The organism is Marinobacterium nitratireducens (assembly GCF_014645375.1).
GTDB lineage: Bacteria > Pseudomonadota > Gammaproteobacteria > Pseudomonadales > Balneatricaceae > Marinobacterium_A > Marinobacterium_A nitratireducens.
The window spans coordinates 112,779-169,971 of the sequence record NZ_BMLT01000003.1; the positions used below are offsets into that span (position 1 = coordinate 112,779).

33 protein-coding genes are annotated in these 57,193 nt (G+C 62.8%); 13 read left to right on the forward strand and 20 right to left on the reverse strand.

Annotated features, from left to right (window positions below; genetic code table 11):
* Window positions 1-132: 132 nt before the first annotated feature.
* The 9 genes from paaA (at window position 133) to IEX85_RS06435 (ending at window position 9,260) form a co-directional block, all read left to right on the forward strand.
* Window positions 133-1,122 (forward strand): 1,2-phenylacetyl-CoA epoxidase subunit PaaA, encoded by a 990-nt coding sequence (gene paaA / locus IEX85_RS06395; RefSeq protein WP_188859613.1) that lies wholly within the window; start codon window positions 133-135, stop codon window positions 1,120-1,122.
* A 17-nt stretch (window positions 1,123-1,139) separates the two neighbouring features.
* Complete coding sequence (gene paaB, locus IEX85_RS06400; RefSeq protein ID WP_188859614.1) at window positions 1,140-1,421, forward strand: 1,2-phenylacetyl-CoA epoxidase subunit PaaB; 282 nt, start codon at window positions 1,140-1,142, stop codon at window positions 1,419-1,421.
* A gap of 12 nt (window positions 1,422-1,433) precedes the next feature.
* Complete coding sequence (gene paaC / locus IEX85_RS06405; protein WP_188859616.1) at window positions 1,434-2,195, forward strand: 1,2-phenylacetyl-CoA epoxidase subunit PaaC; 762 nt, start codon at window positions 1,434-1,436, stop codon at window positions 2,193-2,195.
* A gap of 26 nt (window positions 2,196-2,221) precedes the next feature.
* Complete coding sequence (gene paaD, locus IEX85_RS06410) at window positions 2,222-2,764, forward strand: 1,2-phenylacetyl-CoA epoxidase subunit PaaD (RefSeq protein ID WP_188859617.1); 543 nt, start codon at window positions 2,222-2,224, stop codon at window positions 2,762-2,764.
* Window positions 2,765-2,998: 234 nt separating this feature from the next.
* Window positions 2,999-4,072 (forward strand): 1,2-phenylacetyl-CoA epoxidase subunit PaaE, encoded by a 1,074-nt coding sequence (gene paaE / locus IEX85_RS06415; protein ID WP_188859619.1) that lies wholly within the window; start codon window positions 2,999-3,001, stop codon window positions 4,070-4,072.
* Between the two features lie 15 nt (window positions 4,073-4,087).
* Entirely contained in the window at window positions 4,088-6,133 is a 2,046-nt protein-coding gene (paaZ, locus tag IEX85_RS06420; protein WP_188859621.1) for a phenylacetic acid degradation bifunctional protein PaaZ, read from the forward strand.
* Between the two features lie 92 nt (window positions 6,134-6,225).
* The gene (locus IEX85_RS06425; RefSeq protein WP_188859623.1) at window positions 6,226-7,239 is read left to right on the forward strand and encodes a TRAP transporter substrate-binding protein; all 1,014 of its coding nucleotides are present in this window, start codon (window positions 6,226-6,228) and stop codon (window positions 7,237-7,239) included.
* A 116-nt stretch (window positions 7,240-7,355) separates the two neighbouring features.
* Window positions 7,356-7,883 (forward strand): TRAP transporter small permease, encoded by a 528-nt coding sequence (locus IEX85_RS06430; RefSeq protein WP_188859624.1) that lies wholly within the window; start codon window positions 7,356-7,358, stop codon window positions 7,881-7,883.
* Between the two features lie 48 nt (window positions 7,884-7,931).
* Window positions 7,932-9,260 (forward strand): TRAP transporter large permease, encoded by a 1,329-nt coding sequence (locus tag IEX85_RS06435; protein WP_188859625.1) that lies wholly within the window; start codon window positions 7,932-7,934, stop codon window positions 9,258-9,260.
* A 133-nt stretch (window positions 9,261-9,393) separates the two neighbouring features.
* Here IEX85_RS06435 and IEX85_RS06440 read toward each other — a convergent pair whose 3' ends face one another.
* Together IEX85_RS06440 and IEX85_RS06445 are read right to left on the reverse strand one after the other, a co-directional pair.
* Window positions 9,394-11,100, reverse strand: coding sequence for a GGDEF domain-containing protein (locus IEX85_RS06440; protein ID WP_188859632.1), 1,707 nt, complete (start codon window positions 11,098-11,100; stop codon window positions 9,394-9,396).
* Window positions 11,101-11,259: 159 nt separating this feature from the next.
* Window positions 11,260-12,009, reverse strand: coding sequence for a helix-turn-helix transcriptional regulator (locus tag IEX85_RS06445; RefSeq protein WP_188859634.1), 750 nt, complete (start codon window positions 12,007-12,009; stop codon window positions 11,260-11,262).
* 142 nt (window positions 12,010-12,151) lie between these two features.
* Here IEX85_RS06445 and IEX85_RS06450 point away from each other — a divergent pair, with 142 nt between their 5' ends.
* The 3 genes from IEX85_RS06450 (at window position 12,152) to IEX85_RS06460 (ending at window position 15,848) form a co-directional block, all read left to right on the forward strand.
* Window positions 12,152-13,852: an FAD-dependent monooxygenase gene (locus IEX85_RS06450; RefSeq protein ID WP_188859636.1), complete on the forward strand. Its 1,701-nt coding sequence runs from the start codon at window positions 12,152-12,154 to the stop codon at window positions 13,850-13,852.
* 1 nt (window position 13,853) lies between these two features.
* The gene (locus IEX85_RS06455; RefSeq protein WP_188859638.1) at window positions 13,854-14,042 is read left to right on the forward strand and encodes a DUF2783 domain-containing protein; all 189 of its coding nucleotides are present in this window, start codon (window positions 13,854-13,856) and stop codon (window positions 14,040-14,042) included.
* Window positions 14,043-14,165: 123 nt separating this feature from the next.
* Window positions 14,166-15,848: an arylsulfatase gene (locus tag IEX85_RS06460; RefSeq protein WP_188859640.1), complete on the forward strand. Its 1,683-nt coding sequence runs from the start codon at window positions 14,166-14,168 to the stop codon at window positions 15,846-15,848.
* Window positions 15,849-16,147: 299 nt separating this feature from the next.
* Here the strand turns inward: IEX85_RS06460 and IEX85_RS06465 are convergent, their stop codons facing one another.
* The 18 genes from IEX85_RS06465 to peaA form a co-directional block, all read right to left on the reverse strand.
* Window positions 16,148-16,582 carry an META domain-containing protein gene (locus IEX85_RS06465; protein ID WP_188859642.1) on the reverse strand — a complete coding sequence of 145 codons (435 nt, stop codon included), beginning with the start codon at window positions 16,580-16,582 and terminating at the stop codon, window positions 16,148-16,150.
* Window positions 16,583-16,854: 272 nt separating this feature from the next.
* Window positions 16,855-17,856: an HAD family hydrolase gene (locus tag IEX85_RS06470; protein WP_188859645.1), complete on the reverse strand. Its 1,002-nt coding sequence runs from the start codon at window positions 17,854-17,856 to the stop codon at window positions 16,855-16,857.
* Window positions 17,857-18,076: 220 nt separating this feature from the next.
* Window positions 18,077-18,904, reverse strand: coding sequence for an efflux RND transporter periplasmic adaptor subunit (locus IEX85_RS06475; RefSeq protein WP_188859647.1), 828 nt, complete (start codon window positions 18,902-18,904; stop codon window positions 18,077-18,079).
* Window positions 18,901-20,364 (reverse strand): preprotein translocase subunit SecA, encoded by a 1,464-nt coding sequence (locus IEX85_RS06480; protein ID WP_188859648.1) that lies wholly within the window; start codon window positions 20,362-20,364, stop codon window positions 18,901-18,903. The genes IEX85_RS06475 and IEX85_RS06480 overlap by 4 nt, the downstream gene beginning before the upstream one ends.
* Complete coding sequence (locus tag IEX85_RS06485) at window positions 20,357-22,492, reverse strand: site-2 protease family protein (protein ID WP_188859650.1); 2,136 nt, start codon at window positions 22,490-22,492, stop codon at window positions 20,357-20,359. Before IEX85_RS06485 ends, IEX85_RS06480 begins: the two co-directional genes overlap by 8 nt.
* Before the next feature lies 1 nt (window position 22,493).
* Complete coding sequence (locus IEX85_RS06490) at window positions 22,494-24,326, reverse strand: GAF domain-containing protein (protein WP_188859652.1); 1,833 nt, start codon at window positions 24,324-24,326, stop codon at window positions 22,494-22,496.
* A gap of 52 nt (window positions 24,327-24,378) precedes the next feature.
* Window positions 24,379-24,714: a DUF3467 domain-containing protein gene (locus tag IEX85_RS06495; RefSeq protein WP_188859655.1), complete on the reverse strand. Its 336-nt coding sequence runs from the start codon at window positions 24,712-24,714 to the stop codon at window positions 24,379-24,381.
* 64 nt (window positions 24,715-24,778) lie between these two features.
* Window positions 24,779-40,843 carry an LEPR-XLL domain-containing protein gene (locus IEX85_RS06500; RefSeq protein ID WP_188859657.1) on the reverse strand — a complete coding sequence of 5,355 codons (16,065 nt, stop codon included), beginning with the start codon at window positions 40,841-40,843 and terminating at the stop codon, window positions 24,779-24,781.
* Between the two features lie 762 nt (window positions 40,844-41,605).
* A complete protein-coding gene (locus IEX85_RS06505) occupies window positions 41,606-42,166 on the reverse strand; it encodes a dimethylamine monooxygenase subunit DmmA family protein (RefSeq protein WP_188859659.1) in 561 nt (186 codons plus the stop codon).
* A 381-nt stretch (window positions 42,167-42,547) separates the two neighbouring features.
* Window positions 42,548-43,963 carry an aldehyde dehydrogenase family protein gene (locus IEX85_RS06510; RefSeq protein ID WP_188859660.1) on the reverse strand — a complete coding sequence of 472 codons (1,416 nt, stop codon included), beginning with the start codon at window positions 43,961-43,963 and terminating at the stop codon, window positions 42,548-42,550.
* A gap of 54 nt (window positions 43,964-44,017) precedes the next feature.
* Window positions 44,018-45,364 (reverse strand): alginate export family protein, encoded by a 1,347-nt coding sequence (locus IEX85_RS06515; RefSeq protein ID WP_188859662.1) that lies wholly within the window; start codon window positions 45,362-45,364, stop codon window positions 44,018-44,020.
* Window positions 45,365-45,536: 172 nt separating this feature from the next.
* Window positions 45,537-46,223, reverse strand: a complete 687-nt coding sequence (gene qhpE, locus IEX85_RS06520) for a subtilisin-like serine protease QhpE (protein ID WP_188859664.1) — start codon at window positions 46,221-46,223, stop codon at window positions 45,537-45,539.
* Window positions 46,216-47,946 (reverse strand): ABC transporter ATP-binding protein, encoded by a 1,731-nt coding sequence (locus IEX85_RS06525; protein WP_188859666.1) that lies wholly within the window; start codon window positions 47,944-47,946, stop codon window positions 46,216-46,218. Before IEX85_RS06525 ends, qhpE begins: the two co-directional genes overlap by 8 nt.
* Before the next feature lie 168 nt (window positions 47,947-48,114).
* On the reverse strand, window positions 48,115-50,049 hold the full coding sequence (locus IEX85_RS06530; protein ID WP_188859667.1) for a sigma-54-dependent Fis family transcriptional regulator: 1,935 nt from the start codon (window positions 50,047-50,049) through the stop codon (window positions 48,115-48,117).
* A 428-nt stretch (window positions 50,050-50,477) separates the two neighbouring features.
* Window positions 50,478-51,599 carry a quinohemoprotein amine dehydrogenase subunit beta gene (gene peaD / locus IEX85_RS06535; RefSeq protein ID WP_188859669.1) on the reverse strand — a complete coding sequence of 374 codons (1,122 nt, stop codon included), beginning with the start codon at window positions 51,597-51,599 and terminating at the stop codon, window positions 50,478-50,480.
* 23 nt (window positions 51,600-51,622) lie between these two features.
* A complete protein-coding gene (qhpC, locus tag IEX85_RS06540; RefSeq protein WP_188859671.1) occupies window positions 51,623-51,946 on the reverse strand; it encodes a quinohemoprotein amine dehydrogenase subunit gamma in 324 nt (107 codons plus the stop codon).
* Between the two features lie 28 nt (window positions 51,947-51,974).
* Window positions 51,975-53,405 carry a quinohemoprotein amine dehydrogenase maturation protein gene (gene peaB / locus IEX85_RS06545; RefSeq protein WP_188859672.1) on the reverse strand — a complete coding sequence of 477 codons (1,431 nt, stop codon included), beginning with the start codon at window positions 53,403-53,405 and terminating at the stop codon, window positions 51,975-51,977.
* A gap of 58 nt (window positions 53,406-53,463) precedes the next feature.
* On the reverse strand, window positions 53,464-55,053 hold the full coding sequence (gene peaA / locus IEX85_RS06550; protein WP_188859674.1) for a quinohemoprotein amine dehydrogenase subunit alpha: 1,590 nt from the start codon (window positions 55,051-55,053) through the stop codon (window positions 53,464-53,466).
* Between the two features lie 434 nt (window positions 55,054-55,487).
* On the opposite strand from peaA, the gene IEX85_RS06555 reads away from it, so the two are divergent.
* On the forward strand, window positions 55,488-56,978 hold the full coding sequence (locus IEX85_RS06555; RefSeq protein WP_188859676.1) for an aldehyde dehydrogenase family protein: 1,491 nt from the start codon (window positions 55,488-55,490) through the stop codon (window positions 56,976-56,978).
* The last annotated feature ends 215 nt before the right edge of the window (window positions 56,979-57,193 follow it).

Genomic DNA, 57,193 nt, shown 5'->3' on the forward strand with positions numbered 1-57,193 from the left:
CCCGTCACGGCACTTTGTAACGTCTTTTTACAAAATGACACAACTTTCTATCTTTACTTCTTTTTTATGTGTCATATAATCCTAATCAAACAACAGCAAAGCCTGCATTCGCTCACCACTGAGGAGCCCACCATGTACGCCCAACTCGTAGACACCGGCGTCAAGCGCGTGAAAGGCCTGGACGAAATGTCGCCCGAAGAGCGCAACTTCCAGGAAAAGATCGACGCCGAGATCAAGATCGAACCGAAGAACTGGATGCCGGACGCCTATCGCCGCACCCTGATCCGCCAGATGTCCCAGCACGCCCACTCCGAGATCGTCGGCATGCTGCCGGAAAAGAACTGGCTGACCCGGGCGCCGAACTTCAAGCGCAAGCTCCAGCTGCTGGCCAAGATCCAGGACGAGGCGGGCCACGGTCTCTACCTCTACAGCGCCATGGAAACCCTGGGTGCCGACCGCGACGAGGAAGTCGCCAAGCTGCACAGCGGCGAAGTGAAGTACTCCAGCATCTTCAACTATCCGACCCAGAATTGGGCCGATATGGGTACCGTGGGCTGGCTGGTCGACGGCGCCGCCATCGTCAACCAGGTTGTATTACAGAGAACATCGTACGGACCATATTCTCGTGCCATGATTCGCATCTGCAAGGAAGAAAGTTTCCACCAGCGCCAGGGTTACCAGATCCTGCTGCACATGATGCGCAACGGTACCGAAGAGCAAAAAGCGATGGTTCAGGACTCGATCAACCGCCTCTGGTGGCCGGCCCTGATGATGTTCGGTCCGCACGACAGCGACTCGCCGAACTCGGCCCAGTCGATGCAGTGGAAGATCAAGCGCATGTCCAACGACGACCTGCGCCAGCGCTTCATCGACCAGACCATTCCGCAGCTGGAGCTGCTCGGCTGCACCGTTCCCGACCCTGACCTGAAGTGGAACGAGGAGCGCGGTCACTACGACTTCGGCGAGATCGACTGGAGCGAGTTCTACGCCGTACTCAAGGGCAACGGGCCCTGCAACCGCGACCGGCTGCGCACCCGCCGCAACGCCATCGAGAACGGCGCATGGGTCCGCGAAGCGGCCCGCAAGCATGCCGAAAAACATAACAAGGCCAACGCCGCCTGAGGCAGGAGATTCCCAAGATGTCTGACTGGACCCTTTTCGAAGTATTCGTTCGCAGCAAGCACGGCCTGAACCACAAGCATGTCGGCAGCGTGCACGCCGCGGACGCCGCCATGGCGCTGGAAAACGCCCGCGAACTCTACACCCGCCGCAGCGAAGGCGTGAGCATCTGGGTGGTGCCCTCGAAGCAGATCACCGCCTCGTCCCCGGACGAGAAAGAGCCGCTGTTCGATCCGGCCGACGACAAGGTCTATCGCCACGCGACCTTCTACGATCTGCCGAAAGAAGTCGGCCACATGTAAGGGAGCGGGACCATGACCGAACAACAAGCCCTTTTCGAATACCTGCTGCGCCTCGGCGACAGCGGCACCATCCTGTCCCAGCGCCTGTGCGAGTGGATCGGCAACGCGCCGGCGCTGGAAGAAGAGCTGGCCATCGGCAACGTCGCCCTGGACCTGCTGGGACAGGCCCGCGCCTGGCTGGAGTACGCTGCGGAAGTGGAAGGCGCCGGTCGCGACGCCGACGCCCTGGCCTTCCTGCGCCACGAGCGCGAGTACCGCAACCTGCTGATCGTGGAGCAGGCCAACGGCAACTTCGCCGACACCATGGCGCGCCAGTACCTGTTCGACGCCTGGCACTACTTTATGCTGCAGGCCCTGTGCACCTCGGCCGACGAGCGCATCGCCGCCATCGCCGCCAAGGGGCTCAAGGAGGTGACCTATCATCTGCGCCGTTCCAGCGCCTGGGTCAAGCGCCTGGGTGACGGCACCGAGGAGAGTCACGCCAAAATGCAGGACGCGATCGACGAGATCTGGACCTACAGCGGTGAAATGCTGATCGGCGACGAGGCCGACCAACTGCTGCTGGAAGCCGGCATCGGCGCCGATCTCGAGCAGGTGAAGCAGCAGTGGCAGGCCCATGTCACGGCCACGCTGGCGGAAGCCACGCTGACGCAGCCCGCCGAAGACAGCTACATGCAGACCGGCGGCAAGCAGGGCTACCACACCGAGCAGCTGGGCTTCCTGCTGGCGGAAATGCAGTATCTGCCGCGGGCTTACCCGGGCGCGTCCTGGTAAACGCAGAGGCATTCGAGGTGATTCCGATGGTGCAGCAACACGACAGCAATCTGATCGCGACGGACCGCCGCTGGCCCGAGGGCACACGCCCCTCGACGGACGAAATATGGCACCTGCTCGAAGAGGTACCCGATCCCGAAGTGCCGGTGGTCAACGTGGTCGAACTCGGCATCGTGCGCGAGCTAGCCTGGAACGGCGATATCCTCGAAGTCACGCTGACGCCGACCTACTCCGGCTGCCCGGCGACGCACTTCATCGAGGAGGAGATCGGCGCCGCGCTGAACCGCGCGGGACTTGCCAATCACCGCCTGAAGCAGCGCCTGGCGCCGGCCTGGACCACAGACTGGATCACCGATGCTGCGCGCGAAAAACTGCGTGCCTTCGGCATCGCGCCGCCCCAGGGAAGCGCCAGCAAGCGCAGCCTGCTCGGCGAGGATCCGGAGGTCACCTGCCCGCAGTGCGGTTCCACGCATACCGAGCAGGTCAGCGAGTTCGGTTCCACCGCCTGCAAGGCGCTGTACCGCTGCAAGGAATGCCTCGAGCCGTTTGACTACTTCAAGTGCATCTAGGGGCCTGTTAGCGCGGCTGGCCGGGTGTTGGGTTACGCGGCTACGCCGCTGGACCCAACCTACATATCGACGTTTCGTAGGTTGGGTCTAGGCCCGCAGGGCCGTAACCCAACAGTGGTTACAGCCGACACCGGATTCAAACCAACGACGGACGAACCGGCACCGCGACAGGCCAGGCAAACGCTTTCCGATACCCGAGGGATCGGCAGGCACCAAACAAGAGAGAGAAAAATCATGAGCCGTTTTCATACGCTGGAAGTGGCGGACGTGCGCCAGGAAACCCGCGACGCCGTCTCTATTGCCTTCCATGTTCCGGCCGAGCTGAAGGACAGCTTCCGCTTCAAGCAGGGCCAGCATCTGGTACTGCGCGCCGAGCTGGATAACGAGGAAGTTCGCCGCTCCTACTCGATCTGCGCCGGCGCCAACGACGACGAACTGCGCATCGCGGTGAAACGCGTATCCGGCGGCCTGTTTTCCAACTACCTTAACGACCGCGCCCAAAAGGGCCTCAGAATCGAGGCGATGCCGCCGTCCGGCCACTTCTACACCGAACTCGATGCCGATCGCGAAGGCGCCTATCTCGGCGTTGCCGCCGGCAGTGGCATCACGCCGATCTTCTCGATCATCAAGACCACGCTGGAAAGCGAGCCGAAGAGCCACTTCACCCTGTTCTACGGCAACCGCGCCACCACCAGCACCATATTCCGCGAGCAGCTGGAAGACCTGAAGAACCGCTTTATGGAGCGCCTCAACCTGGTCTACATCATGACCCGCGAGCAGCAGGACATCGAGCTCTACAACGGCCGCATCGACCGCGACAAGTGCAAGGCGCTGTTCGACCGCTGGCTCGACGTGCCCAACCTCACGGCAGCCTTCCTCTGCGGCCCCCAGACCATGACCGAGACGGTGCGCGACGAGTTGCTGGCGCACCAGCTAGACAAGGCCAGGATCCACTTCGAGCTGTTCGCGCCCACCGGCGGCAACCACCGTCAGGCGCGCCGTGAAAAGCTGCCCGAAGCACCGACGGAGATGTGCGACATCACCGTCATCGCCGACGGCCGCAGCCTGGCCTTCGAACTGGCCAAGAATGCCGAAAACATTCTCGACGCCGGCAATGCTCACGGCGCCGACCTGCCCTACTCCTGCAAGGCCGGTGTCTGCTCCACCTGCCGCGCCAAAGTGATCGAGGGCGAGGTGGAGATGGACGCCAATTTCGCCCTGGAGGATTACGAAGTGGAGGCCGGCTACGTGCTCTCCTGCCAGTGCTATCCGGTGACCGACAAGGTCGTCCTCGACTTCGATCAGTAAAAAGGTTCTTTCGACATGAAATTGCAAAGCTACATCGACGGTCAGTGGCGCGAAGGCAATGATGCCGGCACCGACGTGTTCAACGCCCTGAACGGCGAACTAGTCTGCAGCGTCAGCAGCAGCGGCATCGACTTCGCTGCCGCCCTGCGCTACGCGCGCCAGCAGGGCGGACCCGCCTTGCGGAAGCTGACGTTCCATGAACGCGCCAATGCGCTGAAAGCGCTGGCCCAGCATCTGCAGGCCAAAAAGGAAGACTTCTATCGCATCTCCGCCTGGACCGGCGCCACCCGCGCCGACAGCTGGATCGATATCGAGGGCGGCATCAGCACCCTGTTCACCTATTCCAGCCTGGTGCGGCGCGAGCTGCCGAACGAGACCTTCCTGGTCGAGGACGCCGCCATTCGCCTGTCCGCCGACGATTCCTTCAGCGCCCGCCACCTGCTGGTACCCAAGCAGGGTGTCGCGGTGCATATCAACGCCTTCAACTTTCCCTGCTGGGGGATGCTGGAGAAAATCGCGCCGAGCCTTGCCGCCGGCGTGCCGGTGATCGTAAAACCGGCCACCGCTTCAGCCTATCTGACCGAAGCGATGGTGCGCGAAATCATCGACAGCGGTCTGCTGCCCGAGGGTTCGATCCAGCTGATTTCAGGCAGCGTCGGCAACCTGCTCGAGCTGCTCGACGAGCAGGACGTGGTAACGTTCACCGGCTCCGCCAGCACCGGTCAGAAGCTGCGCAGCCACCCCAATATCGTCGCCAGGTCGATCCCCTTCACCATGGAAGCCGATTCGCTCAACTGCTGCATCCTGGGCGAAACCGTCGAGCCCGGCTCTGCAGAGTTCGATCTCTTCGTCAAGGAGGTGGTGCGGGAAATGACCGTCAAGGCGGGCCAGAAGTGCACCGCCATTCGCCGCGCCATCGTGCCCCGCAACCGCGTCGAGGCCGTCGCAGATGCAATCAAGGCCCGTCTCGACAAGATCGTCGTCGGCGACCCGTCGGTCGAGGGCGTGCGCATGGGACCGCTGGTCGGCCGCAGCCAGGTCGACGATGTCTGGAATCGTCTCGACGAGCTGCGCCAGAGCTGCGAGCTGATCTTCGGCGGCGAACGGAACTTCCCGGTGGTCGGCGGCAGCAGCGAGAGCGGAGCCTTCTTCCCGCCGACCCTGCTCTATGCCGACAAGCCGCTCGAGACCGAAGCGCCGCACGCAATCGAGGCCTTCGGCCCGGTTTCCACCCTGATGGCGTACGACGGCATCGATGAGGCCATCGCCATCGCCCGCATGGGCAAGGGTAGCCTCGCCGGTTCCATTGTCACCGCGGACAACCGCGAAGCCCGCGAACTGGTGCTCGGCTGCGCCGCCTGGCACGGCCGCATGCTGGTGCTGAACGCCGACTGCGCCAAGACATCGACCGGCCACGGTTCGCCGCTGCCCACCCTGGTTCACGGCGGCCCCGGTCGCGCCGGCGGCGGCGAGGAACTGGGCGGTCTGCGCGCGGTGAAGCACTACATGCAGCGCACCGCGATCCAGGGCCACCCGACCACGCTGACCGCGATCACCAACGAGTTCAACCCGGGCTCGCAGCAGATCCAGGACCCGGTGCACCCGTTCCGCAAACACTTCGAAGACCTGCAGATCGGTGAAACCCTGATCACCCACCGCCGCACCGTCACCGAAGCGGATATCGTCAACTTCGGCTGCCTGTCGGGCGATCACTTCTACGCCCATTTCGACGAACTGGCGGCGAAGGACTCGCTGTTCGGCAAGCGCGTCGCCCACGGCTACTTCGTGATTTCGGCCGCCGCCGGGATGTTCGTGGAGCCGTCTCCGGGCCCGGTGCTGGCCAACTACGGCATGGAAAACCTGCGCTTCGTGGAGCCTGTCGGTATCGGCGACACCATCCAGGTTCGCCTGACCTGCAAGCAGAAGATCAGGAAAGACCGCCGTTCCGAAGACGAGCAACCCAACGGCGTCGTGGTGTGGGATGTGGAGGTGCGCAATCAGCACGACCAGCCGGTAGCGCTGTACAACATCCTGACGCTGGTCGCCCGCCGCGAAGGCTGATAGCAGCGGACGCCCCCGGTACGCCGGGGGCGTCCGCCGTTGTGACAACGGGCACTAAAACGAAGCCGATAACCATAAGAAAGGACAGGTCCATGATTCTGAAAAAACTCTTGCGCCTCGGCGCGACCCTCGCCGCCTTCAGCGCCCTGCCGGCGCTGGCCCAGACCGAAATGCACGTCGCCAGCTGGCTGCCGCCGACCCATCCGCACAACGCCGTGGTATTGCCCACCTGGGGCCAATGGATCGAAGAAGCCACCGAGGGACGCGTGACCCTCAAGATCGACTACGATCTGGGCCATCCCAAGGACATGTTCACCCTGGTCGAGGATGGCGTCGCCGATGCCGGCTGGTCGTTCCACGGTTATGTGCCGGGCCGCTTCCAGCTGACCCAGATCGTCGAGCAGCCGCTGCTCGGCGCCAATGCCGAGGCCGCATCGGTGGCCTACTGGCGCGTCTACGAAAAATACCTAAAGCCCGCCGAGGAACATATCGGCCTCGAAGTCGTCGGTCTGTTCACCCATGCGCCCGGCCAGATTCAGATGGCCGAGCCGATCCAGAGCCTCGCCGAACTCGCAGGCAAGAAAATCCGCCTTGGCGGCGGGATCCAGAGCGCGCTGGGCGAGCGCATGCAGGTAACGCCGGTCAACGCGCCTGCCACCAAGGTCTACGAAATGATGCAGCAGGGTGTGATCGACGGCGCTTTCATGCCGCTGTGCGAGCAGAAGGTGCTGCGTCTGAGCGAGGTCGCCGATAACCTGACGCTGCTGCCGGGCGGCATGTACCTCGGCAGCTTCGGGATCTTCATCAACCCGGACTTCCTCGAGGACCTGACGGACGAGGATCGCGAGGCGATCCTCAGCGTGTCCGGCGAGAAGCTCTCGCAGCTGGCCGGCAGGGTCTGGGACCAGTGCGGCACCGATGCCCTGGCGGCCAGCCGCGAGGCCGGCGTCAACGTCGTCGAGGTCGCCGAGGGCGAACCGATGGCCGAGGAGTTCCGCCAGCTTGCCGAAGGGCTCGACGAGGCATGGTTCAAGCAGGTCGAGGGCAGCGGCGTCGACACCAAAGCCGCGCTGGCCGAACTGCGCGAAATCGCCCGCAACTACTGACCGGCCCTGCAGCCAGCCGCTCGAAGCCCGGCGGTGCCGGGTCAGCGTTCCGGCCGCCGGGCTCGTTCGGGTCCGGCCGGCCAACTCCATTGATCCTGATTGCGAGGACTACTCCCATGCCTTTCTCTGCCTGGCTGCGTGAGCACTACCGGGAAAAAGGTCCGATGAAACTGCTGGCATTCGCGCTCGAGGCGCTTGCCGCCCTGGCGCTGGCACTGCTGATGCTGCTGACCTGCGCCGATGTCATCGGCCGCTACTTCTTCAGCAATGCGGTCGACGGCGCGGTCGAGATGACCGAAATCGCCATTGCCGTGATCGTCTTTGCCGAGATCCCGGTCATCACCTGGCGCGGCACCCATGTCGTGGTCGACATCATGGACAACGCCTTCGGCCCCACCCTGGTGAGATTCCTGGAAAGCCTGACGAGCCTGATCATCGCCGCGGCGCTGTACTTCCTCGGCAATCGCATTTTCGTCGAGGCGGCGCGCTCGCTGCGCCGCGGCGAAGTCACGGAGCACCTGCAACTGCCCGTCGGCTACGTCATCCAGTATATCGGCGTGATGTGCTGGGTCGCCGCCGCCGGGACCCTGGTGTGGAGCGCCTGCCGGCTCTACGAGCGCCGCCGCACCGCCGCGTCGGCCTGAGCCGCGGCAGCTTCCCAAACCTGACAAGCACAATACGGGTACCCAACTATGACTGTCGCACTCGTCGGCTTCGCACTGCTGCTGTTTCTGATCGTGATGGTACGGATTCCGCTCGCCTTCGCGATGGCCCTGGTGGGCTTTTTCGGCTTCGCCTTCCTGTCGGGCCTCGGCTTCGACAACTTCATGGACTTTCGCTGGACCGCTCCGCTGGCCATGGCCTCTTCACGGGTGGTCTCGACCGCTCAGGAATACAGCCTCTCGGTCATCCCGCTATTCATCCTGATGGGCAACCTGGTGACCCGTTCGGGGCTTTCGCACGAGCTGTACCGCGCCTCCAACGCCTTCCTCGGCCACCTCAAGGGGGGGCTGTCGATGGCCACCGTGGTCGCCTGCGGCGGCTTCTCGGCGATCTGCGGTTCCAGCCTCGCCACCTCGGCGACCATGGCCAAGGTGGCGATGCCGCCGATGCGAAAATACGGCTACGACGACTCGCTCGCCACCGCATCCATCGCCGCCGGTGGCACCCTCGGCATCCTGATCCCGCCAAGCGTGATTCTGGTGATCTACGGCCTGCTCACCGAAACCAGTATCCGCGAACTCTTCGCTGCCGGCTTTCTGCCGGGACTGATCGGTATCCTGCTGTATCTCGGCGCGGTGCGCTACGTGGTCTGGCGCCATCCCGAGAAGGGCCCGGGCGGCGAGCGCCAGAGCTGGCCCGAGCGCCTGGGGGCGCTGAAAGACGTGCGCGATATTCTGCTGCTGTTCGTGCTGGTGATGGGCGGTATCTATTTCGGCATTTTCACGCCGACCGAGGCGGCCGGTATCGGCGCCGGCGGGGCCTTCATCATTGCGCTGATGCGCAAGTCGCTGAACCTGAAATCCCTGTTCGAGCTGCTGACCGACACCGCCCGTACCAGCGCCATGCTGTTCGCGGTGCTGATCGGCGCGCTGATCTTCTCCAACTTCATCAACCGCGCCGGTCTGCCGGACGAATTGCTGGCGTTCGTCACCTCGCTGGACGTGCCGCCGATGGCGGTGATCTTCGTGATCCTGCTGATCTACATGATCCTCGGCATGGTGTTCGAGAGCCTGTCGATGCTGCTGCTGACGGTGCCGATCTTCTTCCCGCTGGTGCAGAGCCTGGGCTTCGACCCGGTCTGGTTCGGTATCGTGGTGGTGATTGTGACCGAGATCAGCCTGATCACACCACCGGTCGGGATGAACGTCTTCGTGCTCAGCGCCGTGCTGCCGGATGTGCGCACCGGGGTCATCTTCCGCGGCATCACGCCCTTCTGGTGCGCCGACATCCTGCGCCTGCTGCTGATCACCCTGGTGAGCTGGTTCTCTCTGGTACTGCCGCAGTTGCTGTATCGGTAGCACCTGGGCACTGGAAGCCGTTACCGCTGATGGGTTACGCCGCCCTGAGCAGCCTGCTAAACGGCAGGACAGCTCCGATGGCGGCGTAGCCCATCCTACAGATCAATGCCTGTTTAGCGCCGGACGCCGGCATTCAGCCGGCGTTCTGTGCGATAACGGAGTCCTCGGCCCGCTCGATTCGGTTGCGGCCCGAACGTTTGGCGCGGTAAAGGGCCTGGTCGGCTCTCTCGAATACCTCGGTGATGGTGGTGTGTCCGCTGAATTCGCAGACGCCGATCGAGGCCGTGACGCGCAGCGTTTCGCCACGGAAATGGAACGGCAGCCCCGCCACATGCTGGCGAATGCGCTCCATCCGTTGCATGGCTGCGTCGACCGGACTTCCGGGCAACAGGATAACGAATTCCTCGCCGCCGTAGCGGGCGATAAAATGCTCGGGCCCCAGCATGCCGGCGGTTTCACGGGCGACCAGCTGGATAGCCTTGTCCCCGGCCAGGTGGCCATAGCGATCATTGATATCTTTTAGCTTGTCGAGGTCGAACACCGCCAGCGAAAGTGGCCCGTCGCCCCGCTTCCAGCGCTGAAATTCCTGCACCACCCGATCGTCGTAGGCCGCGCGGTTGGGCAGTCCGGACAACGGATCGGTGTTCGCGAGCCTTTGCGATTCGGCCACCTGTTGCTGCAACTTGCGGCTATCCGCCTCCAGCTCACGCAGGCGCTCCCTCAACTGATCGGCCTCGGCCACCGCGTCCTGTTCACGCTCCGCTTCGCGAACCATGAAATGGGCGACGGAGTCGAGGATCGATGTCATGCTGGAGTTGATCGAATGCTTGAGGTTCTGCAGGTCCGTCGCACCGCTCAGTGACGCCTGTACCTCGCCGACGTGCCGGCGCATCGCCGCTTCCAGTTCAGTGTTGTTGTCGCGGGCGCGGGACTGCAGGCGCTGGTTGGAGTCGAGCATCTGGTCAACTTCACGCAGCCGGCTGCTGAGCGTTTCCAGAAAGGCCCCGATTTCGGACTTCACCTGGCCGAACGCACCCAGTACCCATTCGGCAAGCGCCTGCAGCCAGTTCACCAGCTGATCCCCATCGCGGCAGGATTCCAGCCCGCTCAACAGCCGGTCGCGCTCCTGCTCGCCAATTTCGGACAACGGAAGCTCGCTGAGCATCCGCTTCAGTTCCCGGGTCAGGCGGTTGAGATTGACGACCGCCCCCGCCTCCTGCTGTTTGACAGCCACGGCCAGAGGCTCGGTTTCCGTCCCGAGCGGGCAGGTCTGCCGCTCCGGTTTAGATGCAGCCCGGTCATCGCCCGCGCCGAAGATACGTTCGAAAAAGCCTCGCCGGGGCGCCGCCACCGGTGCCGGCCGGGCAAGCGCACGCACGGCGCTGCCCTGCAGTTCGCTGTACTGCGCCAGCAGCTCTGGGTAGGCACGAAGATTATCGGACTGCTTTTTGATGTCGTGACTCAACGCCTTGAGGGCATCGAGCTGCTCGGCCGGCAGATCGCAGACGAGCAGCTGGTCGACCAGCTGCGCCATCGCCTCGATAAAGCGTTCGGCCCCGGCGCAGCGTTCGAGATCGAACTGACGGGCGCTTTGTTTCAGCTGCTGGGCAAGCGCCTCGAGGCTGCCCTCATCGGCGTCGTCCTGCCGGATCACCGCCGACAGCTGGCGAAGCTCTGCATCGAGCACATCGTCGCCGCCGCGAGAAGCCAGAATGATGTGATCAACGAGCGACTGTAGCGTTCGTACCTTCTGCCTGAGCCGCGTCTCTTCCTGTTCCGTCACCGCAAGCTGATCAAAGTATTTCTGCCGCCAGCGTTCTGATTCGGACAGCACCGTCATGAGCCTTCCCTTGATCCTTTCGTTATCCCACGCATCTAACCAGCAAACGCGGCGCCGGGCAACAGAGCGCTGCCGGTTTTACCGAGTTTTACCTGGCACCAGCCCACGAGGGCCGTTGCCTGACAGGTCCGCACGACCTGGCCGCCGCCCACAGCTCCTTCAGCGCTGCATGACGCTGATCAGCTCGGATTTACGCGCAACGCCCAGCTTCCTGTAAGCCCGCTTGCGGTACGTCACCACACTGTGTTCGGACAACCCCAGGCGCCTGCCGATGGTCTTGGCCGTGTGCCCCTGCAGCACCATCTCGCATATCTGCGCCTCGCGCTCCGACAGCGAGGCCGACAGCAGTCGCCGCTCGTTCTGTACCCGCCCCTCCTCGCGAAAATGTCGTATAAGCAGCGCACTCAGTAATGCTGCCCCCTGCCCGAGCCTTTGAACCTCGTCGCCGGAAAAGCCGCCATCGCGCCCGGAGCGGTAGAAATTGATGTAGAAGACTTCGCCGCCCTGTTCATCCCGCGCCAGGATCGCGAACTTCTGCGCCAGATCCGGCACATTGAAGAAACGCTTGCGATAGACCGGCGACAGGGTGCCCCGCAGCATCAGTTCGCAGGCAGGCTGGCCGGGGCTTTCAAGCAGTTCCCTGGCCAGGCGGCCGAGCAGCTCGTCATTATGGTAGCTGCCGTCGACGTATTGCGCCGCCAGTTTCAACCCCAGTTCCGGGTTATGGACATTGTGCGCCAGGTAACAGCGCGCCTGCTCGCGATCATCGGAAACGCCGAACACCATGCACTGGTCGATAACGGCCAGCTGGTCCAGCAGCAGGAAGAAGCGTGGGTAGAACCGGCCGCCACCCAGCGCTTCGATACAGGCCGCCACGCGCAGCCCCAATGTATCCAGAGTATCAAGCATGCCACCACCCGCCACGACCCGAGAAGCTGAAAGCCCATCCCTGAAAACCGGGAAGCCTGTCGCTATTTAATGATGACAAGTATAGCCCGGGTCAAGGCTAGACTAGTCGCACAACAACAGCAATCGCATCAGGAGATGCCCCATGCATCAGCCCCGGATGACACCCCGGCCGTCAATCTACTACGACTATCAGGTCTATCCGTTCGAGACCGCACCGGAACAGCGCGGCGAGAAGCACCGCTATCCGGTCGTCGTCGTTGGTGCCGGTCCGATCGGCGTGACCACCGCGCTGGAGCTGGCCCGCCAGGGGATCGCCTCGGTGCTGATCGAGTCCGAGTGCCAGGTCTCCGAAGGCAGCCGCGCCATCGTCTTCACCCGTCGCTCGATGGAGATCCTGCAGCAGGTCGGCGTGACCGAACGGATGCTCGAAACGGCGCTGCCCTGGCGCTACGGCAACTCGATCTATCGCGCAAAGCGGGTTTTCCGGATGGAGGCGCCGTACGACGAAGACGATCGCTTCGAACCGATGAACAATCTGCAGCAGCAGTATCTTGAGCAGTACCTGATCGAGCGCGCTCAGCAGGAGCCCCTGATCGAGATCCGCTGGGGCACCAAGGTTACCGGCCTCGAGAACCGCGACGATGGCGTCAGGCTGGATGTCGACACCCCCGAAGGTCCCTACAGCCTCGAGTGCGACTGGCTGGTCGCCGCCGATGGCGCCCGCTCGGTGGTACGCCAGCTGCTGGGGCTGCGCATGGAAGGCGACAGTTACAGCGGCAATTTCGTCATCGCCGACATTCGCATCGATATCGATCTGCCGACCGAACGCCTGGCCTATTTCGACCCGGACTGGAATCCGGGCAACACCATCCTGATGCACCGGGAGCCCGGCGGTATCTGGCGCCTGGACTACCAGCTGTCGGACGACGAAACCCCGGAACAGGCGCTGGCACCGGAATCGCTGCAACGGAGCATTCAGGCTCAGCTCGACATGATCGGTGTCGACGCGCCCTGGGAACTGGACTGGAGCTCGGTCTATTCGGCGCGCGCGCTGACACTGCCGGATTATGTCAACCGCCGCGTGCTCTTCACCGGCGATGCCGCGCATCTGCTGCCGATTTTCGGCGTACGCGGCGCCAACACCGGATTCCAGGACTGCCAGAACCTGGCGTGGAAACTCGCCTACGTGGCGAACGGTCTGGCCGACCGCCGACTGCTGGACAGCTACTCCCACGAACGGGTGGGCGCGGCGCGGGAAATCGTCGCCGAGGCCGGCAAGAGCACACGTTTCATGACGCCGCCGAGTCGTGGTTTCCGCCTGCTGCGCGACGCCGTGCTGTCGCTCTCGCTGAGTGAGTCCTTCGTCGGCCCGCTGTTCCACTGGCGCACCTCGCGACCGCACGACTATGCCGACAGCCCGCTGAACGCGGCGGCCGACGACAACGTCCGGTTTACTGCGGGACCGGCCAACGGCGCACCGCTGCAGAATATTCGCTTTGGCGATGACGACTACCTGTTCGACCACCTGCCGAAGGGCTTTTGCCTGCTCTATTTCGGCGATGATCCGGCGCAGCCCCAGGCGCTGGCCGCGCAGGCCGAGCGGATGCGTGCGCAGGGTCTGCCGATCTCGGTCCTGACCGTCAGCCGCAGCGGCGAACATCGGCCAGAGCAACAGACACTCGCCGACCCTGTCGGTCACTGCTTCGACCGTTACGGCGCGCGTTCCGGCAGCGCCTATCTGGTGCGACCCGACCAGCATGTCTGCGGCCGCTGGCTACAATTGAATATCGATGAGCTGCCCCGCCTGCTCGACCAGGCGCTACTGATTCAGGAGAAAAGCTGAGATGACAACCGCGACTCTCTCCGTGCAGGACCTCGAACGGGTCTACGATACCCTGGCCGAAAGCATCGACGCCGTCGGTACCGAGCACGAAGCCCTGTTCCTGACCAAGCTGGCGCTTCTCAGCGCCCGCGAAATCGGCGATGCCGAGCGCGTGCAGGCGCTGATCGCAACAGCACTGAAGGACCTTTAAGCCGGAAGGACCGGCAAGAGGAATGCGCGGTCCCGGGCCGGGCCCGGATACCGATCGCGATGATGGGCACCGATCCAAGCTCGATCGGTTCCATCCTTAATAAAAAAAACCTGGAGTACCAATATGAGCCAACGCTTACCGGTATTGACGCTATCGGCATCGATAGCCTTTTCCTGCCTGTACGGTCCGACGGCTAACGCCGCCTCGACAGACCCGTCGAAACCCAACATTCTGCTCATTGTTGCCGATGACATGGGCTTTTCCGACCTTGGCAGCTATGGCGGCGAGATCGAGACCCCCAACCTGGATGCATTGGCCAGCGACGGCATCCGGATGACGGATTTTCAGGTGGCGCCGGCCTGCTCCCCGACCCGCGCCGCGCTGCTCACCGGTGTCGACCCTCACCTGGCCGGGCTGGGTAACATGATCGAGGAGCTCGCACCGAACCAGACCGACAAGCCCGGATACGAGGGCTTCCTGAACTTCGGGGTGGTCAGTCTGGCGACATTGCTGAAAGATGCGGGTTATCACACCTACCTCTCGGGCAAATGGCACCTCGGCATGGCCGAAAATGCCTGGCCCAAAAGCCGCGGGTTCGAACGTTCGTTTTCACTGCTCTCGGGCGGCGCGAGCCATTTCGCCGACATGAAGCCGGCGTATGCCCCCTCACCGGAAATCAAGGCGCCCTATGTCGAAGATGACGAAAAACTGACGCAGCTGCCCGATTCCTTCGCATACTCCTCGCAGTACTATGCCGACAAGATCATCGACTACATCAAGGCGGACAAGGACACCGGGCAGCCCTTCTTCGGCATGCTCAGTTTCACGGCACCGCACTGGCCGTTGCAGGCCCCCGATGCGGCGATCGAGAAATATCGCGGCCGTTACGATGCCGGCTATGATGTCGTCTTCCAGCAGCGCCTCGAAAAACAGAAGGAACTGGGACTGATTCCCAAGGATGCCGAAGGCGCCGAGCGTCCGCCCAAGGGACGCCCCTGGGACAGCCTGAGCGCCGAAGAACAGAAGATCGAAAAGCGGGCCATGGAAATCTACGCCGCCATGGTGGACGAGATGGACGTACACACCGGCCGGGTCTTCGACTATCTGAAGCAGAACGACCTGTACGACAACACCATCATCATGTTCATCTCCGACAACGGTCCGGAGGGTCACGACCTGGATGAAACCTGGCCCGGGGACAAGTTTCCGAAGGTTCGCAAGGTCATCGACGAGTCCAACGATTTCAGCTACGAGCAGATGGGCCGTCCCGGCTCCTACACCTTCTATGGCCCGAACTGGGCCTGGGCCTCGTCACCCGCATTCAGCCTGCACAAGGGCTTTCCGACCGAAGGCGGTACCCGCGCGATCAACATCCTCAAGATTCCCGGTAAAACCGAGGCGGGCACGATCAACAACGAGCTGATCACGGTCAAGGACGTCGCCCCGACCCTGCTGGAACTGGCGGGCGTCAAGCACCCGGGCCAAAGCTACAAGGACCGGGAAGTCCAGCCGATGACCGGCCTGTCCTTCGTGCCTGCGCTCGAGGGCAAGTCGATGCCGTCGCGGGTCCTGGGCGGAGAACTCTTCGGCAAGTATTTCGTCCGCAAGGACGACTGGAAATTCGTGTACATGCCCAAACCCTACAGCGACGGCGACGTACAGCTGTTCAACCTGAGCGAGGACCTTGGTGAGCGTCATGACCTGAGCGAGGAACAACCGGAAAAACTGGCCGAGATGCGCAAGCTTTGGGAACAGTACGTCGAGGAGAACAACGTGATCCTGCCCGACTGGGTGAGCGGCTACTGAGTTAGAGACCGGGCAGCCCCCCTGCCCGGTCTTCCCTGCAAGCAGGGTGCTGAAAAGCGTTTTCGAGGCAGCCTAGGCAAGCGGAACGCCGCCCGACGGAACGCCGCCCGGACCACAACAGGCAAAAAGCGCAGGCGTAGGATGGGTGGAGTCGCGCCGGCACCCCGCATCCCGATAGCGCCGGGCTTGTCGCGACGTAACCCATCACCAACAGCATTCGGCAACGCAGATAGATTTTCAACAGCCTGTCAGGCGGCATTGCCCTGCCGCCTTACCTTACAGGGTGCGATGCCCGTCCGTTAAGGGGCGGCGCGAAAATGCATACTGCCGTCGTCGTCGAGACCAAGGATCAACTCACCGTCCTCGACGCGGAAGCTTTCGACCTTCACCAGCGCCTGGGCATAGGTGGAATCGAGCGATCCCGGCAGGCAGGCCTTGCGCGTCATGGCGATGGGCCCGAACTCGAGCTTGCCTGACGAAATCTCGTAGGCGCCGTTGCCCTGGTTGCAGTCAAAACGGGCATACACCCGACCATCGGGCTGCAACGCAAAGGTGTAGCGCTCCGGCTCCGTCACTTCCAGCCTTTCCTTGTCGGTGGTCTTCGACAGCCACTGCCAGGTGACGCCCTTGACCGCATCCGGATCCTTGGTCGTGCCCATGGTGGTATGCCCCCCCTGACTGGCGCAGCCCGCGCTCAATGCGATCATGGCGGCGAGACTCAATGTCCTGTACATAGCGCTGATTCCCTTGCTTGTAACGCCGGTACACCGGCTTTGCGGAAAACCCGAGCAGCGGCTTCCCGTCCCTATCAGTCCGGCTCGACTCGAATAGGAGTCGTCATCCGTCGATGCCTCGAGGCACCGAGGCACCGATTCGTTGCACCCCCGGCGCCGTCAGCCCGCGAAGCGGGCACGGGCCTGAGTTGCGTGGACAGGATAATAGTACATCCCAACGCTTACGCCGTCAGCCACGGCCCCAGGGCCGCATCGGGCGCAGGCCGGTTCGATTACTGCGGATAGATCTGCCCCCAGTCCGACGCCATGTCGACAACGCTCCAGCCTGAAGCCCGGGCCTCGTCCAGCGCCTTGTCGAGCTGGCCGATATGGGAGTCGCGGTCGTAGGCCCATTCGCGCTCGGCGTCCGTATGATGGACCAGCAGCGCGAAGCGCGGGCCGTCACCGGCCATGGTCCACTGCAGCATCTGGTGGTCACCATCGGAGTTTCCGAACGCTGCGATGGGACGACGGCCGATATGCAGGTTGATGCCGACCGGCTTGCCTTCCTTGTCGTCATAAAAGTTGAGTTCCGGCAAACGCACCAGTACCGGCTTGCCGTCCCTCATTTCGAATTTCGTCCTGATACTCGATCCCACAACCTGCTCCGGCGGAATACCGTATACGTCCTGGACCCAGGCGCGCATGAACTCGATACCGCCTCCCGAGACGATAAAGGTCTTGAAACCGTTGGCGCGCAGGTACTCCAGCAGCTCCAGCATTGGCTGGAACACCATCCGGGTAAAGGGACGACCCGTTTTCGGGTGTCTGGCCGTTGCCACCCAGTCCAAAACAATCCGCCGGAACTCATCCGGCGTCATGCCGGCATGGGTGGTCATCACAAGCTCGACCAGAGCGGCCTGACCGCCTTCCATGACCTTGCTCATATCGCCCTTGAGCACCGATGCGTAGGGCTCGGTGGTCTCCCACTCCGGATGCTCGGGCGCCATCGCCTTGATGCGATCGAGCACGAAGAATGCCTGGAAGTACATCGGCTGTTCGGACCAGAGGGTGCCGTCGTTGTCGAACACAGCGATACGCTCGGCCTGCGGCACGAAGTCCGCAGAGCCTTCAGCCGTGACTTTCGCAACGAAGTCGATGATGGCCTGCTTCGGGGCCCCGTCATTCCAGGAGGGCAGCGGCTCCGCGGCCCGCAGCGGAGTCAGACAGATGAGCGCCAGCAGCACGCCCAGCCACCATGCCCGCGCGCTTTTGACCTTGAGATATCTATTCATGCGAAAACATCCTTGATTTCAGTTTCGGTTGTAGGGGCGCGGGAAGCGACGCTTGATACTGCAGGTCTGCGACACCGCACCACCCGGCCAAGCTGTCGCTCACGACAGGAGAATTCATTAAAGTCCAGTTCGATTGATATTGCTGCCAGAGCGGCCGCTAAGATCCTCGCGGGCTCTCGAAATTCCCGCCGTGAACGGCGAAGGCCGTGGGCTGTGGGCGTCACTGCTCAGCCGCGACGGCAACCGGAGGCAGGTCGAATTCCACCGTGCACCGGACACCGGCCGGCAGGGCCAAATCCGTGTTCGGCAGCTCCAGCCGAACGCCGAAAGTGCGGCTGGCGGCATCGAATACCTGATCGACGACGGCTATGGTCGCTTCGTATTCTCCGCCGATGGGAGCCTCGGGGCGAACGAGTGCGGTCACGCCGGTTGTCACACCGCCGTACGATGCGACGGGCAGGAATGCCTCCACGTAGAGCGGGTCGATCGCCGCAATATTCATCAGAGGTCTTTGTTCGTGCACGTATTCACCGGGCGACATATTCAGGCTGACCACGACCCCGTCCGCCGGCGACCGAATGGTACGGCGCCGGACCAGCGCCTGGGCGCGGTCATGCTCGGCCTGCGCGATCTGGTGTTCCAGCTGCGCCGAATCGACCGAAAGCGCAGCCAGCTTGTGCTCGATTTCCGCCTGCTCGTACACGCTGGTGGAAACAGACTGGTTCTCCAGTAACGCCTTGAGCCGTTTCAGTTCGCGAGCGCGGAAATCGGCCTGGAAGCGACCCGAACGCAAAACGATGTCGGAGTTGGCCTTGAGCCCTGCCAGCCGGGCATTCATCCGCTCCATCTCGCTATCCAGCCTGGCCACCGGCTGCCCCTTAACGACCCGGTCCCCGCGCTTTACCATGACCTCTTCCAGCACCCCGTCCTGCGGAGAGCCCAGCTCAACGGTCGAATTGGGGTTGATAACGCAATCCACTACCTGAGCCCCGCATACCAGCGGAAAAGATGCCCATACCAGTACCGCTGCTGTCAGTCCTTTATTCATTCCGCCCGCCCTGAAAATGCCGTGATGTTCTCCAGTTCGCTGTCGAGTCGAAGCAGGCTGCGCCTCAACTTCGCTTCGGACCTGTAGCGTTGCCGGGCCCGCCGGGAGAGCAACGACCTTCGAGTCCGCTGCGCCAGAGATTGATTGAGCGCCGACGCCAGACCCAGAATGCGTGCGTCGAGCTCGCCGAGCGAAACTTCGTCCTGTGCCGAAACTGACGCGGGCGGCGTCATCTCGAAGCCCGCCAGACCATAGAGACCCCAGAGCTCGTCGCGAACCGGGCGAATATCGTCGCAGACCGCCGCCAGCGCTTCATAGCGCTGGAAGAAGCGCAGGCAGGTCAGCCTGCTGCGAATGAGGGTCCGCCCGGTTACCGGCAGCCGCTCGCGCACCTCGAGCATAAGCCGAACCTCATCACCCTGCCCGCCGCCGGCTGGAAACTCGATCCGCTGCTCCGCTACCCGATAGTGACGACCGGGCTCGAGCCTGAGTGCCTTGAGGGCCAGCGTGACATCGGTATTGCGACGGCTGCTATTACGCCAGGTACCGGTGAGGCTGGCGCAGCGCCGGTCGAGTTCCGCCCGGCCCCGGGAGTTCAGCTCGGCATGACCGCTGGCACCGGTATCGTAATGCACGCCTTCTTCAAGGCAGGAGGCCAGGTCCAGGGCGGTACAGGCCCAGGGTCTGGCACATTCCGGATCGGTGCGCCCGGCAACGACGACCGGCTCGCACGCCTGTGCGATCAGGCTGCGGTTCGCGTCGACAACGATGCCGAACGGCAGACCGCGCATACGGGCCGTCCGCGAAGGATCCTCCCCCAGCAACCGCTCCAGCTTGCGGCCGATTTCGCCCCGGGACTGGCGCATTGCCAGGCGGTCGCCAAGATAGTCGCGCAAGGCTTCGCGGACGCTAAGCACTGTTACCGCCGCCCGATAGGCTTCGCGCCGCTGCGGCAGCGGGCTGTTCGACACAACCGACGCCAGCCTCAGCGCCGACGGTTCCAGCGCCGCCTGCAGCTGAGCATAGACGCAACGGGTGGTGTCGTCGTCCGGCGTCAGTACATGCACCGACCGGCCGCTCAGGGCCATGGTTTCGCAGGCCCGTGCAATGAGCGATGCCCGCAACGCTGGCATATCGCACTGTACGGCCATACCGCGAGTCAGCGCCAGCACCCCCGCCGCCAGCTCGCGCCCGGTCTCGCGCTGGCGCAACCAGGCGTACCAGAGAGGCAGGGTCGCGGAGCTCAGCCCCTTCAGTCGCACCGAGTCTGTCAGGTCCTGCAGCGCTACGCCGTCGCGCCCGAGTCCGGCTTCGAGCCGGGCCAGCTCGCGCCGTAGCAGCAACGAGCGAAAGCGGACAGGCCAGGCCAGCAGCAGGCGCTCGAGGCTCTGACGCCAGCTTATGCCCGAATCCCGGCGTTCGGGATAGGCCGTGGACTCGGGTACGAAAACACTAGACATCGAGCTGCCTCAGCAGTACCCGCCTGACGGAACGGTACAGCCGCCAGCCCACCGGCTCCCAGCCATGGCTGAATTTGACGTATACGCGCATGCCCAGCTTGGATACCGGCCAGGCTTCGAGCGGTACTACCTCTAGGTTGAAGATGCTTTCGAGAACCCTGCGTTGCTGCGGGTCCGCCGCGTCGAGCAGGAATTTCCCGCCTCCACGGGTGCTGAGCGCGGGACTGGGCAGCATATTCGAAAGCGAAGGCACTTCGTGAAGTACCCGGGCCGGCACCACCTCGGCGAAACGTTGCACCAGACGCATCTCCACCGAATCCGTATGATTGCGCACCTGCTCGATCACATCCTGCCCCACCGCGACCCGGACCACCGGGGTATCGAAGCCGGCCACATAGCCGAGAATCTCGCCACGCTGCACGAATTTTCCCGGCAGGTCCGCCGCTCGCGGCAGCACAAGCTCGCCTGACCCTGCGGAAGTGATCTGCAGATTGCGGCGGTAAACCAGCGCCTGCTCGAGATCGGCGCGCGCCTGCCGCAGCTGCTCTTCGACGACGCGCGCCCCTACGCGGTCCAGAACGCTCTGTTCGTCCATGCGCAGTTCCAGCTCCCTGACCCGCGCAAGGTGCACCTCGACCTCGGTGTCCAGGTAAGGATCGTACAGCCGCAACAGCGGCGCCCCGTCGCCAACCCTCTCGCCACGACTGACATAGACTTCCTCGACAACCCCCTGGGATGCGGAGTGAATGGCGCCTTCGCCCGGTGTCCAGACGACGCCCTCCGCCAGGGTGTTGTAGGGTAGCGGTACTGCCAGCAACAGCAGAGCGACCAGCAGCAAAGAGCCGCCCACCGCGGACAGAGCCCGTACACGGCGCCCGCGCAGCGCGCTTGCGCGCAGCAGAAACAGCGCCTGTTTGATAAGAGGCAGACCCAGCATCAGGAAGGAGGCCCAGATGGCCAGCAGCACCCCCACGACGAAATACTGCGACGCGACGAAGAGCACAATGGCCGCGACCACGGTGATCCGGTAGAGGAAGGATGCAATGCCATAGAACAGCATCCAGCGGGCTTCGGTTTTGCTGTGGGCCGGTGACTGCAGGTCCAGGATACCCAGCAGGCGCTTCTTGACCTGGTAGGCAATATAACGGGTCGAGCGACTGCCCAGGTTCGGTATCTCCAGGATGTCCTGCAAAACATAGTAACCGTCATAGCGCAGCAGCGGATTACCGTTGAAAAACAGCGTGGAGACGCCACCGATCAGCATAACGTTGTAGGCGCAGGCCCGGAGGATCCCCTCCTCGACCGTCAGCCACACGAACAGCGCCAGGGAGGCCAGCCACAGTTCCACCAGAATTCCCGCCGCCCCCACCAGCGCACGCTGCCACTTGCCCGAATAGGCGGCGGCCGCCGAGGCGTCCACGTAGGGGACCGGAATGAAGACCAGGAACATGATGCCAATCTCGTGCACCTCTCCGCCCCAGTGCTTTACAACATAGCCGTGGCCAAGTTCATGAATGGCCTTTACGAACGGGAACACGCACAGCATGATCAGCAGATTCTCCGCGACCATGACGCGATCGGTAATATTTTCGGTCAGTTCCTTCCAGTGGGCACCGGCCAGCACCACGGCATAGCCGACGATAAGCAGGTACACCAGCGCGGCCCAGCGCGTGAACAGAAAACGCAGCCACGGCGAGGTCGCGGTCAGAAAATCATCCGGATCCAGCAGCGGTATGCGCACGGCGAGCGGGTTGAGAAAACGAAGAAACCGGTTGCGCCGGCTCTGCCGGTCGCCGCGCTCCGTCAGCTCCAGGGCATCGGCGGGGAGGCTGCCCTGCATCACATCGCTTCTGAACAGCATCGCCAGCAGCTTGGTCACTTCAGACTGATCGATAACCTCGTCCGGGAAGGCCTCGCAGGCCATGTCCCGGATCTGCGCCACCGTGCGCGAGCCGTCCATCAGCGACATCATGTAGTAGGCCGACGGCGAGCAGAGATGGTGACGCCCCGAGGTTCGATCCTGCAGAACGTAGGTCAGGCGGCCACGAAAGCGCTGTCGGTATATCCTGGCATGGCGGCGCAACTCGGGCCTGTAGCCTGCAACCCGGTACCAGATCCCCTGTTCCATGTCAGGGCCACCAGGTCCAGACGAACAGACGCAGCCAGTCGATCAGCTTCTCGCTCCAGATCCGGATCACCAGCCGGTCGTCGACGCGGGTCTTGGCAATGCCCTGCATACCCGGTCTTAGCCGGGGCACATCGTCGCGCAGCACCGCCTCGACGCGAAAGTAGTTGCGTCCCTCCTCCTGCTCCGCAATCGACGTTATCAGGGTGATTTCGTATGCCATCACCCGATCGGCCATCGATGACAGACGCAGGTACCCGGTCTGCCCCGGGTGCAGATCCATGACATCGCCCTCGTCCACCTTCAGAATGACGCGGTGCTCGTCCAGCGGAGCCAGCCGGAACAACTCCTCTCCGCGGCGCACCGCCGCGCCCACCTTCTGACTCAGGTCGCCCGCCACCAGCACGCCAGCAAAGGGCGCCTGAATCCGGCTACGCGCCAGCTGAAGATCCAGCAGCCTGACCTGGGCCTCGGCCTGGTCCCGCTCGGCGCGGATGATGTTGGCTGTCGAGCGCTCCTGACGCGCCAGCGCCTGATCGTATTCGGCCATGCTCTGGCGGGCTTTGGTGTGCCACCGGATACGTTCGAGCGCCAGGTCCTGGTCGTCGAGCGTGGCGATAAGCTCGCCCTCCTGCACCAGGTCGCCGGCCCGCGCCATCTGGCTCTTGATGTAGCCGTCGTACGGGGCAACGATGGCCCGCTGCACCAGCCCCTCGACAATCGCCGGCGACGTCACGCGGTATTCCCCCGTGACGACACTGAACAGGACCACCAGCAATATCAGGGCAAGGGTGGCGATCTTGCGTCCGATATAGTGGGGTCCGAAAAGCCGGACCAGCTGAAGCCTCGCCGCGTCGTACAGCTTGCGCCAGATGGAGGTGTCGTCACGGCGTTGCAGATACAGAATGGGACCGAGGACGCTGACGGCACTGTCCAGCAGCTCGACCTCGTCATCGCTGAAACCCTGGTCGCCACTGCGCTCGAGCGAAATGGCGCCGACCACCTCCTGGCCCATCCGCAGCGGAAGCGTCAGGGCGGCGTTTGCCCGGTGTGTCTCCAGCAGTGCCTCATGCGCCCGTGTGACCCGGTAATCCCAGGTGGGCGGCGGTGGGCAGAGGATGACCGAACGCTGATCCGCGGCTTCCTCCATGGCCGCCTGAACATGCCGCACATAACTCATGCGCTCGCCGAACTGGGTGCTGTGCGACAGTGCCTTGAGCCTGACCTGCCCTTTTTCGATAAAACCGATCGCGACCGGGTCGGCATTCAGCTGCACCGAGAGTTCGCTTGCCAGGGCATTGCAGGCGCTGCTGAAAGAGGGCTGCTCCAGCACCAGACCGATAAAATCGAATGCCAGTACCGTGCGCGCTTTCTGACGCTCGTCCTCCCGTCCCTGCTGCCGCCGCAGCAGCGCTTCGAGCCAGGCGCTGCCCCAGCGCAACCGCCAGAGCAGCGATCGGTTGTCACCGTCTTCGCCCTCCAGCGCGAGGGCGATGGCGCCGCATATCTCGCCGTCCATCTCGAGCGGCAGCGCTAGCTGCCGGGCGGGCCCTTCGCGGGCGATGGGGCGGCGTTCCTGCAGGCACTTTTCGACCGTCGATGAAAGCTCGCGCGCCGGCGGCTCGTCGGCGGGCCAGCTTGCCACCGGCGCGAAGGGCCCGGTGCCGGGCTCGCCGAGCACCACCACAGCTGCGCCTGCACCGGGAATGTAGTGACACTGGAGTGCAAGCCAGCTCCGGACGAAGTCGTCCGGCCCCTCGACCGCTCTGAACTGCTGCCAGAGCGTCTGCTCCAGAAAGGTGACGTTGGCGCTGTCGGCTCGTGTACTTTCGGTCATCCCGTGACTCCGCGAACACGGCTACTGATCGGAAAACGCAGCCGAAGCTCCGTCAGGACTTGCCGCCTGGCTTGCCGGGCGTGATATCGATGGGACCGAAGCGTTTCTCGTACTGCTTGAGCACGGCGCCAAGCAGTATCCAGAGCCGTTTCGCCGCGAAGGGGCTCAACACGATCCGGTTGTTGAGCTTGACGTGAAATTCCTTGGTTTCGGTGGCTTTCCAGGTTTCGTTGGTTCCGAAGAACAGGTTGACCTCTTCACGCGAACTGGTGGCATTGACCACGTTCGCGTGGGAACTCTTCATTTCGGAATCGTCCCAGTCGACGATCGGTGTTGTCGGTTGACCTGCCTGTACTTCAACGTCGTCGGTCTGAGTTTCATCGACCATGGTGTGCTCCGTTCACTGGTTGATAAAGATGTACAAACGATATTTCCACGCTCGTGCCACCTATTTAGCGTAGTCGCAAAGCGCTCTCGGTAAAGCTCACGATGCGATCCCAGCGAACCAGACCGGCCTCACCTTCCTCCGCCTCGACGCCATCCCAGATCAGGTGCTCGTCGGAACCTTCGCCGCGGGCATCGCGGGATATGAACTCACCGGTGCCTTCGTCGAAGACCTGCATCAGGCCAACCCCATCACCGTCACCCTCTTGCGGCGCATCCTGACGCAGGCCCAGCTCGTCGGCAAGGAACGCAAGACCGGGACTGCGCTCGATACCCAGCGCCTGGCCGTACCGATTAAGCAGCAGGCCGAAGAAGTCGATATGCTCGAGACCAGGATGGACACCGGCGAACCAGGGTCCGGTTTCACGATCAGCCGACTGACCGGATTGCGCTTCGGCTTCGAGGCCGGCGAGCGAGAGGTAGGCTTCCGGCACTGCGACGGTATCGGCGCCCGACTGTTCGCCCTCGCCTGCGATACCGACATCGACGGACAGATCGAACCGCTCGCCCACGGCAAGACTGTCGTCCATGAACGCCAGCGCCGAATCGTGATCGAGCCCCGCTGCGTGCCCGTACTCGTGCAACAGCACACTCAGAAGATCGACCCCGTCGACGACAGCGTCATCGCCGGTGTACCAGCCGTATCCGGCGGCATTGTAATCCAGCACGATCTGGTCGCCCCGGTACACCGCCAGATAATCTCCGGGCAGGTCCGCGATATCGATGGTCAGCCCCTGCAGTTGCGTCTCGTCGACCGCCACCCGCGCGGCAAGCAGGCCGATGGCGCTATCGGCTGCCACTTCGATAGTCGCCGCGTCGAGGTCACCATCGGTCAGCCCGGTTCGGGCAGCCCCCTCTACCAGGAGCGGATCGCCAGCGTATGCCGGGTCGTCCCCGCGCACCAGGAAGCTGTCGATGCTGGTATTGCCATCGACGCTGAGCACGCCGTATAGGCCGTCGTTGAGCAGGCTGTTGAAGCTGTGGGTCAGCACCGAGGTACCGTCGACCGTAACGCTGGCGGTAGAGCCGAACAGCGTGAGCATCAGCGAGTAGTCGACGCCGCCTGTCAGCGCCAGGCTGGCGCTGGCGTCGAGACTCCAGTTGCCATCGAGGTAGTGGCCCAGCAGCACTTCGTCGTTCTGCACGTCGAGGGCGACGAACTTGAACTCGTGCTCGCTGTAATAATCGAACACGAAACCGCCCTGGTTGTCGGTGGCGAGGGTGCCGAGCAGCTCGAGCCGGGAGAAGGCCGCGACCTCGACGCTGTCGACCGCCAGAGCCGGCAGCGGACCCTGGCTGCCGCCGTGCAGGCTGCCGCTATCGAGGCTCCAGTCACCGGTAACAAAGGTGAACGGATTGTCGGCCGCGGAGTCGAATCCGGTCTCGTTGACGAAGGTCCAGACCGGCGGCAGCGTCTGAACCTGGAAGTCGTCGAAGCGGGCTATGGCGTTGTCGGTGCCAAGGCCCAGCAGGCCGCCGTCGTTGAGGGGCTCGCCGAAGTCATAGACGACGAACTCGTTCTCGTTGACGTAGACCGTGGCCTGGGTGCCGAACAGCACCACCGTGATGTCGTAGTCGGTATTGGCTTTGAGCTGCACCGGCAGCTGAACGTCGACCACCCAGCCGCTGGCGTCGCGGTGGCCGATCTGCAGCTTGTCGGTGCCCACATCGATGCCGGCGAACTTGAAGTCTTCGGCGCCCATGTAGTCGAACAGTACATAGCCGTTGGACTTGGTGCCGGCCTTGTCCTTGTCGGCGTTGATCGTTACCAGGATCTCGATGTAACTCGGCTGCAGGGTGTCGAGCGGGTACAGGCCGACGACCTCTGCGCCGAGCGCCTCCGGCGCCGCCTGCAGGCTGCCCTGCTGGGTCAGCTCCAGGGTGCCGACATCCGCCGCAAACGGCACGGCGGCACCGGGATCGTTGAACAGTTCGCGACGCATGATTTCGCGCTTACCCTGCAGGTTGCCCGGCTGCGGGTCGTTCGGCGCACCGGTCTGTTCCTGCCAGTCGAAGTCGGTCTGGCGCACCATGCCCAGCTCGCCGTAGGGCTCGAGGGCCCGGGCCGGATCCGGTGCATCGGTACGCACGTCGAGGTTCTTCTGATCGACGTAGAGCTGCGCATCCGGCGCGTTCAGGGAGTTGTCGACGCCGTCGCTGGCCGACAGCGCGTAGAGGAACTCCGGCACCTGCGGCTGCAGCGTGCGGCTGATATGGAAGGCACCGAAGGGACTGAACGGCACGATGTAGCTGTTGTACTCGCCTACCCAGTCGATGGCCCGGTCGGCGCCGGTGTTGAGGATCATCACGTCGCGCCCGGCGCCGGAGTAGACGATATCGGCGTAACTCTGGAATTCGTCCGGATCCTTGTTGTCCAGATCGCTCGGTTCCGGATCGTGCGGACCGACGCGGCCGGTGAAGCCGGAGTCGTGGTCGTCATCCATGTTCAGCAGGTCGTTGCCGCGCCCGCCGTACATATGGTCGCGACCGGTACCGCCGACAATCCAGTCGTTGCCCAGATCGCCGAAGATACGGTCATCGCCGTCGCTGGCCTTGTCCTCGCCGAAACGCAGGTCCAGCTCGCCCTCGGTCTCGTCGAAGTTGAGCAGGAAATCGATCGGGCTGGCGACACCCTCGGTGCTGACCAGGGCCGTGAAATCACCGAGATCTGCCGCACCGAAATTGAAGTCGAAATCGAACACGATCTTGCGGCGCGGGTTGAACTCGTCGTACCAGGCGAACTCGTCACGGGTACGGGCGTTCTGGCCGTTCTCGTCGAGGATCTCCTTGCCCTCGAAGCGCAGGATATCGCCCGGGTTGTAGGGCGCGAAGGCGAACCAGAAGGGGTTGTCCCTGAGCGCAGGACCCGGGTTGAAGGTGGAGTCCTGCATATCCTGCAGGAAGGTATTAACCGATACGAAGTCGGACGCGAACCCATCGTCAGGATCATCGCCCGAATAGTAGATGGGCAACGCCTCGGCGGCCGAAATGGCATCGTCGCCGTCGCCGCCGTGGATAAAGTCGTTGTTGAGGCCGCCGAAGATAATGTCGTTGAAGGCGATGCTTGCGTCGAATTCCCCAACGGTTTCGCCATCCAGGTCATCGGTGCGGAAGGCGAACAACTCGACCGACTTGGTCAGTTCGTTTTCGACATTGATGATCGCGCGCTGGATGTTCCCCGGCGACACGATCTCGGCGTTGAGCGAGTTCGGATCCGCGGTTTCGTTTCTCTTCAGGTTGGTCTGCTCGGGCAGCAGCGCAGATATGCCGAACAGAGACTCACCGTAGTCGTCGCTGTTACGGCTGGTGAGGATAAGGCCGTCATCGCCAAGTATACCGTCGACGCCGGTGCCGCCGACGATCCAGTCGGCGCCGATTTCACCGTAGAGATCGTCGTGCTCGCTGTTGCCGAAGATGACGTCATCGCCGGTCATGCCGTGGATGATATCGTCGCCGCTCTCGCCATAGATCAGATCGCCTTCGCCGCGGGCGGTGTCAAGGAACGTCAGGGTATCGCGATCGGAGCCAGTATCGGCGTAGGCGTAACCGTAATCACCGAGGTCCACCGCGCGCACGCGGATGGTCAGACCGGCATCGCCGTAGCCATCGTCGACGAAGCCGTCGGCGGTGGTGGCATCACGGTCGTAGTTGAACACCGCGTAGCCAATCTGATCGCCCTCGGTTTCCGGATCGGTATCGAGCACGATACGGTAGATCTCGCCGTTGTCGCCGAGGATGGTATCGGCATCGGTGGCGTGGCGCTCGCTTTCGGGAACGATGAGGCTGCCGTCAGAGCTGGCATTGCGCGCCAACAGATTCGGGTTGCCGGCGCCACCGTAGATCAGATCGGCGCCGTCCGGGCGCAGCTCAACGCCGCTCAACACGCCATGGAATGCCGCATCGTCATTACCGAGGCCGAACAGGATCGAGCTGCCGCCGATAATATCGTCCTGACCGAGGTTACCGTAGATACGGTCGTTGCCGCCGTTGCCCTCGATATAGTCATCGCCGTCATCCAGCGCTTCGAAGACATCGAAGCGGACGGTCCAGTCCAGGTCGTTGCCCTCGACGAGGTCCACGCGCTGGATGAAGTTTCGGACATCGAACGACGGATCGGCATCCTGCGCCGGGTCGTAAGGATCGAAGCTGCCTTCCGCGATCTGCTCGATAAGTGTGATAGCGCCATCACCCTGAATCACATCGTCGCCGAGCTGGCCGAAGATTTCGTCGTCCTCGCTGCCACCGGCCATGATATCGTTGCCGAATACGCGCGGATCGTTCGGGCTCGCGGCCGCATCGGTTTCGATCGTCTCGCTGTGATCAAGCAGCGTTACCGTACGTACCAGCGTCATATCCTGGTGCGTCTGGTAAGCGCCGGTGATATTGGCGCTGAAGCCGACGTCGATATCGGCAAGATTATCCAGGGTCTGGCTCTGGATGTTGTACAGCAAGCCGCCATCGGTCATGCGGAAGCGCGGGCTCAGGTTGTCGTCCTGCCGAATGATGATGGCGTTGTCACCGGCCATCACATCGTCGTCGGCGCCGCCGTCCATCAAATCGTTGATATCATTGACGTCGGCGGGGTTCAGGTCCGCCAGCACAGTCGGCGTGATCGCCAGCACGTCCGCCCCGGACATCATATCCAGCTCGTCCATGCCGCCGGCGACGTTGTGGCCGCCAATCATATCGTCGTCGCCGGCGCCGCCGAACATGATGTCGTCGTCCTGGCCGCCGATCATAATATCGTTGGCCGCATTGCCGAACATCAGGTCCTCGAAGTCGTTATGGACGCCGCTGCTATCGTCATCGCCGTCCGCTTCCTGGGTATCGATCGAGAAGAAGTTGTTGTGGACGAAGAAGCCGTCGAAAACCGGATAGTAGGGAAGGTTCGGGTACAGCTTGCCGTGGTCGCCGAACATCACATCGCTGCCGTCGACGCCGTCCGCGCCATTTGGATTGGCATCGCCGCTGTCGCCGTACATATTGTCATTCAGGGTGCCGCCGAACATCACATCGCCGACACCGGCGCTGCTGTTGCCATTGCCGTACATGACATCGTTGCCGCCGTGGGTCGGCGCAATGGTGGTAATACGGTCGAGGGTCGCCCAGCCATCGGCAGGGACTGCGACCGGATCCACGGTAATCAAGGTGCCACCGAACTCGTCGATCACATCCTGTCGACCGAGAATATCGTCATCCGGCAGGGTCCAGTCGAGGCGGCCGTTGTCGCCCAGCATCACATCCTCGCCGGCACGACCGGCCGCAAGTACCAGATGGTCCAGATCCGTCTCGCCGTAGAGCAGGTCGTCGTCGTAGCCACCGATGATGGTGTCGTTGCCGTCATTGCCATGAATTTCGTCCGAGCCGCCCTGGTCGGTCTCGTGGCTGCGCAGCAGGATCACATGGCCGTTCTGGAAGTACTTCTGGCCGCCGTCGCCGAGCAGATCGTCGTTGCCGGGATTGAGCGCCCGTACCAGCCCGCTGTCGCCAAGGTAGAAGTCACCGTGGATCAGGTCGCCGACGGCACCGCCCATGGCGACATCGCCGCCATCGTTGCCGTAGATCTGGTCGCTGCCACCAAGGTCAGCGTTTCCGGTTGCGAAGGTTTCCACCAGATCCAGGGTCAGAGGATCGCCATCGCCCAGGGCAGAGTAACCAGCGGTCACGGAGACTAACGGGTCGCTGTCACTGACATCAAAGCGCATCCGTCCCTGGTCGCCCAGGATGGTGTCGTTACCGGCGTTGACCACCAGATCCGCTACACCTTCGCCGGGTGTGAGGAAGGCTTCGCCATGGAGTTCATCCCCCGCGACGCCGCCAATGATGTAATCGCCGTAGTCGTTGCCCTGGATATGGTCGATACCGCCCTCGCTGCTGTCGAGGTCGGTGCTGGTGATGAAGGTCACCAGATTGTTGACCAGCTCGACCCGGCCCTGGTCGCCGACCAGGATATCGCTGCCGCCCAGGGCGCCGTGCAGGTCGGCATCGCCGGAGCCGTCGACGCTTTCGTCGTTGTCGCCGAAGATGCGATCGCCGCCGCTACCGCCGAAGGCGGTATCGCTGCCGGCATTGCCGAAGATATAGTCGACGCCGCCGCGCACGCCGCCTCCGGCCTGGGCGGTGGTGGCGATCAGGTCGAGGGTATTGCGGTCGGTATCGAAGATGGCATCCCAGGTGTAGTCCAGCAGGCCGTTGTCGCCGAGGAGGGTATCGTCGCCGTCGAGCCCCGGTACCGGCGTCCGGGCATCGCCGTAGAGCTGGTCGATACCGCCATCGTTGACACCGCCGATGATGACATCGGCACCGGCGTTACCGCTCATGATATCGGCGCCGCCGGTACCCTCGGACACATCGGTGGTGGTGATAAAGTCGACCGCCACGCCCTGCACCATACGCAGGCCGACATCGCCTTCGAGGAAGATATCGCCGTTGTCGCCGAGCATGATATCGCCGAGGTCGTCGCTGCCGGAGCTGGCGGTGGCATTGTCGCCGTAGACGAAGTCGCCCTCCTCTCCGCCCATCAGCACGTCGGAACCCTGCTCGCCGGAGACGATATCGATGCCGCCAAGGCCGTCGTGGAAGCTGCGGATCAGGTCGATGGTGCTGGTGTCACCGTCATTGGGTAGATAATCCTCGGTTGCGTAATCCTCGATACTGGGGTCGTTTTCCCAGTCGTAGTAAAAGTGGATCAGGCCGTTGTCGCCGAGGATCACGTCTTCGCCGGTGCTGCCGCTAAGCACGTCGACGCTGCCGTTGACGCCACCGAGGATGATGTCGTTGTCCTCCTCGCCGAAGGCGGTGTCGGCGCCGCCAGTGGCGTTGCTGGTATCGGTGGTCTGGATATAGGCCAGCTGGCCGAAGTTCTCATCGGAAGGACCGACATAGACCAGCTCGCCGTTGTCGCCGATGATGATATCGGCGTCGCTGACCTCGGGATCGGTGGCGCCGCGGCCCGGACCGTGGCCGCCGGTGAGCATAAAGCCGATACCGAGGCTCGGGATGTTCAGGGTCGGGTCGTCGCCGTTGTCATCACCGTCGCTGCCGCGGCCGCCGATAATGATATCGTTGCCGTTGTCGCCGTAGAGGGTATCGCGGTAGCTGATATCGGGATCTCCGGCGAAAACGGAGGCGATTCGCTGCAGCCGGCGCTGGTTGAATTCGACCACGCCGCCGTCGCCGATCAGTACATCGTCGCCGTCCGGCGTCGTAAAGGTCTCGTCGTTGGCGGTGGTTCTGCGCGGGTCGACATCGCCGCCGCCGAGATCGTTGCCGCCGCCGCCGAAGATCAGGTCGCCGCCCTCGCCGCCGGAGAGGATATCGTCACCATCGGTGCTCCTGACGTGGGTCAGGATCAGGTCCAGGCTGCCGATCGATAGATCGGCAGCCGCCTCGTAGGCATCGGCCAGGCTGTGGTCGCCGTCACCGATAATCAGGTCGTCGCCGGATGCGACCGCTGCCGAATCGTCGAACTTAACGACGATGCCATCGTCACCCATGATGATGTCGGCGCCGACGCCACCGATCACGAGGTCATTGTCCTCACCGCCGAACATGATGTCCGGCTCGCCCTCGCCGTGCATCTCGTCGTCGCCTTCGTCGCCGAACATGATGTCACGGCCACGGCTGCCGGCCATGTAGTCGTTGCCCTCATCGCCGTGCAGGAAGTCATCGCCGAAACCGCCGGAGATCACGTCGCTGCCCGCACCGCCATTGATGATATCGTCCTGCTCGTTACCAAACAGTACGTCGTTGCCGTCATCGCCGTTGATCAGATCGAAGCCCGTGCCGCCAACGATATGATCATCGTTGTTGCCGCCGGAGATGGTGTCGTTGGCGGCGCCGCCGAAGATGATATCGTTGCCGTCACCGCCGTCGATAGTGTCGTCGGCACCGCCGCCGAGGTTGGTGCCCGAGAAGATAGCACCGAGCGAGAGCAGGATATTCTGCATCTGCTGCATGGTGCTGACCGCGGGATCCGGGTCCAGCCGGTCGTTGGGGTTGAACTCGTCGATGTCGAAAGCGCTGATATCGATATGACCATCGGTGAGCTGGTAGGAGAAACGGCCGCCGTCACCGATGATGATATCGGCGCCCGCATCGCCGTGGAGGTCATCCTCCCCACCACCGCCGAAGATAATGTCGTCGTCATCGCCGCCGTTGATGGTGTCGTCGCCGTCGAGGACGGACACCAGAACGCCAATGGTCGGCTCGGGCTCGTCCCGCAGTATGGCCTGATCGCCGATCAGGATATCGTAGCCCCGTCCGCCACCGATGGTATCGTTGCCGCGACCGCCGAAGATGCGGTCGTTAAGGTGGCTGCCGATCAGGGTGTCGTTGCCGGTACCGCCGAGAATGACCGCGCCGGCTCCGGTGGCAGGCGTTAGTATTCCCAGGTTTTCGACGAACTGGATGACGTCATCGCCGGCACCGCCCTGCAGGTTGAAGGTGATATTCGACTCGTCGAAACCGGTGAAGGTAATGGAGTCGTTACCCTCCCCGCCAAGGAAAATGATGTGGTCGTAGCCGTTGGAGTATCTCTGCCAGTCATTGACGCCAAGGCTGGAGGATCTGATGAGGATATCGCCGCCGTCGTACTCGACCTCGAACACTTCGTCGCCATCGGAAACATCGCCGTTCAGACGATCGATCGAGTTCGGACCGGCGTTGATGATCAGGACGTCTGCGTCGTCGTTGCCGTCGGTATCGACTTCCGTGGCGAGCACCGGCGAGCGGTTGAAGGTAAATTCGAAGGTAAAGATTTCCTCCGGTCCAAAAATGGTATCGCCGAACTCCAGTTCGGTAATGCCGAGGTTGATCGACAGGTACCAGAACAGTTCCGCCAGAATCGCGCCCTGGAGATCGAAGATCGCCTTGAAGACATCGGTGCCCGCATTGCCGCCATCGCGAAGCTCATTATCGATGGAATTGATCAGCTCGCTGATATGCACCGCGCCGTCGCTGTCCGGGTCGTAAAGATCGAGCCCCAGTCGTGCGGTAATACCGCCGCCGACGCCAGCGGTGGCGATGGCCAGGTTCAGTTCGGCGGCAGCGGTGAGCGTCAGCTCCATGAAGAGCTCTTCGATATCGGCGCCTTCGGTCACGTTTTCCCGGTCGCCGAGGAAGAAGCCGTCGAATATGAGCGCCGGGTTGGTGTAATTGGAGTCGGCAAAGCGCTGGAAGCCGTAGGTGTTGAACCCCAGGCTCAGGTCGGCACCGACGAAGAAGCCGAAGCCGATACTGACCCCCAGCGGTCCGAAGATGGTGACGAACTGGTCATAGTCGAAGCCAACACCCAGCGGCGGCAGATCCACTTCGATCAGGCTGACGTCCTGGCTGAATAGCAGCCCGATCAGTACCGTCGGATCGTCGAGCCATGGCAGCTTGATCAACTCGTCTGCACCGCCGATGGACAGATTGGTGGTATCGGTAAAGGCCGATTTCGACGTGCCGGGCACATCGGAGTTCAGTACCGCGTCGGTAAAGTTGCCGACGAGGTTTTCACCGGTCGACGCCAGGAAGCTGGTGAGGTCGCCGAAGGAGTCTTCCAGCGCCTTGGTGAAATCGAGGTCCGGATCGAACAGGAAGTCGGCAAAGTCCGCATCGGGTATATTATCGGCGTCGAACAGCGAGATGGCGTCGGTGAGCGTGATCATGCCGCTGAGGTCGCCCAGCGTATCGAGAATCGTATCGATCGCATCCAACGCCTCGAACAGGCGGGTGTCGGCAAGGCCCAGCAGCTCGGCAATATCCAGCAACGAGGTCGGACCGAACAGGTCGCTGATAATCGGGATATCGGCGTTGAGGAAATCATTGATTTCCTGCAGCGGGCCGAGGAAGACTTCCAGCTCGCTCAGCACATCGCCGATCAGGCCGCCGAACATGCTGCTCAGATCGATCTGCACCTCACCGAACTCGAGCAGGTTCAGGCCTTCCTGAATGAAGTTGTCGATGCTGTCCTGGGCGACCTCGGCAAGCGACCAGTCCATCACCAGGCTGGTCGCCAGTTTCGGAATGATGAAGTCGGTATCGGTGATACCGACGGTCAGGTCGAAGTCGAGAATATTGTCGTTGCCTTCCAGCGCACCACCGCCGACCATTACCTCGACACCCAGATTGCCGATATCGGCAATCGGCAGCAGGGTGGGATCGGCGGCGCCCTCATTCGACAGGTCCAGCCCGAAATCGAGCTCCATCCCGCTGCCGTTGTTGGTTATCTCGACCTCGAGGAAGCCCAGGGTGCCGCGGAACGGCGTACCCTCCGGCAGATCGATAAAGGCCCTGACCTCCAGCTCGCCCTTGTCGTCTTCGTTGCCGGGCCCGTAGACGTCTTCCAGAATGATGAATGCACCGTCCTGCAGGTTTACCCCGAATCCGATATCCAGCTCCCATTCGATGCCGATTTCGACGGCCACATCGGAGTGGAGATTCAGCAGCGGAATGCCAGCGTCGAAGTCATAGCCGAAGGGCACGCTGTAGGTGTCGCCGAGACTCAGCATCCAGCGAATCTCGTCATCGAACTGATCGCCGATATCCCCTTCCATCAAATCCCCGACGACCTCCACTACATCCAGTCCGATCCCGGCAAAGAAATCATTGATATAGTCGGTGACATCTTCCAGTTCGATGTCGTTGGTGAACTCGACAAGCTGGCGGAACTGATCGATAAACTGATCGCGGAACTGATCGATAAAGCGGGCCCCCTCGGCAAGCTTGTCGCCAATCAGGGGGATGGGAACGGTGGTCGCCTTGTCGAGCAGACCCTGAAGCGTTTCGAAGAACAGATCCGCAGCATCCGTCAGCAGCAACAGGTTTTCCAACGGATCGAAGTCTTCCAGGCTGTCGACGAGATCACCGATGGTGTCTTCCAGTTCATCGAGCGCCGAGGTATCCAGCAGACTGTCCAGCAGATTCGAGGCGTCGTCGATCAGGTCGGTACCGTTGGCGGAAATCTCGCCGAGGAAGCCGGTCAGGCCCGCGCTGATATCGAACAGCGGGATACTGACATCGTAATCCTGGGTCGTAATATTGGGAACGAAGTCGCCGAAGTCGACGTCCGCCAGGGTCTTGATGCCGTCGGTGCCACTGAAGTCCAGCCCGCCGAGATCGAAGTCCAGCTCGATGTCCACCAGCGCGTCCATGACCTGAACGGTGGCCGTACCCACCTGAGCCAGGAACACCAGACCCACGCCCTCGGCGCCTTCGCCGACAATGCTCAGTTGACCGTCGAGGCCGCCCTCGGGGTTGAACAGCTTGAAGTCCGCCGAAACGATATGCTCGGTACCGTCCGCCTCGACGTAGGTCGAGTTGTCCAGCGCGATGCCGACCTTGAATCCCCAGCCCAGGCTACCGTCGGCGCGCAGCACCTTGCCGCTGGTCAGGTTCGGAATATCGGGACCAAGGTCGATATCGAGCCCCAGCGAGGTGCTGACGGTTTCCTCGATGTCGAAATCCAGCGTCAGGTAGGGGGTACCGTCCACGGTCTCGATATCGACCACCAGGCTGACACCGTCGTCAGGTGCCAACCCGAAGGCATCGCGCAGCGCGCCTGCCAGTGACTGCAGAGTGAGCGTCGGTACTTCCTCTCCGGGTACATCCAGCAGATCCTGCTGATTCTCGAGCAGTACTCTGGCCAGCGCCACCGCCCGGTCGACGCCTTCGGTGAGACCCAGCAATTCGCTGACGGTCATGTTCACCACCGGCAGCGTCTGATTCAGTACCGGATAGGCCGCTTCCAGTTCGGCCACCAGTTCACCCAGCTGCTCGAGCGCCGCGATCAGATCGAAGTAGCCGATATCGACGTAGTCGGCGAGGGAGACGAAGTTGCCGTCCACATCGGTGCCGATGGCGGCGAGGCTGGAAACCAGGTCACCGGAATCAATCTGCGGATCGGTATCGGTGTTGGGGTTGCCAAATACCGCAATATTCAGATCGATGGTGCCACCGATGCCGTCCAGCTCTGCAATCTCGGGGCCGTATCCGGTGCCGGTGAAGCCGTCCCGAACCAGAATATCCATCTCCAGCTCGCCGAAGAAGGTCGGGGTAACCAGGCCACCGTCGACATCAGCTTCGCGATCTCCGCCACCTCCGACCACGTCACGAACGTCGATGATATCGTCGTTGTCGTTGAAATCGCCCTGAACGCCGAAGACCGTCAGCGTGCCGGTGCCCGCGAAGAACTCATCGTCCACTGCCAGCACATAGGCGGTTCCGCCACTGCCGGACACTATCCGGCTTCCGGCCACGAAATCCGGATCGAAAATAGTCTGGTCATCGTAATCCAGCGTCTGCAGCTTGCTGACCACTGGATCGGTGACGATCTCCAGGGCTTCCTGCCCGCCGGCATAATCAGAGCCGTCTCCGGGGGTCGGGAATCCGTCCGCCGAATCATCACCTTCGGTGGGGCCAAGGGACGTTTCCTGGATATCCTGCTGAATTGCTTCCAGGGTCACCTGGCTGCCGGCGGCGCCGCCCTCGGCCTTCAGCTGGGCGCTGAACTGGGCGCCGAAGCTGCCATCGATATCGGTGATATCGACCCCGATGATGCCAACCAGCGCCGAAGCCTCGACACCGACATCCGGCAGGGTGGCGATAAAGGCGCCGCCCAGGGTTGCGTCACGGACGAAGAAGCGCTCCTCCAGAAGCCTGTCGGCCTCGCCCTCTTCCGGATCTGGATCCCACTCGGGGTCGATATCGAGCGGTGGCGAGAGGTCGAAGCCATAGGTGGCGGAGAAGGTGGTGCGGGCTTCGATGAGCGCCTGCAGGTTGGCCACGGTAATCGGGTCAGAGCCGCCAAACTGGCTGAGTCCTTCAGGCTTGATCAGGAACTCGGCAAAAGGCGCCAGATCGACATCGAACTCGAAATTGCTGCCGAAAATCTCGCTATCGTCGTCGGGATTGTCGGGATCATCGACGCCGACAGAAACCCGGTCGCTGGAGATCAGGTCCATATCGTAGGTGAGTTCGTTGGTACCGGGGTCATAGGTCGGGTTGATCCCGCCGGTATTCAGCGCAACATCGCCGGAGAACAGCGGCAGCGACAGGATTTCCGCGAGTATTGCCCCCATTTCCTGGGCAGTCGTGAAAGTAGGCAACAACTCGAAGGTGTTGGCCTCGTCATTCTCGCCGTCAGGGATGATGACATCACCCACCGGCGAGCGCACCAGCAGACGTGTGTCCGTACCGTCGTCAACGTACCCTTCGTCGTCGAACTCGTTATCGACACCTTTATCGTAAACCAGGCTGTTGAGTATCATGTCCTCGAAGGCGACCAGATCTCTCAGGGTCGCGTCGACAAACGGGATACCGTAGCCGGCGAACAGCGGGTTCTGCATGATCGAGTCGAGCGCCTGACCGAGCTCACCCAGCATGCCGACAAAACTACCGGGACCTATCTGGTTGAACTGCAGCGCCTCGGCGAAGTTGACCAACTGCAGGGTATTGTCCCCCGGTGGTGCCGGGATTGCGATCGGCGGATCATCGCCGCTTTCCGGTGTGATGTCGAAATCAAGGAAGAAGCGCAAAACCTCCTGGGGGTCGGTTCCCGGGTCTTCATTGTCGGGCTCGTCGACCACGAAACTTGCGATGTCCGAGTCCAGCGGATTGAAGCTGCCGACGATGGCCATGTCCTGGGGATCCCAGTCACTGGTCGTGCCATACTCGCGCAGACCTTCCTTGACCTCGACCGGCAGGGTGAAGGTGAGCTCCGAATCCTCGCCGACCGACGATTCGAAAGTGGCATCCGGTACCGTGCCGTCACCATCCAGCTCTGCACCGCGCACGCCGGCGTCGAAGGTCAGGGTGTGACTGATCTCCAGCGACTCGCCGCCTGCGGCGCTAAGGCGGATATGGCCGCCGCCGTCGTCGGAGGCAGTGATATCGCTGAGGCCGGCGGCGTCGAGGGCATTGTTCAGGTCGTAAAGCAGATCGCTCAGATTGTCGTTTCCGGTCGTCACGGAAAGCGAATAGACAGAGGCGTCATCGGCGGACAGTACAATATGGTTGCTGTCGACAGAGGCAGAAACCGCCAGTCCGGCATTCGACAGCGCCGTATCGATCGCGGCGGCCAGTTCGGCCGCGGTGGAACGGGAATCGTCCGCCGGCACATCGATATCATATTCCGTTTCATTGACCTCGATGGTGAAGCGCGCATCGTCGAAGGTGTTATCGAGGCCGTCGTCGAAGGTGACATCGCCAATATTGCCTGAAGCGGTCAGCGACAGCAGCGTTTGCTGATTCAACTCAAATCCGATGTCGTTCTCTGTTACAGGATCCGTATCCGAGATAACAATCGAGCCCACGGAACCCGATCCTGTCAGGCTTATGACACCTCCCGACTGGCTGGCACTAACCAGGGTGTCGACCCCGGCATCGGCGAGTGCGTCATTGATATCGGCGACGAGGTCGGCAACAGACCCGTTAGGATCTCCCGGAGCATCGCTTTCTTCGACCGAGATGGCTGCGACGGTCACCGTGCCGTCCATCTCTGTGATGGTCAGTTCGAAATTCGCTTCGCTGTCGCCGCCCTCATCTAGGTTACCCGAAGCATTGGCTGAATTATTCGCCATCAGCGGGTTCAGCACCGATATCTCGGTCGCGGCAAAGCCGATATCATCGCGCTCGGAACCCGGTGCTCGCATCGTCACGAGCCGCGGTATCGCGCCGCCGACCGACAGCAGCAGGCTGACATTCTCGAGCGGCTGGAACAGCGGCGGCGTGCCGGCTGCCGTCAGAACGCCACTTTCATTCAGGCTTTCGGCATTGAACCCAAGCGCACCGGCATTGGTGTCCACCAGGCTGAAACGCAGCTCACCGCCACCGCTGAGATCCACCTCGAACAGCCCGCCGAGGCCAGCTGTATCGAGGGCCGCCTCGATCTCGGCGATCAGGGTATTGTTGTCGCCAGCATCGGTATCCTCGACCAGTACATCGGTCGCGATACCGATATTGCCGATGCGCAGCACGAAACCGGCATCATGATCCAGATTGGACGACGGCAGTGCATTGGCCGCGGTCACCACACCACTGGTTTGCTCGACGCCGTACTGGGCACTGTCGAAGCCGAGCACCTCGGGCGAGTCGGGGTCGACGAGGGTGGCAAGAATATCGGCCTGAAAGTCGACGTCACCGCCCACCACCTGGGCGCCGAGGAAGCCGATATTCAGATCGAAATTGAAGTTGTTGTCGCTGGCGGTAACGCTGAACACCATGTCATCCGCGCGTCGGATGAAGAAATCCTCCTGGCCGAGGTCGGCCTCCTCCTGACCACCGGTGTAGACACCGAACTCGATGCCGAAGGTTATCGTCGAGTCTACCGGCAGGGTGACCGGATCCGGATCCAGCGAGTCGCCCTGGAACGCCAGCAGCTTTAGTTCATCCGCCTCGAGCCCGAAATCGACCACGACCTCGGGCCGCATGATGCTGAGACTGAACTGGAAGCTGAAGGCCACCTCGGCATCGGGCTCTTCGGTGAGATCGGTCACGTTAGAGACTTCGAAACCGAGGGTGTAATCTCCCCCAAGGTATAACAGCTCAACGTCGAAGCCCGCTATCAGGAAGCCATCGCCCTCCAGCGCCGTGACGAAATCCGCCGTCTCGTCTCCCACTTCGATGTCGTCGAACACATCCTGCAACGGCTGGAACAGCAAGGCGTCGAGCATTTCTGACGCATCCACAATTCCGTCGGCGATACCGGCATTATCCCATTGCTGCAGCGTAGATTCGTCGTCGTCACTGGTATCGAAGGGAAACAGTGGATTATTGATCTCGCCGTCGCCGTTGGCATCGACCGGAATCTCGAACAGCTGCTCAAAGGTTGGTGCCTCGATGGGCGCATCGTCAGGATCCGGGTTTTCCGTATCGTAGTCCGGATCCTCCAGCAGCAGGAAGGGTACCCGCTCTTCAAGCTCTGCTGCGCCATCGAAGAAGTCCTGCAGTTTGTCCTGCAGGTCGTCAAAACCTTCAGCCATAACGTCGGCGGCGGCGGGCATAAAATCGGCGCTAAGGAGCAGCCGTGGCTCCAGAGCCTCCATCATGCCGGCATCACGGCCCTTCTGGTGGCACTGCCAGCTTGGCACGCGATGGAAAACCGGCCGTTTGCCGACCGACACGGTCTGAGCGGCGACTGACCAGGACAGCGCCCGGCCCCCGTCATTCCCGTGTGCCGAGTTGGCTCTGGCGAGCGCCGTGGATATCAGATTTCGGGGGCCTGGGATTCCATGGCCCGATGTGGAGATAACCGGCATGACCACTCCTCCATCGCGCAGCCTTTGGCTGCTGATCTTGATGGATATTCGAATGGGTACCGCCTGGTTGTATCGCTTCCGCAGATCACGAATACAACGCACCCAACCCGGGCATTGCCCTGCAAGACATACGACCACGCAATAAAAACGACGAATGCCTGACCGGTCAAGATCCGGACAGGCTGCTATCGACGCTCAACATGTCGCCTTATAGCAACACTTACTTTTGGAAATGTTCCCAATTAGAGACGAATAAAAATGGCGACACTTAATTACGCTGTGAGTTCTACCCTCATTAATCAGAGTAGATTGATCTATCCCGATCGCAATAGGAAAAATTCTTAAGTTATTATTCCAGTTTAACGAAACGTATTTAATTTAAAGACTTAGGCATTTGCCTGGATACAAGATTTAAAAAATTCACGATCCGACGAAACAACATGCTGGCGGAGGCTGCTCGTGATCGTTACAGAAGCGCGCGCAGGTGTTCGCCACGACGCCAACCACACACCGACCGCCGTGGTGCTGATACAACTCAGGGTTCAGTCAGTGCAACACTTCGAGCCGGCGCATTGGCCGGAGCAGCGGCCGCCCTCAATCGCCCCGCCCCGGCGCTCCAGCCTCCGCTACCGCGGGCCTGGCTGTTACGCCGACGTAGGCTCCCAGATACGGCGAATAGCGCTCCCTCACCCTCAACGACCGCTTGCAGTTGCGACAGACGACGCCCTGATGGCGGTGGTATTCGGCGCTGGTGTAGCAGTGCGTGCAGAACACGCGATACAGCGCCGACTGCGGCGTATAGATACGTATCTGGGTGTCACTGAACCCCAGCGTGCGCGCCTGGTTCTGCACATCCTCCCGGAAACTCTGACTGCCGGCGACGTATATGGCCGTGTCCAGAGGTGCCTGCAGCAGCACCGCACAGATCTCGGCCGCGGCCTGTCCTTCGCTGCAATAACAGGCGGACTCGATGCCGGCATCGCTCCCCTGCCCGACCACCAGTACGGAACGGTTGGCCGAGGCGGCTTTTGCAATCAGGGTACTGAGCGCCCGCAGCCCTCCCCCCTCACAGATAAAAAGATGATACTGCGCCTGCGGTTGCAGGTCCGCAGAAGTCTGGGACGGTCCCTGGTCGATAGCGGTTGCGGCTTGCATGGTGCTCTCCCCGATAACCAGGGCCAAAGCGTTACTGCGCTCTCTGCCCACTCCCAGCCCTGGTCGATTATTATGCTGGCGTTGTCTTCACCAGCTTTGTCTTTTCATGGGCAACCTCAGTGATGCCATAGCAAAGCAATGCATCAAGTGGGCCAAAAGTGTTAAACATCTGTTTTGGGGAGCTTTCGTTAATTGCCAGGCCCCGGGTGGGACCGATATCGGTGCGCCCGTACGATGCCGTGCGCGATCAGGTGGCGAACTGGCCGCGTCGCTAGACCCAACCGAAAAATTAAAAAAGGGCCCTAGGGGCCCGAAAAGTCACTGGACGGGAAGCCCGAAGGCGTCCCGTCCTGGGGTGATGAATAACCGTCAGCTCTGCGCTCAACCCTTGCTGATGTTGATCAGCTGGTTCTGGGTGTATTCGAGCAGGCCGTCGAGACCGAACTCGGTGCCGATACCGGACATCTTGCAGCCGCCGAACGGGCAGTGCGGCAGCACCTCCGCGTGGTTGTTGATCCAGGCGGTACCGCTTTCCAGACGTGCGGCCACGGCTTTGGCCTTGTCGATATCGGTGCCCCAGACCGAGCCACCGAGACCGTTGGGGTTGTCGTTGGCGCGGCGGATGGCATCTTCCACATCGCTGTAGCGGATCACCGGCAGGGCCGGGCCGAACTGCTCTTCGTCGACCAGACGGGTACCGTCGGTGATATCGGCCACGATGGTCGGCGGGTAGAAGTAACCCCGGTCCCCGAGGCGCTCGCCACCGGTGACGACGCGGGCGCCGTTCTGACGCGCATCCTCCACCAGTTCCGATACCAGCTGGAACTGCTCTGCGTTCTGTACCGGACCGAAGGTGACACCCTCTTCCATACCGGATCCGACTTTCTGCGCCCGCGCCAATTCCGCCAGTTTCTCAACCAGGGCATCGTACTGGGAGTCATGCACGTAGAGACGCTTCAGCGCCGCGCAGGTCTGTCCCATGTTGATGAAAGCGCTCTGGAAGAGACGCGGCGCCAGCTTGCCGATATCGGCGTCCGGCAGCACGATGCCGGCGTCGTTGCCGCCCAGCTCCAGGGTCAGGCGCTTCAGGTTGTCTGCAGCGTTGCGCATGATGGTCTGGCCGGTCGGCGTGGAACCGGTGAAGACGATCTTGCGAATGCCCTCGTGCCGTACCATGCTGCTGCCGATACCGCCCTCGCCGGTGACGATATTGATCACGCCGGCCGGCAGCACTTCGTTCATCAGCTCGACCATGCGCAGCGTGTTGAAGGGCGTCATCGACGACGGCTTCACCACCACGGTATTGCCGGTACGGATCGCCGGCATGACGTGCCAGATCGCGATCATCAGCGGCCAGTTCCACGGCGTAATCGAGCCGACGACACCCAGCGGCTTGCGATGCAGTTCGGCGCGGCGCACGTCACTGTCCTCGATCACCTCGACCGGGATCTCGAGCGACGCGGTGTAGCGGGTCCAGGCGACGGCGCCACCGACCTCGAAGCGCGCCACGTCCAGCGGCTTGCCCTGCTCCAGGGTAATGATTTCGGCCAGCTCCTCGGCGTGCGCCTCGAACTTGTCTGCGATCGCGTTAAGCGCCGCGACACGCTCCTCGTCGGAGCTGTGCTGCCAGGTTTTGAAGGCTTCCCCGGCGGTCTTTACGGCCAGGTCCACCTGCTCGGGAGATGCGAAGGGGCATTCGGCAAGCGTTTCCTCGGTGGCGGGATTCAGCACCTTGAAGGTGCCGCGGTCACCGGCCAGGCTCTGGCCGCCGATGATAAGGGAGAACTGGTCTTTCATTTATGAACTCCTGTTGTCAGGACTCTGGCAATGTAATGGGTCGGCGCAGCCGCATCAGAACGGCACGATGGCAATCAGCTGCGCATAGGTATTAGTATCGTCGCTGCCCAGCTGGGTGCCTCCGTCGGCAGCACTGTTGTCCGGTGTGTAGAAGCCGACCAGCGGACTCAGTATAAGATGTTCCGAGACCACCCATTCGGCGTACAGGTCCCATTCCTGACCATCGAGCGCGCCACTGCCTGCGGCGGTGTCGCTGAAATCGAAGAACAGCGCGCCAATCGACAGCGTCTCGGACGGGCTGGCCTTGATGCCGACGTGCTGCACGGTCGCGTCGCTGTTGAACGGGCCGGCGTAGTTGGCCGCCACCTCACCCTGGAACCAGGTGCCGTAGCCGCGATTGAAGCCGAAGAACAGCGGGTCGAAGCCCTCGTCGAAATCGGCATAGCGGTAGTTCAGGCTCGGTGACCAGGGCAGGTCCGCAAACGTCCAGCCGGCTTCGAGATACCAGGCATCGGCATCGGGACGGCTATCATCGCCCTGCTGCTGGTCGACATACTCGCCGGACAGAAACAGGTTTTCGACGCCGGCGTTGCCCTGGTAGCGCAGGCTCAGGGTCTCCTGACCGTCGCGATGGGTCAGACCCAGCGCATCGGCGTACTTGTCGTCGACATCCAAGCCTTCAATATAGGTCAGGCCGAAGGTACCGGCGACAGCGACATGCTCGACGTTGATGCCGGCCAGTTCCATATCGGCCTGGGCAGGGTTGTCGGACTCGATCCAGAACAGATCCGCACGCAGCCCATCGCTGCCGCCGACACGCGCCACTGCGGTGCGATCGAACGCCTTGCGCGCCGCCAGCCAGTAGGCGCCGCCGCGGTCGAAATCGTAGCCACCGCCGTTGAGCGCATCGCCCAGGTTCAGCGAGTCGCCGTTGATCAGAAAGCCGTCACCGATGCTGAAGTTCTGGCGGCCAAACGAGAATTCCAGACCGTTTTCACCCAGGGCCGGCAGCAGGCTGCCGGAACGCCAGCCCAGGTAGGCATCTTCGAGGTCGGTTTCGCTTTCATCGCCGGACGTGAAACCACCGGCGTCGCCGTCGCCCCAGGTGCCGGACGACAGCAGGTTGAGCCCGCCGAACAGCGACGAGCCCGACGCCAGTGCCTGCGAACCCGAAACCCCGTACTTGATGTAGGCCTCCTGCCAGTCGGCACCACCGCGATCATCGTCGTAGAGGTAATTCTCTTCGCTGCTGAAAATACCGGCCACGGCCTCGATATCGAGATTCAGTTCGCCGCCGTTTTCCGAGTAAAGGTTGTAGGCCGCCGCAGGCCCGGCCAGGGACAGGGTGATCGCGGCAGCAAGGAGGCGACGGGCGTGAGGAATCAACTTGTTGTTCTTCATGAGGTCTCAGTGCATCGGTTCGCAGGCGTGCCTGCGAAAGGTTTATCGATGCCCCAAGCCTAAAGCGCCGCTGTAAACCAGTTACGCGACCGATGTGCTGATTTGTGGCGACTTTGTAACGGGATGTAACGACAGCGTTCGGACCACGGGATTTCGGCGCGGCAGCAGCGGCTCAGCGCCGCCGCTCGGGACCGCGATACGCGGCACGGTCGATCAGCCACTGGCGGGCATTGCCGACGCCGGGCCGGCCACCTTCGGTCAGGTAGCGGGCCAGAAGACCACTGAGGTGGGCGCACCCCATGCTGGCACCGGACGCGCCGAGGCGTCCGTCAAGCGGTCGCACATGACCGCCGAAGTCGGCGAACTCGGTCTCGAGGTGAGACACCTCGTCGCGGTCGCAGCGGGCGTCGCCGGTCATGCGAAAGACGCCAGGATAGGCGGATGGATACACCGGGTCTCCCCGTGCGGGACTCGCCGCGCACAGCAGTACGCCCGCCTTCAGCGCACGCTCGCAGGCGTCGCGCAGCTGCGGCCTGTCCTGGCGCAACCCGAGACTGAGGTTGATTACGGCGACCTGCTGCTCGACCAGCCAGTCGATCGCGGCTGCGACCTGTGCGGTGGTGGTGGAAAAGCGTTCACCGAACACCTGCGCCACGACCAGGCGTGCGTCCGGAGCCTGGGCCCGGATGATATCGGCGATGGCGCTGCCGTGCCCGAGGGCATCGGCGGCCGCCTCGCCCTGCCACAGCTGCCCTTCTTCGATCACGAACGCCGCCTGATCATCGGCCCAGGGCAACTGATCGGCGCGACAGCCACTGTCGACGATGCCGATCCGTACCTCGGTGCGGGCTTCAGCCATCGACCGCCTCGCCGCTGACTTCCGTCAGTCTGCCGTCGGCCATCAGCAGCGTACGATCGGCGCCGGCCAGGGTGCTGCGCCGGTGGCTGATCAGAATCCGGGTACGGCCACCGAACAGGCGGTCGACCGCGCCGATGACCTCGGCCTCGGTCGCCTCGTCCACCGCCGAGGTCGCCTCGTCCAGCACCAGTACCGCCGGCTGCTGCAGCAACGCACGGGCGATGGCGATACGCTGGCGCTGACCGCCGGAAAGCTGCTGACCACGTTCACCCATCAGGGTATCGATCCCCTGCGGCAGTCTTTCGATCATATCGCCAAGACGCGCCTGTCGCGCCGCTTCCAGCACCTGCTCATCGCTGGCCCCGGGCGCCGCGTAGCGAATGTTGTCCGCCAGGGTTCCGCGAAACAGCGTGATCTCCTGACTCACCACCGCCACGGCGCGGCGCAGGTCCGACAGGTGCAGGCGCCGCAGATCGATGCCGTCGAGACGGATGCTGCCGCTGCCCGGATCGAAATGGCGCTGCAGCAGGTCGATCAGCGTCGACTTGCCAACGCCCGAAGCCCCGCTGAGGGCTACCTTCTGGCCCGCCTCGATGCGGCAGTTCACCGCTTCGAACACCGGGGCGTCGCGCCCCGGGTAGGCGAACGACAGGTCGCTGAACTCGAGATCGCCGCGCAGTCTCTCCGGCAGCTCCAGTGGCACACCGGCCGAATCCACGGTTACCGGCGCCTGACGCAGTTCGCTGACGCGGCCAAGGCTCACGCTCATGCGCTGGATGGCGACGTAGAGGCCGAGCAGGCTGTTGACCGGGCCTGTCGCCATACCCAGGTAAGTGGAAAAGGCGATCAGCGAACCGAGCTGCCACTGACCGTTGATCACCCACCAGCCACCGATCAGAAAGGCCGCGGCGCGGGTCATCGACGTCAGCGTGCCGGGAATCGCATGGGTGAAAAACTCGGTGACCTGCAGTTTCAGCAGGTCGCCGAGATAGTTGTCGCTGTGGTGATCGAGGCGGTCACGCTCCCGTCCCTCCTGCCCCACCGACTGGATGAATTTCATCGCCGGCAGGGTTTCGACCAGAAAGCTGGAGACGTCCGCCGAGCGCTCCCTGAGCCGCCGCGCGCGGTGCTCCACCTTGCGCCGCATCCAGCGCAGCCAGAGAATCTCCAGCGGAATCAGCACCAGCACCAGCAGAGAAAGCTGCGGCGACAGCGTCAGCAGCATGAACAGGGCGCCGACCAGCCCGATCACGCTGCTCACCGCCGAAAACAGGCTGTCGACGGCGAAGCGCTGGATCTCGGCGACATCGCCGTCGATACGCGACAGCAGGTCGCCGATACGGCGCTGACCGAAGAAGGCCGGGGACAGTTTCTGCAAATGGGCGTAGAGGTCGCCGCGCAGCGCGAACAGGATCTTGCCCGACAGCCGGGTATGCAGATAACGGTTCACGCCGCCGAGCGCGGTGCCGAGCACCCCGACCAGTATCATCGTCAGAGCCATCGTCACCAGCATGCCGTAGTCGCGGGCCAGCAGCCCATCGTCGATCAGCAGTTTGGTCAGCCAGGGCTGCAGCAGCACCAGTAACGAGCCCAGCAGCGACAGCGCCAGGAGCCCGCCGATAGCACGCCGCTGGGGGCGCACGAAGCCGTAGAGCCACTCGAAGCCCCTCTTCAACTGCTCACGGTTGCCGGCGTGGATCGCACGCACCAGCCAGTCGATCATGCTCGATTCCGAATGTCGAATTGACGGTATCCGCCGCTCAGCGCAGGATCGGCGAAACGGGGAAACCGGGGTTCACAGGATGGGCGGGCCTGTCGCGACCCATTCCAAACCTGAAGCGGACGTTTTTTGTATCACGTTGGCGTGACGAGCGACAGTGCCCCGACTCGATCAGGCACCTTCGCCGCAGGATCCGGGCTGGTTTTCGAGCTGCCGGAGCTTGCGGTACAGGGTGGCGCGGCTGATGCCGAGCGCCGCGGCGGCGGCGGACACATTGCCGCGGTGCTGTTCGAGGGTGGCTCTGATCTGTTCGAGTTCAGCTTCACGCAGACTGCCGGTGTGGTTGCGCGCCGGCGTCAGCAGCTGTTCGAGAAAATCGTCGGTGAGGTGGTCGCTGCCGATGCTGCGCTCGCCGGGCTCGAGCAGCGCAACGGCGGTTTTCAGCACCATTTCCAGCTGGCGGATATTGCCCGGCCAGTCGTAGGACTCGAACAGCCGCAGCACCTCGGCGTCGAGCTCCACGCCATCGGCGCCGAGGCCCGCCAGCAGCTGCGCGGCCAGCGCCGCCAGGTCCTGACGCTCACGCAGCGACAGCAACCGCACGGCGACGCCATTGAGGCGGTAGAACAGGTCCTCGCGAAAGTCACCGGCCTTCACGCGCTGCCGCAGATCGTGATGGGTCGCGCAGATCAGTGCGATATCCAGCGCCACTTCCTCGCCGCCACCGAGTGGCGCCACCACCCGCTCCTGCAACACCCGCAGCAAGCGCGCCTGCAGCGCCAGCGGCATATCGCCGATCTCGTCGAGAAACAGGGTACCGCCATTGGCCTGCTGGAAGCGTCCGACCATGCCACCCTTGCGCGAGCCGGTGAAGGCGCCCTCGCGATAACCGAACAGCTCCGACTCGATCAGGCCTTCCGGAATCGCCGCGCAGTTGACCGCGATGAAGGGCTTGCCGGCGCGGTCGCTGGCATCGTGCAGCGCACGGGCCACCACTTCCTTGCCGGTACCGGTTTCGCCGTTGAGCAGCACCGGTACGTCCGCCGCCAGCGCCCGCGCGCCGATGCGCAGGGACCGCGCCAGACGCTCGTCGCCGCCGGCCAGGCGGCCAAGGTCGGGACAGGGCGGGCGCGCCGGACGTCCGGATCGCGCCGCCGGCACCCGCAGGCCCGGCAGGCTGCGCGGGAACTGCAGCAGTTCGCAGAACAGCTCGCCCCGGCGGGTATGGATGCTGCCGCACCCGTCTTTCAGGCGCAGCGACAGCAGGGTTTCGATCTTTTCGCCCAGCACCTCCTCGACATTGTTGCCGACAACCGACTCGCGGCGCCGCCCCAGCAGCTGGCAGGCCTGCTCGTTCAGGGCCAGCACCCGGCCATCGAGGCCGAGCGCCATCAAACCGTGCCAGACCGAGCCCAGGTACTGCTGCCGGCTGTGGAACGCCAGCACCACCTGGTCCGGGAAGCGATGGGCAAACATGCGGTTTTCGATGCCATGGGCTGCAAGCTGGATTATCCCCAGGCTGTCGCCGGGCTGCACCAGCGGCCCCTCGCGGGTCATGTCGAGCACGCCGATCACACCGCCGTCGGCATCGAAAATCGGCGCCGAGGTGCAGGAAAAACGGGTGACGGGATCGAGAAAATGCTCGGTACAGTTGACCAGCGTCGGACGGGCATCGACGATGGCGGTGCCAAGGGCGTTGGTGCCGCGTGCCTGTTCGCTCCAGCAGGCGCCGGGAATCAGTCCGTAGCGGGAACGCATCGACTTGTCGCGGCAGCCCTCGGTCCCGAGAATGACGGCGTCGGAGTTGGCCAGCACCACCAGACCACTGTCGCCGACCTGACGCGCCAGCTGCTCCATTTCCGGAGCGGCGTGGTGAATCAGGTCGCGGTGTCGATCGAGCAGATCGCGGGTGCCGGCCACCCGGGCACCGGCATCGAAGGCATCGCGCACACTGAGCCCGGCGCAGAGACTGCGGCGCCAGGACGCCTCGATCTCGTCGCGCAGCACCCCCTCGGGGATTTCGCCGCAGGAGCGCAGGCTCTCGCGGGCGCGGCGCACGCTGTTAAGCGGATCGCTTTCGAGTGCCGGATGAAGATTCGGTCGCATCTTGATGCCTCGTCATCGTTGTAATCCCGGCAGAGCGCACAACGGACACTCCATTATTAGGGATAACGCTTATTGTTATCTTCCGAATCTAACACAAGGGAGCCTGCGAACAAGTCCCATTTGGTCTCTACGGGCTCTGAAGCGTGCAGATGCACGGCGCAGTGTGCAGGGAATACCCTAAAGGGCACTTTGGCCGTAGTCCTTTTCAAGCACTGCAACACAGCAGATGCATGCTTCAGAGCCCGCCCTTCGGGGCTTGCAGCGCGAACCGGACTCTTTGTTGCCGCTTCTCGACAGGCCACCAGCATGCCTTCGAAACGGCGCCGCGATTCCGGCCCGCGCTGCAAGCCAGAGCCTCATTGGGACTTGTTCGCAGGTTCCCCGGCCGCCCGGCACGCGAAACGTGCCGGGCGGCCTGAAGGTCGTGCTCAGCGCACGAAGATCTGCGAGGAGGTGATCGCCATATCGCCGCCAGGCAGTTCGATATTGCCGATTTTCTCCAGCGAATCGGCGTCGTAGATCGCCACGTCGTTGAAGGTCCCGGCGAGATAGACCTTGTCGCCGGCGCCGTTGATGGCGATGCAGTAGTAGGAGTGATCGAGCTCGGCGGCCTGAATCAGTTCCTGCTTCTCGACATCGTACTTGGTCAACCGGTTCAGCACGCCGAACATCAGGTTGGGGTCTTTCGGCGAGCGCGTACCGGTGAAGTAGACCTCGGTGATGGGCCCGAAATCACGGGTTTCGGTTTCGCCGGTATCCAGGTTGATATTCATGTAGCCCCACAGCCAGTCGGCGGTTTCGAGGTTCTGCGTCTCGTCCTGGAAACGGGCGGTGGTGTACATGAAGGTGAAATCCCGCGTCGCGGTCTGGATCGGCCAGACGCTCAGCACATCCGGCGGCGTATAGTTCGGTCGCTGCCAGTTGCGGCTCGGGATCGCCACTTCGCGCTCGCCGGTCTCGACGTTCATTTTGTAAACGTCCGGGCCGACCATGTAGAGCGAGCCGTCCGCGCCGGTCTGCATCACCGTCACCTGGCGCGGCGCCTCGAAGGTGCGCACCGGCTTGGCGTCGAGCCCGGCGGCGGTGTCGTACACGGCCAGCCGCGGCGGCTGTACGCGGTAGTGATCGCGGTGCAGTTCGGTCGGGTTCTGCACTGCATATAACTCCTTGCCATCCGGGCTGACGGCGAAGGAGAACAGCGTCTTGGTGCGCTCGTTCGGCGCCTGGGACATCTTCGCGTGGAACACCAGCTCGCAGCTGTCCAGATCGACGCCGTAGATATCCTCGTAGTGGTTGTTGAGGATATAGGCGGTATGCTTGTCCGGCGCCATCTGCAGCGTACCGGGGCCGAAAGCGTCCGGCAGCTGGCAGCTCTTGATCAGCGTATCGCTGTCCAGATCCAGCACGTGCACATTGTTGGGGTAATTGGTAACCGCCATGTACTCCTTGCCGGATTCCAGCGCCGCAGCCTGTACCGGCCCGCTGCCAAGTACGACCGCCGTCATCAGCAGCCCCAGGGGGGCGGCAAAAATCTTGTTCTGTGGTGTCATTGCCATCTCGCTCTGTGCTGTCGTTACTTGTCCTTGGGGAAGACGGTGCCGAGGTTGCGCCAGTCCGCTTCGGAGTTCATCGCATCCTTGTTCCAGTCCGGGTAGGTGTTCATCATGTCCGGCACCTGCGCCGGCCACCAGCAGGGGTCGGCGCAGCCGTACAGGTCGGACTCCATCGGCTGGCACAGCGAGGTGACCGAGCCGAAGGCGTCGATTTCCCAGCCCGGATCCGTGGTCGCGGTGCAGCCGGCCAGCGAGCTCATCGCCACCACCTCTTCGACACTGTCTTCCTGCACGGCGCCGTCCAGCAGCCGCGCCTTCTTGTTGATCGCTTTGAGATGTTTCATGGTCTGTCTCCGTGCACGCCCCGCCGCCTCAGTGGGCCTGGCGCGGTGTGATGTATTGGTCGATGAAGGCGGGGTTTTCGGCCATGATTCGGGTATATACCTCGATACCGAAATCGACCCAGTCCCGCATCAGATCGCAATAGTGATAGGTCGGATGCGCCGGATCGCCGTAGCGCGCGTAGCTCTCGTGATAGCAGCCGCCTGAACAGAGGTTGCGGATCCGGCAGTCGGCACAGCCGGTGTCGGTGCGATCCAGTCGCTGCGACAGGAAGTCGCCAAGCTGTTCGTGCTGCACGCCGCTGCGGACATCACCGAAGGTCGGCAACGAAGAACCGGTGAAGCGGTGGCAGAGATTCAGATCACCTTCGTGATCCACCGCCAGCATCTTGAGACCGGCGCCGCAGGGAAGCGCCTTTTTGTGGCCCTCGTGCAGATCGGTGATCAGCTGGTGCAGGTTGGAAAAACCGATATTACGGTGCTCCAGCGCAGCTTCGAGATAACGCCGCCCGAGCCGTTTCATGCCGGCGAACACCTCGACCAGCTCCTCGCCCGAGAGGTTGAAGCTGCTGATATCGCCGGAGGTCACCGGGGCGAAACCCACCTCGGCGAAGCCGACCTCGTTGAACAGGTGATCCCAGATCCGCTCGATATCGGTGACACCGGTGGTCAGGGTGACGCGCGCGCCTATCGGGCGGGCATGGTAACGCTCCAGCAGCCGGTCCACCTTGCGCCGGACCACGGCATAGGTGCCCTGCCCGCCGACCGTGATGCGGTTCTTGTCGTGAATCGCCTGGGGGCCGTCCATGCTGATCGACAGACCGAAGCGGTGGCGGTTGAGCCAGTCGACGATATCGTCGTTCAGCAGCGTGGCATTGGTGGTCATGATGAACTCGACCTGCTTGCCCAGCGCCGCGAAACGCTCCTCGCAGTAGGTCACGACCTCTTCGATCAGGCGCCGGTTGCTGAGCGGCTCGCCGCCGAAGAAGACGATGCTGTATCGCTTCTCGTTGGGCGACTCGCGCAGCAGCATCTCGACCGAGTCCTTCGCCGTCTCGAAGCTCATGCGCTTGCCCGCCGACGGGGTGTCGAGGTCTTCCTTGTAGCAGTAGGTGCAGCTGAGATTGCAGCCGGTGTTGACATTCAGTACCAGGGTCGTCAGCGGGAAGCTGTCGACCCGCCGGGTACCGATCTCGTCGGTCAGCGGGCTGCCGTCGCTGACCACCTCCAGCGCACGCAGTTCGTTCAGGGTGTCGCGGACATCCTCGAGCGGAAAGTCGCCGGCCATCTGGGCGACGAAATCCTCGATTGCGCGCCCACCGCTGCGCAGGCGGTCGATAATGGTGCCGCTCAGGGGATCCAGCGCGAACAGCGAGCTGCTGGGTATATGAAACAGCATCCGGTCGTCGCCGACCCGAACCTCATGCAGGTTCTTTTCTACAAGATTCAATTGTGCGCCCATGGGTGCATCCTCATCTTGTGGTTATCGTCAGTGCCAGAAATCCAAACCCGACTGCCGATCAGGGAATCGGCGGGTTGTTCCAGCGCTGCACGGTGACGATCATCTGACCGCTGCCGGACAGGGTGCGCTCGCCATCCGCGACCTCGGCGATCACCTTGAGGTTGCCGGCGTTGTTGGTGCTCATGCGGCGCTCCGGGTTGGGGCCGGCCGCGCCGGGGGTGAAGCGTCCGGTGGCCGCATCCATGGTGCCGGCGAAACGCACGTCCTCATCCTCGGCGGCGCGCTCGTCAAACGGCTCGACGCGCCAGGTGGCCGGCACCACGCCGATGCGATAGTCGTCCGCGGTGCCGGTTTCGCCGTCGGCGCCGGCCGACCAGGCTTCGGCATCGAACAGGCCGTACACCTTGGGCGTCGAACTGCCGTTGCCGCCGATGCGCGAAACGCTGTAGTCGGGCACCACGCGGACGCTGTCGATACGGTCGTAGAGACTCAGGGACTGGGTATCCGAATCACCGATGCGCACTTCGCGCACACCGCTGGCACCATCTGCGACCTTAACGCGGACGCGCATTTCGGTGGCGCTGCTCGCGAGCACCTCCTCCACTTCGACGCCGTCGCCGAAATCCGGCTGCCCCCCGAGCCCGGTACCGACCAGGGTCAGTTCGGCGCTTTCGCCGCTCTTGAGGAAGGACGGCTGCAGCGCCAGCAAAGCCTGCTCGCCGCTGTCGATACGCGCACCGGAGATATCGAAACCGACTTCGTCGTGCAGGGTTTCGAACATCCGGCCCTCGAGACGACCGCCGGCAAGCGCGAACACCTGCCGCATCGGAGTGCCGTCAATTTCGAGATCGCCGCGCCACTCGTAGCCGGTATAGACAATCGCCTGTCCCTTGCCGTTGATCGGGGTGCCGTCGGCATAGCGGCCTTCGAAGTTCAGGCTGTAGACATCCTTGCCCTGGGCTTCGACGCTCATCACGCCGCTCATCGAACCGCGTCCCGGCATATGCCCGGCCAAGCGCCACTGGCCGGCCGGCTGCGGTTTGTCGGCCAGCTGCCACTTCGTCCAGGCGTCGGTCTCAAGCGGCAGCTGCGCCGCCAGCTCCGGCACCATTTCGTTCAGTGCCAGCGGTAGCCAGTCGCGGTCGCGGGACAGTGCCTGATATTCGAGGGACGGCCACTGCCCGAGGTGGAAGTGGACCAGGTGTTCCCACTCCTCTGCCGGCCGGCGCTGCAACTCGACCCGCGCGCCGGAGTGACAACGGGCGCAGGTTTCGGTGAACTGCTGGGAATCGAAAGTCTCGAGAGTATTCAGGCGACGCTCGAGGGCGTAGCGGGAGCCTTCGGTTTCATCGGGGGCCAGTCCCTGGCGGTCCGCCAGGTACTTCACCACCGTACGGCGGTCTTCGTCGCTGATCTTGAGACCATGCATCACCTGCATACGGGCGATGGTCATCAGCCAGCCTTCCGGCGTCTTGCGCTGATTGTCGATTCGGGTGTATTGACCCTCTTTATCGCTGCTGTGGCAGGCGGCGCAGGTTTGCGCCATCACGGTTTCGGCGTCGCCCTGCGCCTGCGCATTGACCGAGGCTGCCAGCATCGCGACCGACAGCAGGCTCAGCGCATGGGGCAATCTTCTTCTTTTTAACATTGGACCTCCTTAGTACAACCGGGCTTGGCGGCGGCGGATCCCTGGAACAGATCCACGCGTCCGGGTTCTGACTCACCAAACCTACCCAGCACGCGCCGTGCCAAAGAGCAATATTCATTTTATTTCAATGATTTAGTAACAACAGGCAGGATTGAGCCTCTGTCACGCGGCAATACCAGTGTTCAATTGCGTGACAGCTGTCTGAGACTGATACAGTGAGGCTCCGTCAGGGCACCTGACAGCGGGCGAAATGGAGTGAATCAAATTCTTACAGTCGTCTCAGACTGAAACAGACACTGACCACCACAGCGGGCGCCATGGCAAAGAGGCTTCTCATATATCGTTTATTTTCAGACAGTTACGATAAATATGGAAGTTGGCATATCGATTGCGACAGTTCTGCTGCACTTTTAACAATCAGAGGTTTGAAGCCCATGAATCCGTTTACGCTACGGACCGACACCGCCGAGTTCATTGCCAAGGAACACCGCCTGCTTATCGGCGACGAGCGCCCCGAGGCCCGTGACGGCGAGCGCCTGAAAGTCTACAACCCCGCCACTGCTGAATTGCTGACCTCTGTCGCCTGTGCCGGCAAAGCCGATGTCGACCAGGCGGTGGCCTGTGCCCGCCGCACCTTCGATGACTCGGTATGGAGCCGCATGAAGCCGGTTGAGCGTGAACGCCTGCTGTGGCGCCTGGCCGACCTGGTCGAGGAACGCGCCGACATGCTGGCCGAACTGGAATGCCTCGACAACGGCAAGAGCGCCGGCGTCGCCCGGGCGGTCGATGTGCAGCTTGCTATCAACTTTCTGCGCTACATGGCCGGCTGGGCCACCAAGATCGAGGGCAGCAGTGTCGATGTCTCGGTACCCTTCATGCCCGACGCCCAGTTCCACGGCTACACCAAACGCGAGCCGATCGGCGTGGTCGGCGCCATCGTCGCCTGGAACTTCCCGTTGCTGCTGTCGGTGTGGAAACTGGCGCCGGCGCTGGCAACCGGCTGCACCGTCGTATTGAAGCCCGCCGAAGACACACCGCTGACCGCACTGGCGCTGGGTGAACTGGCGCTCGAAGCCGGCTATCCGCCAGGGGTTGTCAACGTGGTGACGGGTTACGGTCATAATGCCGGCGCTGCACTGTCCAGCCACCCCGACGTCGACAAGCTGACCTTCACCGGTTCCACCCCGGTCGGCAAGATGATCGGCAAGGCGGCAATGGACACCATGACCCGCGTGACCCTCGAGCTTGGCGGCAAGTCGCCGACCATCGTGCTCGACGACGCCGACCTTGGCGTCGCCGCTCAGGGGGCCGCCAACGCCATCTTCTTCAACCATGGCCAGGTCTGCTGCGCCGGTTCCCGCCTGTACGTCCAGCGCAAGCACTACGACAGTCTGGTCGCCGATATCACCTCGATTGCCGAAAAGATCACCCTGGGCAACGGCCTCGACCCCCAGGTGCAGATGGGACCGCTGGTCTCGGCGCGGCAGCAGGAGCGCGTGTTCGGCTACATCGAGCAGGGGCGCGAGGACGGCGCGATCATCACCACCGGCGGCGAAAAAGCCGGTCCCGGTTACTTCGTCAAGCCCACCGTGATAGCCGGCGTCGATCAGCACTCGCCGCTGGTTCAGGAAGAGATCTTCGGCCCGGTACTGGTCGCGATGCCGTTCGACACCCTCGATGACGTGGTGCGCCTGGCCAACGACAGTCCCTACGGTCTCGGCGCCAGCATCTGGTCCAACAACCTCTCCGCCGTGCACAAGCTGATTCCGAAGATCAAATCCGGCAGCGTCTGGGTCAACTGCCATACCGCGCTGGACCCGGCACTGCCGTTCGGCGGCTACAAGCAGTCCGGTCTCGGCCGTGAAATGGGTGCCGAAGTGATCCACCACTACACCGAAGTCAAATCGGTGCTGATCTCCATCTGATCGCCGCCTTCCCTCCCTGCGCGCAGCCTTCGCTGCGCGTCCTTTCCTTTTCCCGCTGATGCCAAACCCACCCTCCGGTTCGTGCTTTCGATGGGCGATGTGCCAGTTCGGAACCCGTAGGTTGGGTGCAGCCCGAAGGGCGTAACCCAACAAACGCCCTGCCAGCCGAAACCAATCGATCTGCACGACGATCGATATTGCGGGTTACGCGGTGC

Excerpts from the sequence above, each read along its gene's own strand:
- paaA (WP_188859613.1), top strand. The coding sequence starts at position 133 with ATGTACGCCCAACTCGTAGACACCGGCGTCAAGCGCGTGAAAGGCCTG.
- paaB (WP_188859614.1), top strand. The coding sequence starts at position 1,140 with ATGTCTGACTGGACCCTTTTCGAAGTATTCGTTCGCAGCAAGCACGGC.
- paaC (WP_188859616.1), top strand. The coding sequence starts at position 1,434 with ATGACCGAACAACAAGCCCTTTTCGAATACCTGCTGCGCCTCGGCGAC.
- paaD (WP_188859617.1), top strand. The coding sequence starts at position 2,222 with ATGGTGCAGCAACACGACAGCAATCTGATCGCGACGGACCGCCGCTGG.
- paaE (WP_188859619.1), top strand. The coding sequence starts at position 2,999 with ATGAGCCGTTTTCATACGCTGGAAGTGGCGGACGTGCGCCAGGAAACC.
- paaZ (WP_188859621.1), top strand. The coding sequence starts at position 4,088 with ATGAAATTGCAAAGCTACATCGACGGTCAGTGGCGCGAAGGCAATGAT.
- IEX85_RS06425 (WP_188859623.1), top strand. The coding sequence starts at position 6,226 with ATGATTCTGAAAAAACTCTTGCGCCTCGGCGCGACCCTCGCCGCCTTC.
- IEX85_RS06430 (WP_188859624.1), top strand. The coding sequence starts at position 7,356 with ATGCCTTTCTCTGCCTGGCTGCGTGAGCACTACCGGGAAAAAGGTCCG.
- IEX85_RS06435 (WP_188859625.1), top strand. The coding sequence starts at position 7,932 with ATGACTGTCGCACTCGTCGGCTTCGCACTGCTGCTGTTTCTGATCGTG.
- IEX85_RS06440 (WP_188859632.1), bottom strand. The coding sequence starts at position 11,100 with ATGACGGTGCTGTCCGAATCAGAACGCTGGCGGCAGAAATACTTTGAT.
- IEX85_RS06445 (WP_188859634.1), bottom strand. The coding sequence starts at position 12,009 with ATGCTTGATACTCTGGATACATTGGGGCTGCGCGTGGCGGCCTGTATC.
- IEX85_RS06450 (WP_188859636.1), top strand. The coding sequence starts at position 12,152 with ATGCATCAGCCCCGGATGACACCCCGGCCGTCAATCTACTACGACTAT.
- IEX85_RS06455 (WP_188859638.1), top strand. The coding sequence starts at position 13,854 with ATGACAACCGCGACTCTCTCCGTGCAGGACCTCGAACGGGTCTACGAT.
- IEX85_RS06460 (WP_188859640.1), top strand. The coding sequence starts at position 14,166 with ATGAGCCAACGCTTACCGGTATTGACGCTATCGGCATCGATAGCCTTT.
- IEX85_RS06465 (WP_188859642.1), bottom strand. The coding sequence starts at position 16,582 with ATGTACAGGACATTGAGTCTCGCCGCCATGATCGCATTGAGCGCGGGC.
- IEX85_RS06470 (WP_188859645.1), bottom strand. The coding sequence starts at position 17,856 with ATGAATAGATATCTCAAGGTCAAAAGCGCGCGGGCATGGTGGCTGGGC.
- IEX85_RS06475 (WP_188859647.1), bottom strand. The coding sequence starts at position 18,904 with ATGAATAAAGGACTGACAGCAGCGGTACTGGTATGGGCATCTTTTCCG.
- IEX85_RS06480 (WP_188859648.1), bottom strand. The coding sequence starts at position 20,364 with ATGTCTAGTGTTTTCGTACCCGAGTCCACGGCCTATCCCGAACGCCGG.
- IEX85_RS06485 (WP_188859650.1), bottom strand. The coding sequence starts at position 22,492 with ATGGAACAGGGGATCTGGTACCGGGTTGCAGGCTACAGGCCCGAGTTG.
- IEX85_RS06490 (WP_188859652.1), bottom strand. The coding sequence starts at position 24,326 with ATGACCGAAAGTACACGAGCCGACAGCGCCAACGTCACCTTTCTGGAG.
- IEX85_RS06495 (WP_188859655.1), bottom strand. The coding sequence starts at position 24,714 with ATGGTCGATGAAACTCAGACCGACGACGTTGAAGTACAGGCAGGTCAA.
- IEX85_RS06505 (WP_188859659.1), bottom strand. The coding sequence starts at position 42,166 with ATGCAAGCCGCAACCGCTATCGACCAGGGACCGTCCCAGACTTCTGCG.
- IEX85_RS06510 (WP_188859660.1), bottom strand. The coding sequence starts at position 43,963 with ATGAAAGACCAGTTCTCCCTTATCATCGGCGGCCAGAGCCTGGCCGGT.
- IEX85_RS06515 (WP_188859662.1), bottom strand. The coding sequence starts at position 45,364 with ATGAAGAACAACAAGTTGATTCCTCACGCCCGTCGCCTCCTTGCTGCC.
- qhpE (WP_188859664.1), bottom strand. The coding sequence starts at position 46,223 with ATGGCTGAAGCCCGCACCGAGGTACGGATCGGCATCGTCGACAGTGGC.
- IEX85_RS06525 (WP_188859666.1), bottom strand. The coding sequence starts at position 47,946 with ATGATCGACTGGCTGGTGCGTGCGATCCACGCCGGCAACCGTGAGCAG.
- IEX85_RS06530 (WP_188859667.1), bottom strand. The coding sequence starts at position 50,049 with ATGCGACCGAATCTTCATCCGGCACTCGAAAGCGATCCGCTTAACAGC.
- peaD (WP_188859669.1), bottom strand. The coding sequence starts at position 51,599 with ATGACACCACAGAACAAGATTTTTGCCGCCCCCCTGGGGCTGCTGATG.
- qhpC (WP_188859671.1), bottom strand. The coding sequence starts at position 51,946 with ATGAAACATCTCAAAGCGATCAACAAGAAGGCGCGGCTGCTGGACGGC.
- peaB (WP_188859672.1), bottom strand. The coding sequence starts at position 53,405 with ATGGGCGCACAATTGAATCTTGTAGAAAAGAACCTGCATGAGGTTCGG.
- peaA (WP_188859674.1), bottom strand. The coding sequence starts at position 55,053 with ATGTTAAAAAGAAGAAGATTGCCCCATGCGCTGAGCCTGCTGTCGGTC.
- IEX85_RS06555 (WP_188859676.1), top strand. The coding sequence starts at position 55,488 with ATGAATCCGTTTACGCTACGGACCGACACCGCCGAGTTCATTGCCAAG.